The sequence below is a fragment of the Enterococcus sp. LJL99 genome (genome assembly GCF_054871725.1).
Map to the genome: position 1 here is coordinate 1 of NZ_JBTXLT010000013.1, position 57,671 is coordinate 57,671.

The following is a 57,671-nucleotide window of genomic DNA, read 5'->3' on the forward strand; positions in this document are numbered from 1 at the left end:
TGCTTAATACACTTTGATCATTCCCTAATTTCTTCCATTTCCCATCAGATAAATTTACAGAATTGGGATCCAGTTCAACAGAAACACTCATATTCGTATACCAAAGATCTCCTTTACCAACTAATGTTGTCGCATTGATTACATTGTAACTTCCCGAGTATTGTGTTCCTCGACCGTCTCCATTATAAGGAAGAACATCTAAGGCTCGAACATTTCCTAGGCTACCAGTTGAATGATTTTTATAGGAAATCGTAAATGAGATATCCGTCGGATTTTTCTCGTCTTGATTGGCCGGATCCATTGCATTTCCAGATTCAATAAAAGGAGCATCGGTAACTTTATCAATTACAATTACACCTGCATTACTGACCGTAACCGAAGTGTTACTAGTTCGTTGGGCAACTGAAGATGTATCTGTTACAGAAGAATCATTTTCTAACCAAACTTGCGAAACCACTTTAGCTGAAAGAGTTGCTTGGTTATTGGTAAAATTTAAAGCAGACGAAATAATGGATGTCTTAAAATTCACTGTTGGATTGTAATTTCCAGCTACAAGATAATCTTGAATAAAGCACAGTGTTTTTGTTCCATCACTATTTTCCGTAATCGTCGGATTGGGAAGAGATTCGCCTTTATGATTCGTCGCAGAACCAAATTCATAGGTTGTTTCTTTGGGAATCGTCACATCCAGTTGAACTTTATGATTTTGATCAGAACCACTGGTCACACTTCCTTTGGCTGTCCACGTGATTTTTTCTGTTGGGTTGTAGTTGGTTTTGTCAGCTGCAATCGTTGGGCGGATAAGTATTCCTCTGATATAGAGCGTATCTCCCCAAGAAGGAGAAGGACTATGATAAGAAACTAGTTTTCCATCTTTATTATATTTTGTTTCTTCATAGTTCTTATGTGCCGTCTTAGGAAACATATCCATTAGCGTGTTATCTTTTTTTAGTAAAAACGCATTAGTTAGTGCAATATTAGGATTTCCGCTATTATCATTAACTCCTATTGGAGAAATATTTTTTACTGGAACATAAATTCCAGGTGTCGATTTCCCATCTGGGGAAGTAATATTACTTTCACATTTCACTGCAGAAATAGCACCTGTTTTCAATGCTTGACTTGGATTATCAAACCAGTTAAAAGCATTCTCTAAATCTGATTGACTTCTTAAACTAACATCTGGAAAATTATTATTGGTCTTACTAACCCCAAAGTAAGTGATATTTCCTGTTGTAGCGCTAAAAACTCTTGAAGTATCGTAAGCGAAGCTATTAGCATTCCATCTACCATAAAATACATTTTTATCAGCCAAAGGATTCTTTATATTGGTCCAAAATCTAATTTTTAAAGTATCCCCTTGCGTGATACTTCCATCTCCTATGCTTCCCCAATTCTTTGTTCCTATATCCGCTGTACTTAATCCAGTATTATACTTATCAACAAATAAAGTATAAGTTTCAAAAGTACCTGGCCATTTACGAGCCCAAGAATAATTCATTGTGCTATTTATAGTTTGTTCTTTATCCTCATAATTAATCTCATCAACTGAAAAGAAATATTCTAAACTTGCATTTACCCCAACTCTATCTTCCAAATATTGGTATGGAAATAAAGTTTGCATAGCAACTACAGAAAACGGTTTATCATTTGGACTCATTTTTGAACCACTTACTAAATATTTATTAGGTCCCACATCAATTGGAGCATAGTCATTATTTTCAACTTCAATTTCATAATCAGTTTTATTATTAGTGACTACTGGATTACCAGTATTATATATTCCAACCATATTATAGTAGCTTGGTCGTTCAGTCCAAGGTGTCGGATATACCTTATTTGTATATCCAGCTGGAGCGGCTGTTCCTTGTCTATCAACAGGTTTATAGTTATTAGCGTATGATTGAAATTGTGAAGTAAATTTTGGATTAGGCATTGTATATGCTGTTAGACCATCAAAAGCGATTACTTCTACGGGTTGTGTTTCTTGGCCAATTTTTAACTGTTTTAATCCTGCTGTTTCATTTTCTTTATAATAGATTTTTTGCTTAATTTTATACTTTATCCCTCCAACAGGATATGTAACACCTTTCATTGATGTAATATCTGCTCTTCCAGGTAAAGGTTTAAGTTGGACATAAGCGGCAGTACTAGCTACCATACTATTGGGTTTGTCATTAGTTCCTGAAGTTTTATCAAAAGTAGCTTTAGTAGAATTAATTGTAAGCTTAACGTCCACATAAGGTTTTGCACTTAAATAGACTTTATCACTCATATTAGGTGACACACTTTTATCAATCACTTGATTGATTGAAACAGTCGAACCAGTATTAGTTACTGCACTTTCAATAGTCAATACAAACTCTGGATTAAGCTCATCATTATTTACTCCACCGTACGTATTCAATGTTTCAGTAACAAAGATTTGTCCAGAGGTCGCTTCCACATTTACCCAAGTTGAATGTGTGGAGTTTTTGGTTCCATTGCTCGCAGCATTTACTAATGTTCCATTCAACAACTCTGCTGTCTGTCTTACTTTTCCAGCACTATCTAACCGCCAAGCACCATTCACTTTTGTATCTACTCTGACTCTTAAGGATTTATAAGTAGAAGTATTGATGGAAATCCCTGCTCTAAGGGTATAGTTAACTGAATCAAAAGTTCGAACTCGATCATTGTTTGGAGAGCTGTCGTAACCTGGTTCATCTGTCGTATCAAACGGGGCAACACCTGTCAACCGATCAATATCAACACTTACTTTAAATGGATTGGAAACACTAATCGCACGAGAATCTGCTTCAAAAATATCTGGTACCAACTCATCAGAGATTTCATCTGTAGTAAACTCCTCTGGTTGATCATTAGCTGTTTCTTCCTCTGATAATGGAGTAATTGGCTCTAAAAATTGTTCATCATAAGCGAGTTTAAGAATTGTATCTGATGAATGTTTCCCATCTAAATAAACTAACTTCACAGTACTTTCACTTGAATTTTTTCGATTAATTTTTAATTTTAAGGGTTGTCCTGTAATTAAGCGAATATAGACAACATCTTTATTTTTTTCTATTGTCTGAAAAGCAATACTAGTAAAATCATTAGAAGAATCCACTTTATTAATTTCGGATTTATTCTGATCGATTGTATCCGATTTTTGCTCACTGTTCTCTAGCTTCTCTACTTCATCCTTTATATTAAAATCATCCGAAGCTAATGCTGGCAGACCTGACTCCTGCTCGTTTTCCAAAACTCGTGATATTGAGAATCCCTTTTCCAAAGGAATTTTTACCCAATTATTTTTTTTAGTCGATAATTCAACGTCGGCCTGATTTCCATCTATTTCAAGAATTTCTTCAGTAATGGGGATATCATTTACTTTAATCATGACCTTATCCTGATTTTGTTCTTTTGCATCTAATATATTATTTTTTAATGAAAAAGCAAAGATCATTAAAAGGATTATCGCTATTGATACAATGACTAAAAGACCGGCGATTTTTTTTTTTAATTTATTAAACTTTCGCATATCAGTCTTTCCTCCTGCATCACTCTAAGCTTGACGTCTTTTTTTATCTATAGAAATTGCAATAGTTCCGACGCTAATTGCTCCTATAGCAATCATAACTAACAGTGTACTCCCAGCACCACCTGTAAAAGGCAAATCGGTTTTCTTCTTATCTACAACTTCTAGTTGAATTGTTTCTTTCGTTGCCAAAGAGACAACTACTTCTTTTGATTCTTTTAACAATTCATATCCTTCTGGTGCAGTTGTTTCAACTACCCAATAAGATCGTTTAATATCAGCCTCTGCAAAAGTTGGTTCATCAAGATCTTGTTTACCATTACTATTAGTATCTGTATACCAATCCAATTTCAATCCATTGAAAGTTGCTTTCCCATCATCATTTGTTGTACTTGTTAACAGTTTTGTGTTTGCTGCTGTTGCAGCCTCTTGAGCATCTTTTAATGAACCTGTACCATCTAGTTTACCGTAGCGTTTACCATCTTCTCCTAAAAAGATATTAGTATCTGCATCACTTTTACTATCAGCAATATGAAAAACAGCACCTTTTAAAGCAGCTTTCGTATCTTCACCAGTTTTTTCAATATCAAATCCACCTGAGTACGATTCAGGATTATTTTCACTATCTGGATTCACTGGTTTTAGTCCTGGTGATTTAAAAGATACATCAAATGCATTTTGAATCGTTCCATTGTAATCAATATCTGTGAAAGTTGTATAAACGACTCTGATTTTATCGTAAGCTTGTACTTTTTCCATACCAACTACTGGTGATTCAGTTCCCTTAGGTTTCACTAATGACACTTCAACTTTATTAGTATTTCCAGCATCAGCAGTGATTGGTGAACTTGATTTATCAACACCGTTGATAGTCACAGTATAATCTGTTCCTAAACTTAATGACTCCCAATTATCATCACTTTTTTTGACTTGAACGACCACATCTTTAAGAGAAAGTTCTTGATTTAGTGTATCTGTCATTTTAAAGTAGTCAGCAAATAATTTTGTATTTTTTGGAACTTCAAGTTTATCATTTGGAGCAACAATAGGATCGCCATTATCATCATAAATAGGTGTAATAACCATATCTTGTGAAGTTAATGTATATAATCCTGCTGGAATATTAGCAGTTGCTTCCCAATCAAATGTTTGACCTGCTTTGATTGAATACCCTTTTCCACCTTCAACAGTTTTATCTGGATTAATTAAGGATTCCAAAATATTTTTTGGTTGTACTTCAACATTATAAATTAGACTACTTAAATCAGATCGTCTTGTTTGAGGCACATAAACAAAAAATGGATCGACTGGCTTAGCAACAGAAGGAGACGTTCCACGATCATCTGGCAACTCTGTAACAAGGTAAATTCCATCTACTGAAGTTCCTTTTCCTAATTCAATTTTTGCGGAGCCATCAGTAGTTGTTGTAATTGTTTTTGCAGTGAAAGAATTGTCTAATTCATAATCTTTTCCAACTTTTTGTTTGATGGGATCTGTCAATGATGCATTATCTTTTGCAGTAATTTTTTCAATTTTAAATTTAATTCCTGATAGAACTTCTTTATCTGTCTCTACTTTTTCACCTGATCCAGTATTCCCTAACTCAGAGGAATCTTTAATTTGATATTTCCAAATAGTAATGGATCTGGTTGATGTTTCGTCTGCAATTGCCTTACTAGCCGATTCTGTAGCTGATACAACTGTTGGCTGAAGAATACCAAAACCACCAAATGCTGCTAAAAACGTATTTGTTAGTACAAGTCCTGTAATTATAGTCTTTTTTATTTTCATTTTTTTCATTATTTCAAACTCCTTTTTTGAATTAACTCTTTTCCAAAAAAATAAATCTCCTTTTATAAAAAAGAATTATATATTTTACGTAGTTACAAGTTTCTGAATCTCTTTTTTGAATACAATTTATTCTTGATTTTTTAATAAAAACTATTATAGCCAACTATACTCAATAACACTTGCCCCTCCTTTATATTTTTATATCTCCTTTATGTTAAAATATAGCCACCTTCCATTAAACTAATTTATTTCTGACAAATAAATAATAAAAATAATCTGACAGATTAGCAAACACCACAATCAAAACTATATACTTAGTTATTTTTAAAGTCAATAAAATATTTTTTGCCGTTTTCTAAATACTTTTATCTTGATTTTCAAATAAATATTTTTTCAAAAAAACTCATATCAAACTAATGAATTAAAGATATTTTGTATTTTAAACAAAATATTATTTTAAAAAAACAAAAATGAATTTTCAGATTAACAGTTATTTAATAATTAACATTTTTATTAATCATCGTTATTAAAAAGCAATTAAAATGAATTTTCTTATAGATAGTATTTTCAATTGAATCTTTTATAAAAATTATTATTTTGACTATTTATAAATAATAATAGCTATTTCAAAATCTGTAATTAATAATAATCTAAATAGAAATATTCTTGATTTCATTCGAAAAAATAGTCAAAATTCTCTATAGACTTCTTTTTAAAATAAAAATAGCGTGGATGAGACAAAAGTAAAGAACACTTTTGTTTAATGTCCTAAAAACGAATAAACGGTGGGAGCAGAAGCAACTCCTACGGAAATAAGCGACAACTCACAAAAATTTGAAAAACAATTTTCGTGAGTTGTCGCTTATTTCTTGGAGTTAAACACTTCTGTCCCAACCTCGCTAAAAACGAATCGATGATATAAAAACTAACTATTTTACTAAGTTTAAAACTGAATCCAGATTATGGCAAACACTAAATTTTTATGACAGGATGTTCTCCTCTCAATTTCAAGTGTCTAGAAAAACCATAAAGTTCTACGCTCATTTTGGGTTTCTATTTACCAATATTACTTCATTTTTTCTAGATATTCTAAAGCATCTGTTACATTTTTTACAGGAACAATCTTCATGTCAGTACCAATTTTTTTTGCTGTTTCTTTTGCTACTTGATAATTACTTTTCGCTTCTGGATTAACTTTCAACTCTTCTTTTGTAATTTCGTTATCTGGAGCGAAGAAAATTTCAGCTCCATTCTCACTTGCTGTAACAATTTTTTTATCAATTCCACCAATTGGCCCTACACTACCATCACTTTCAATCGTACCTGTTCCTGCAATTTCTTTTCCTTTTCTAAGGTTTTTATGTGTTAACAACTCATAAGTTTCTAAGGTAAACATCAAACCAGCTGAAGGTCCACCAATTGCTCCAGCATCGATTTCAATTGGAACAGATGAATCTATTTCAGTATGATCAGTAAGAACTATTCCTATTCCTGGTTTTTTATCGGTTGGAAGTTCCATTAATTTTTCGGTCGCTTCTTTTTTTTCACCATCTTGTAAATAGGAAACGGTAACTTCTTGTCCAACCTTTTGACTTTTTACATAGTCAATAAATTCTTCTTTACTTTTCAGTGCTTTTCCATCTATTGCAGTAACAGTATCACCTACAGATATTTTATCTTTAAAATTCGAATTATCATCTACAGATAAAACATAAATTCCTTTAAATGTCATTTCATAAGGTGTATCTGATAACTTCAAAGCTTGCTCGATAGCTGTATTTTGCGAAGAATCCATATAATATTTTTGCATTCGATTATATTCATCGTTAGAACTAGAACCCATCAATTCTTCTTTACTAACAATCTCTTCAAATTCTGAAAAATGGGCCGTTACTAAAGAAATAAGTCTTGCTTGTCGAACACCAACTGTCGTCAAATAAAAGCCACCTGATTCATCATCTTCCTTATTATTAACTGTTACAAAATTCTTTAAATTTTCAGTACTTCCTGGTCCCTCAATGTAGTAAGGAAGCGGGAAAAGGAAGGCTAATATAACAATTATAAGAAAAATAAAAGGTAATAGGGATTTTATGGATACTTTTTCTTCTCTTTGTCTACTCATTTCATCGCTCATTTCTTCTGATTTATCGCTTCAATCACAACGGGTGGTAAATAAGTTGAAACGTCTCCACCAAATTGGATAATTTCTTTTAACAAACTTGAACTTACATGACTATATTTTTCATCTGCTAAAAAAATTACGGTCTCTATCTCTTTGTTTAAATGATGATTCATTTGCGCAATATCACGTTCATATTCATAGTCTTTTACGCTACGCACGCCACGAATTAAAAATTTTGCACCAAGATCCGTTGCACTTTCAACGGTTAATTTCGCTTCCTGAGCTACAACTTCGACATTTGAAAATTTCGCAGTTGCTTGCTTTGCTAAAACTAATTTTTCATCTAAAGTGAAAAAACTCTTTTTATTTGTATTTTTAAAAACACCGACAAATACCTTATCAAAAAGCTTGCTACTTCTTTCAATCGTATTTAAATGTCCATTCGTAAGAGGATCAAAGCTTCCTGGGAAAAGTGCAATTTTCTGCATATTGTTTTACTCATCCCTTCTATAAATTGTTATTTGCGTGATTCCATAGGTCGTTTCACGTTTTTTCTCAAAATTGCCAATTTTTTCTGGCAATTGAACTTCTTTATCAGTTTCACATACGATTTGAGCTGAAGGCTCCAGCAAATCAAGTTCTTGCATTCGTAAGATTTGCTCAGCAATTTCTTGTTTCGCATAAGGTGGATCTAATAAAATCAACTCAAAACGGTAATGTTCTTCACTTAATTGAACCAACACTCGATTTGCATCGTTTTTTAATACGACAAATTTTTCAGGTTCTTTCGTGATTGCTATATTTTCTTGGATGATTTTTAATGCGCCATAATTTTTTTCAACACATACTCCCAGTTCCATCCCTCTAGAAACGGCTTCAATCGCTAAACTACCACTTCCTGAATATAAATCCAGAACCGCTCCCCCGTCAAAATAAGGACCAATCATATTATAAATCGATTCTTTTACTTTATCTGTTGTTGGTCTAGTATTGTCTCCGTTTAAGGATTTCAAACGACGCCCACCATATTCTCCAGAAATAACACGCATTTTCTTGACTCCTTTTAACTAAATTCTTTGATTTTCTCGCCATAAACTGATATAAGTATACCAAAATAACCGAAAAAAAAGATGAAAAATGTTTGAATATCTTTCATCTTTTTACTATTATTTATACATTTTCAGCCAAACGAATTTTAGTGTTTAATTCTTCCACTTCAAAACCATCTTCGTTTGGTTCATAGGCTGCTTTCGTTCCTATTTTCTCTGCAAAATTCATTTCTACATCAGGTCGGTAAGAACGTTCAACTTTGCGAACAAAATGTAATCCAGAAATTTTCGCTTCTGACAATTCAATTTCTTCTTCATTCATATAGATAACGACATACTTCATTTTTCGTGATACATAATGAACTAAACCGTATCGTTTTAGTGTTTTCAGCTGTTTTAAACTATAAACCCATACAATCAAACAACGACGCTTTGTAACTGCTAATTCCTTCTCAGTACTAACCTGCATGGCAACTCCCCCCACAACTAGATCCTTTCCCTTTTTCAAAGAAAGGATTTCCAGCTTCTACTTTAATATCACTTGAAATTGTTTGCGCAATTTCTATCCCGATCGAGTCCAATATCGTTTGCAATGACGTTTCAGAAAAACGAAATTCGGCAACTTCTTCGCAAAAATCTAATTCTCGTTTTGCTTTGCGAACTGCTCGTTGTTTCGTGCGAAAATCTGGAGCATGAGTTCCATAAGCTTCGATTCTTTCAAAAGATTCCTTGGCATTAAAAAAAGCCTTTTGTTTTTCTTTTACATCAACGGATTCGTACATTGCTCTCCGATTTGATTTATATGATTTAAGCGACTCGCTTGATAAAATAGCTGTAATCAATCTTTCTGTCTGATCTTCTAATTCAAAAAGTTTTTCAGTTACTATCATTCTTATTCACTTTCCTCTGTTTGAGATATCTCTTTTTCAGTCTCTTCCAATAAGACTAACACACTTTCTTTAGAAAAAGCAACGCTGATTGTCTCTTTTTTCTGATGATCAAAACGAGAATAATATAAAGAATCCGAAAACCAAGATAGAACAGTAAATGATGTATCATAAACAGGCTTCGTATAAATTCCCGTTATCTTTTTGGCAGGTAACTTAGCTGCGGATAATAACGCTTGAAATTCATCGTTAGATAAAGTAAAAATTGGGGATACTTTTCCCTGCTCTTCAATCTGATACCATAGCATCAAACGATCATCGTTTAGAAACTCAGTCGGTTTATTATTAAGCAAATCGAAAATAGTTTGGGCATTTTTTTGATTTTTGGTACTAGTATTATACAAACTCATGTTTTCTCGATCTCTTAACGAATTGACGACTCGAATTATTTGATTACTTTGAACCGCATCAAATCCAGTCATTGATTCATTCGAATTTGGGATAGTAGCTAAAGCTTCGCCTTCTAATAATTGATATGGCATGATGGTCAATAGCGTTTCTTTGTCCAAGTACACGACAGCCGACAACTGATTGTCACCTTGATTAAAAAAAAGAATCGCAAATGTGCCATTATCAAAAGCAATCAATGGTCGATAATTCATATCTTCTTCCATTAACTCAATATCATACTGTCGGTTTTCATATGTAAAAATAAAGTTTGAAAATATAGTTGAAAATTGGGAAACATCAGACAGTTCCATACCTTTATAGAAAGGTGCGGTTTCTTTTGTATCATTAAATGCTTTAATCGCTAAAATTTTATTCTCTCGCACATTCAATTCTACATAATCTTTGTCTTTATTTCCAAACAACCATAGTTCATAATCAAAATTGGTCTTAATTTTTTCTACTGGTTCACCAAATGTTTTAACAAAGTCTGTTGCTTTTTCTCCTATGTATTTTGCATATCCTGTCGTTTCGATTTCTTCATAAGGTAATGCGGTATGAGAGACATTGCGTCCCTCATACTCACTCACTACTTTAGGTTTTTCAGCTGGAAAAAAGACTGGCTGTAAATAACCTATAATGATTACTGTAAAAAAAACAGCTATGAAAGCTAAAAACTTTTTCATCTTTTTTCCCTCTATTTTATTTTTCTTTTACTTCGATTAATAAATCACCTGAGCTGATTGGTTCACCTTCAACAACGTATATATGCTCAACAACTCCATCAAAGCGTGCTTCAATCGTTGTCTCCATTTTCATTGCTTCCGTAACCATTAACGCATCACCTTTTTTAACTTTGTCCCCTCTATTAACAAGCACTTGTAAAACAGAGCCCGACATCGTTGCACCAATTTGTTCTTTATTCGTTGGTTCAGCTTTTCTTTTAGCGATAACAGTTGATTTCACTGAAGTATCTTTAATCACGATTTCTCGACGTTGACCATTTAAGTTAAAGAATAATACGCGATTTCCTTCGATATCAGGTACACCGACTTCATCCAAACGAATAATCAATGTTTTTCCTTTTTCGATTTGAACTTCAACTGATTCACCTTGACGAATTCCATAGAAGAAGGTTGGTGTATCTAGTAATGTTACATCACCAAAGTTTTGGTAGGAAGTTCGGTAATCTAAAAATACTTGTGGGTACATTAAGTAACTTAAAACTTCTTCTAATTTTGGTTCATAACCAATCAACTCAGCTAATTCTGTCTTAACTGCTTCGAAATTGACTGGTTCAGCTAAACTTCCTGGTCTAACCGTAAATGCTGGTCTTCCTTTTAAAATAATTTTTTGTAATTCTTTAGGGAAACCACCTACAGGTTGACCTAAATCACCTTGGAAGAATGTCACAACGGATTCAGGGAAACTCAATTCATGTCCTTTTTCAAAGATATCTTCTTCCGTCAAACCATTCTGAACCATAAACAACGCCATATCGCCAACAACTTTTGAGGAAGGTGTTACTTTAACAATATCGCCAAACATCAGATTGACTGTATGATACATTTTTTTGATTTTATCCCATTCATTTCCTAATCCAACAGCTTTTGCTTGTTGTTGTAAGTTTGAATATTGTCCACCAGGCATTTCATGCATGTAAACTTCAGTTTGCGGTGCATTTAAGCCATTTTCAAATGGTTTATAATACATCCGGACATCTTCCCAGTAATGATTAATTTTTTGCGTATTATCAATATTAATGTCAGGTGTTCTAGCGCCGTTAACCAAAGCATAATACAGACTGCTCATACTTGGTTGGCTAGTGGCTCCACTTAATGCACTTGTTGCAACATCGACAATATCAACACCAGCTTTAGTAGCCGCTGAATAAGTAATGATTCCATTTCCACTTGTATCATGGGTATGCAAATGAATCGGCAAATCAGTCGTCGCTTTTAATTCGCTAATCAAACGGTAAGCGGCTTGTGGCTTCAATAAGCCTGCCATATCTTTAATCGCAATAATATGAGCGCCCATTTTTTCAAGCTCTTTCGCCATTTCTTTATAATAATTCACATCATATTTAGCTCGTGATGGATCGTTAATATCCGCTGTATAACAGATAGCAGCTTCCGCAATTTTTCCAGTATCACGGACCGCTTGAATACTTTTTTCCATCTGAGGCAACCAATTCAAACTATCAAAAATACGGAAAACATCGATTCCTTGTCTTGCTGATTCTTTGATAAATTCTTCAATCACATTATCAGAATAGTTTTGATAACCAACTGCATTAGAGCCTCTAAATAACATTTGCAACAATGTGTTTGGCATTAAACGACGAATTTTTCTTAAACGTTCCCAAGGATCTTCATTTAAGAAACGATAGGCTACATCGAAAGTTGCTCCACCCCACATTTCACTCGAAAACAATTCAGGTAGACCTTCACCAGTCAAACGAGCAATTTCTTTAAAATCTTGAGTTCTGACACGTGTTGCTAACAAGCTTTGGTGAGCATCTCTAAAGGTCGTATCAGTCAACAAAACATTTTCTTGTTGTTTAATCCAATCAATAACGCCTTGAGCTCCTTGTACATCCAAAACATTTTTGGCAGTCGTATATCCTTCTTTTATAACTAAATCAGTTGGAATACGTGGCTCATCATAAAATCTTTTTTGTATTTTTTCAATACCTGGGAAGCCATTGACTGTTACTTCACCAATGTATTTCATTGTTTTATTTCCACGGTCACGCATTCTTGGAAACTCAAATAATTGAGGAGTATTATCAATAAATGTTGTTTTAGCATCTCCAGAATGGAATTCTTTATGACCAATCACATTTTTCAAAAACGGAATGTTGGTTTTAACACCACGGATTCTAAATTCAGCTAAACAACGTTGCATTTTGTCGATTGCTTGTTCAAATGTATGACCATGTGTACAAACCTTTACCAATAGAGAATCGAAATAAGGAGTCACAACAGCTCCAGAATAAGCATTTCCAACATCCAAACGAACACCAAAACCACCTGGCGAACGATACGTATCGATTTTACCTGTATCTGGCATAAAGTGATTCAATGGGTCTTCCGTAGTAATTCGACTTTGAATCGCAGCACCATTCAATTTAATGTTTTCTTGTGTCGGAATGCCGATTTCCTTATGCAAATCTAATCCTTGCGCAATTTTCAATTGTGAAACAACAATATCGATATCGGTAACCATTTCTGTAATTGTATGCTCAACTTGAACCCGAGGATTTACTTCAATAAAGTAAAATTGATCCCCTTCAACTAAAAACTCAACTGTACCTGCATTGATATATTCTACATGTTTCATTAATTGTACTGCAGCATCACAAATTTCCATACGTTTTTCTTCTGATAAAGAAACACAAGGAGCCACTTCCACTACTTTTTGATGACGACGTTGAACAGAACAATCTCGTTCAAATAAATGAACAACATTTCCATGTGTATCTCCTAAGATTTGAACTTCGATATGTTTAGGATCAGAAATATATTTTTCTACATAGACTTCATCGGAACCAAAAGCTGCTTTCGCTTCACTTTTTGCACGATCATAGCCTTCTTTAGCCTCTTTTTCATCTCTAGCCACACGCATTCCTCGACCGCCACCGCCAAGAGCTGCTTTAATCATAATTGGAAAACCATGTGTTTTTGCAAATTCTAAGACTTCTTCTATGTTGGCAACCGGACCATCTGAACCAGGGATTGAGGCAATTCCTGCGGCAACTGCTGCTTCTTTGGCTTTGATTTTATCACCAAAAATATCTAAATGATGTAATGAAGGTCCTACAAATGTCAAGCCTTCTTCTTCGCATCTTCGCGCAAATTCAAGGTTTTCTGATAAAAATCCATATCCCGGATGGATTGCATCAACTCCTGCTTTTTTTGCGATTCGAATAATATCTTCCATATCTAAGTACGCTTCAATCGGTTTTTTCCCTTTACCAACTAAATAAGCTTCATCTGCTTTAAAACGATGTACTGAATATTCATCTTCTGCAGCATAAATTGCAACTGTTTTGATATGCATTTCTGTACAGGCTCTAAAAATTCTTATGGCTATTTCGCCACGGTTTGCGACTAAAACTTTTTTCATAATCCCACTCCTACCAATGTTATTTTATCCTTCATTTTTCTTATGCTTTAGGCGTTGCTTGAAAAAAATCAGCTCTTTCAAACAGCACCTAATTTATTTCTAAATCGCGAACGATTTTTTGCCGTTTTTCATCTGCACTGATATTAAGTACAAATGCAACGGAAATCGATACAATCAATAAACTATTTCCACCATGACTCAAAAATGGAAAGGTAACCCCTGTTAAAGGAATGATACCAGTAATTCCGCCAATATTAATAAAGATTTGCAACAAAAACATCGTTCCAATTCCAATACACATCAATGAATTAAATGGTTTTTTTGAGCGCACTCCAACTAAAAGAATGCGTGCAATCATAAACAATATCAACGCTAATACTAACATTGAAACAATCAAACCTAATTCTTCTATCATGATTGCAAAAACAAAATCAGAATGAGCTTCTGGTAAAAAACCTTTTTTCTGGATGCTATTCCCTAAACCTCTACCGAACCAACCACCATTACTAATTGCATAATAGGAGTTGGCTAATTGATGCCCTGCATTTCGCTCGTCCGTAAACGGATTTAAAAAAATAGCGAATCGTTTATAAACATACTGAAATCGTTCAGGGATAAAACGTCCTTTACTTACAACAAGTGCTTGGATAACCGCAATACTTCCTAATACACCAATACCTCCAACCACATAGGTATACATGTAATTAATGCCACTAGCTAACAATATGATGATTGCCAGCAAGGTCAAAATAGCCGCATTTCCTAAATCCGGCTGTATGGCAACCAAAAAAATCAAAAAACCGACTAATAACATTGGTCTAAATACTGCCTTTTTAAAATCTTTATCAATGTATTTTTGTCTTCGCCCTAAAATAAAGGCCAGATACCAAATCACCATAATTTTTAAATATTCTGCAGGTTGCATTGAAAAAGAACCAATTTTTAGCCACCCTTTCGATCCATTAATTACTTGCCCTAAACTGGTAAACCGCACAGCAACTAACAATACAGAAATCACAGCAATCGCAACCATAATAAAGCCTTTATTTTGATAAACAGTCGTTTTCATTTTAAAAATAAAGAACATCGCAATCAAACTCAGACCCCAAAACTGCAATTGCCCGATAATCATACTTGTCGGAGGCAACCCTTTTGTAATCAGAAGCGAGGAAGTAGTACTGTACACCATAATCAAACCGATAATACTTAGTATAAGATAAGGAACCAAGATACTATAATCGATTAAGTGTCTCTTTTTTACTTCTGGCAAAAATTATTCCTCCTTGCCAATCTCTCTTTTTTCTTGTGTTTCCTCATAAACATCACTATATAATTGGTTCAGTTGTTTTTCTAAATCACTTAGTAATTGGTGACCTTGAGTCGAACTTAAAATACCAATTCGTATGGCATAAGTCACCTGACGAGAAAATCCGTACATTTGAGTGTCAACTACTTCCTCAAACGCCTTACATTGAGAAATACATAGCGAATTTTTTTGATTTCGTATAAGCATAACAATTCTTTGCGCATCTTCATTTAGAAGTTGAATGGCAAAATCTTTTGAAACAGATTCCATTTTGTACTAAACCTCCCATCTTAATTATGTTATTATAGCATAATTTCGAGTATTTTTAACAGATATTATTTGAAAATCATTCCTTAAAAAACAAAACGAACAAACTATTAAGAAAATGGTTGAATAAAAATAGCAGAACACAAGAAAACCAACAAAGAGGAAGTTGATTTTCTAGCACACTGCTTTTTATGTTACAAAAATAATTAATAATCGCTTTTTAGAAAAATTAATCGTGAATCAAGTAATTAAATCAATATTGCTCTTACTCCATTGTGTCGAAATTGGTATTCAAGGTAACTGTTTTTAACTCCAACCATACATCACTATGTAATAAATAACATAAACCCAACTTAATAACCCATGGATAATTGCCCAAAAAATACTATGCCAATTGACATAGGAGATTACCATTGCTAAGGCACAACCAAATGAAACACCTGCTTTTGCACTATCTTTCATGGAGATTCCCTCTTTTCTTTTCACTTAATTTATTTTTGAGGAGAACAAAAAATGTCTTCTCGTTCCAAACGCTCGTTGTTATTTTACATTATTTATGTTTAAAATGCATTCTTAATCCTATTTAAACTAGATTTTAGCAAAAAAATAAGACTTATTTGAAAATGATAAATGGAAAATGACATCTGACTTAGTAGTAAAATCTCAGACAACATCAAATTCCTCTACCATTTTCAAATAGTCCCTAGCTAAAATTCCCTACAATTTTGAAAAATATGATACAAATTAAAAGATTCATTACCATCTTCCCTGACGACATCACCGTTTGGGTATCGAATAAAAATGAATTACTGTTTAGATTTATAATTCATTAAAAATGGGTTGCATCTTTTCAAAAGTACAAAAATGAGAAAAGCCAATTTTTTTTAATATCTTTTTCGATTCTTCAATCTGAAAACCTAAATGTTCTGGCTTGTGACTATCGCTACCAATCGTAACGATTTTACCGCCTAATTCATGATAACATTTCAAAATTTCTATCGAAGGGGTTAATCCGTTAATCTCATAACGATGAGAAGAGGTATTCACTTCGATTCCTTTTCCATCAGCGATAACTTTCTTTAAGATTTTTACAATTTTTTCTTTATTATACGAAAACATATCTAGTTCTTTATCTAAATAACGTCTGATTAAATCCATATGAGCAAGAACACTATAGTCTTTGTAGGTTGAAACCAATTGATACATTTCATCATAATAACGATCATAACTTTCTTCATGTGTTTTTCCTTTTTGGAATTCACCTGTCCAAAATTCTTGATTGTCTACTTGATGAACTGATAACAGGATAAAATCAAACGGATAGCGATTATACAATTTTTGAAACTGAGGAATCGTGTGCATTTGCATACCGAATTCCAAACCCGTTTTTATTTTAATTTGTTGTTTGTATTTTTCTGATAGTCTTTTCAAATCATTCATATATAATTCATAATGAACATTTTTTACCACTTGATTTTTACCAGGCAGAAAAATATCTTCTGGTTGCCAATCAGGTTTCACCCCATAATCCACATGATCAGTAAAACAAATCTCTTTTAAGCCCAAATTAATTGCATCTTTGATTACATCTTCCATTAAATACCAAGAATCGTCACTATAGTCACAATGAACATGATAATCGACAAACATTTATAAATCTCCCTTCAAATTTAACCATTAATTTTGGTTTTTGGCTTTTTCTTGATATGTTTTCAGCGCTTTTTCCCATTTTACTTTATCAACAATATCTATCTGGCGAATAACTTTAGCTGGATTTCCTCCAACAATTGTATTATTAGGTACATCTTTAGTTACAACTGCGCCTGCAGCGACAATCGAATTTTTACCAATCGTGACACCAGGTAAAATGGTCGAATTCCCGCCAATCCAAACATTATCTTCCACTACAATGGGTAATCCAAATTCTAAATCTTTACTTCTAACTCCCGCATCTGTAGGATGTCCAGCCGTAAAAAAACTAACCCTTGGTCCAACCATCACGTTGTCTCCTATTATAATACGGTTGACATCTAAAAAGATACAATCCATATTAGCATAAAAATTATTCCCTATTTCAACATGTCTTCCATAGTCCACATACAATGGCGGATTCACATAAATTGATTCCCCTGTTTTACCAAATAATTGCTTTTCAAGCGAAACAATTTCTGCCTTATTTCCAATCGGAGTTGAATTGATTTTTTGGGCTAATTTTTTCCCTTCTAACGAACCGTTCTCAGGAAAAATATTTGCTGCAAAGTATAATTCACCAGCTAGCATTTGTTCATAATCAAAATCTTTTTTCATTAGTAGAACCTCCATTTATTTTAATCGTTATTCAAGCATACTTTTCTTCAACCCAACTCGTTACATTTTTCAACTTCAGCTAATTCAGAAAGAATAATCGGACGATTTTTTCGATAGAATTTTTTATCGTTCTCGTCAATTTCTCTAACCACTTTACATGGGTTTCCAAATGCAATACTATTCGCTGGAATATCTTTGGTCACTATACTTCCTGCACCAATCACTGTATTCTCACCAATTGTTACACCAGGAGTAATAACGACACCAGCTCCAATCCAACAATTGTCATGAATAGTCACTGATTCTGCGTACATAAACTTTCTGTATTCTGGAAAAATCGGGTGACCCACTGTTGCAATCGTCACATTAGCACCAAACATCACTTTATCTCCAATCAAAATTTTACCATCATCAATAAAATTACAATTAAAATTAATGTAGCATTGATTGCCTAATTTAATGTTCTTTCCATAACAAAAATAAAAGGGTGGTTCAATCCATGAGTTCGTAGGTTTTCCAAATATTTTTTTTAGCGCTTGTCTCAAATCAATTTCGTCTGGTAACGATTGATTAAACTCTACCATTCTAGTTTTAGCTAATGATCGTTCTTGATCAAGCCCTTGGCAATTATCCAAAAATAATTCACCGTTTTCTATTCTTTTTCTCATATCCATTGGCTCAGCTCCAACTCTCTATTTAGTTTCAATCTATGACACTTAATTGTTGCTAATTTATTTAACTATTTTCCTTTTAGCTTTTTTTTGAGAAAAATAGAGTAATAAAAACAAACCCATTATTATTAACGCGAACATCAACACTTGCATTGATAATTCTATATTTTCACTACTATCAATCAAAGAAGTAATAGTATTCCAAACAAAAGGTGCAGCATAGGAGCTTAAAATAGTGGTCATAGTGAGTAACGAATTAACTTTTGTCAATTGATTTTCTGCTGAAAACTGATTGATTTTCAATACGATCGTTGGACCTGTGAATGAGTAAAGAAAATTGAAAAGTACTGCAAAGAAAAAAATTGCTCCAACAGTTGAACTATTAATCATTCCCAATACACTAAGCGCTGCGCCTAAAAAACCAACTGGCAGTAAAAAGGTGGCGATTTTTTTATAGACGAATCCGAATAAAAAACCAGCTGCCATCCCTGCAATATTCATTCCACTTAAAATCATTCCAGCCGTCTTACTTGATTCAATTCCTTGATTAATCAAAAAAGAAGGGATTTTCAATTGAACGCCCCATATAATCAAAAATGTAATGAAGCAAAGCAAGAGATAACTTTTTATCGTCATGCTAAGACTCGTTTTTTCCTGATTTGATCCTTTTTTATTAGTTTTAATTGCTGGTACAAAAATATAAATAAGTAAAGCAATCACACCTAATAATAGATAAACAAAAAAAGCTGCTTTCCAATAAAAGGATGCTAACCAACCAGAACTAATTAGTAAGAGTGCATTCCCTAAAGCTGAAATCCCCATTTGCATTCCTAGTAAGGTATTTCTTTGCTCTCCTGTATAAAACAGAGCAATCAATGAAATTGCATGCGGTGAATAAAGTCCAATGCCTAATCCTAATAAAATCCTTGTACAATAAAACAAAATGTAACTCGTAAAGAAAAATGGCGCGATTCCAGCAATCATTCCCATCAGAAGCCCGATAATAATTGTTTTCTTCAAACCAATCCACTGAACAATAAATTCATTCATTAAAATCGTAACCAACGCACTAAGACTTGAAATTGTAATGAGTGACTCAATTGATGTTAGCGATTGTTCTGGAAAATTTTGAGCAATCAGCGGAATAATCGTAGTGACTGCTGTTGCTGCACCTGTAACTAATGATAGAGAAAGAATTCCCACCCTTTTCTTGAACATCCTAAACAACCTTTCTTTTTTTATTTAATCTATTTATATCATAATTAACTTAATTAATAAAGATGTTTATTTAATCATTTTTTGTTATGATGAAAAAGACTGGAGATGAATGAAAATTGAAAGCCTTTAAACAACAATCTATCAAAAAAAATAATCAGGATTTTTTACTATCACTTCTAAAGAAAAATAAAACAGCAATGACAAAAAAAGACCTTTCTGAGCAATCAAAGCTAAGTGTTGTAACAATTAATAAATTAATCCCTGACCTTGTTGATTCACAAAAGATTCTTCCACTCGAAACACCTTTAGAAACGGGCGGACGTAGAGCAATTGCTTATAAATTTAATGAACAATCGAAACTATTTTTGGTCACTCAATTTATTGAAATCGACAAAGAATTTGTTACCAATTTTTTTATCATTGATTTGTTTGGTCAAATTTTAGCGAAAGAGCAAATTTCAACAATCTCCCTTTCTCAATTTATTGAAAAATTAACATCTATCAAAATAAATTACCCTGCTATTCAATTTGTTATCACGGGAATCCCAGGAGTTGAAGTCAACCATTCATTAAAAATCATGGACTATCCTCCCTTTAGAAACATTGATTTGAGTCAAGAAATCACCAATCACATACAAATCGAATCAATTATAGAAAATGATATTAACGCGGCAACCTTAGGATTTGCTAAAGAGGCAGATGCTATTTTATCTGGCGTTTACTTTCCTATTGCTTTTCCACCCGGTGCAGCACTAGTTTTAAATCAACAAATTTTCCATGGATTTAACAATTTAAGTGGTGAAATCCAACATCTACCTACTCTAAAAAATCGGATCTACCCGTTACAATCAGGTGAGCGACAAGCTACTATGCTCGAAACGCTTCAATCCTTGATTGCTACTTATGATCCACAAAAAATAATTGCTTTTTTTCCAGATTCTTGGAATAAACAAATCCATAAAGAACAACTTATCGATTCGTTAAAAGAAACTTTTAATTACAACGTTTTACCAGAAATTATTTTTGCACAAGATTTCTCAGCTTATTATTTGGCGGGATTAATAAAACTCGGTCTACAAAACATCGAGAAACTACCTTACTAACCATATTTAACTGTAGCATTACCTAAAAAAATGATATGATTGACTAAAATAGAGACTAAATCAAATATTTTTGAATTTTTTAACTCATCAGTCTTATTTTTAACATTGTTTAATTTAGGAGTTGTCTTAATGGCATTAAATAAAAATGAGATTAGAGAAAATAACCTAATAAAAATTAAAAAGCTACTTTTTAAAAAGAAAGATGCACTAACAGCCGAATTAGCCAAAGAAACAGGTCTTAGTGTTGTTACTGTAAACTCTATAGTTAAGCAACTTGTTGAAGAATCAGTTGTAACCGAAGGAGAATTGATTAAGCAGCCCTTAGGACGACCTGCAATTAGTTATTCATTCAATTATGATCGAAAGCATTATTTATTACTCAGTATTCAAGAAGAATTGACTGAAAACGGACGTAAATTGATTATCATTAGTAGTATCACTAATTTAGCAGGCGATCAAAAGGAACAAGAAAAATTCGATTTTGCCATCCCTTCACTATCATTGCTTATTTCAATTACAAAAAAATTAGTGGCGACTGATTATGTTTTTGAAAAAATTGGTGTTTCAATTCCCGGAAAATTATTTAATGGCGTAATCGTTTCTAGTTGGGAAAATTTATTAACTGATTGGAATATAATAGACCAACTTGAACAAGCGACCGGTTTGACTGTCGTTAGTCAAAATGATGCTCATTTGCTAACGATTGGTTATTGTGTCCAACAAAATTTCATGAGTACTGATACCGTAGTAGGTATTTTTTATCCAATGGAAAGTATGCCTGGAATTACGATTTTATCTCAAGGTAGATTGATTGAAGGCGCTAAAAACAGCGCTGGAGAAGCTAAATATTTACCTTTTCTATTAGATAAAACTAGTCCAAAAACTGATCGAGAATTAGCGATTAATTTATCCAAAATCATTGATATCTATAATGCAGTGATTGCACCAAATTCTTTTGTTATTTCATTGAATTCACCTCACCTAGAAATACTTTTAGAAACAATTGAACAATCTGATATTTTAAACAAGCAACTAAATAAACCGACTATTTTATTTCCTGATGAATTTCAAAAAACAATGTGGTTAGGCCTTTTTTGGTTAGTGACTAAAGATACTTTTTATGAAAACTAAAAAAATAAAAACACTTCACGAGAATTATTCAAACTTTGAAATAATCCTCGTGAAGTGTTTTTTATTAGTGATTTATGCCATCTATCTCAGGTCATAAATCAATCGCTTAGAATCGAGCAATTGGACAAAACATCACTTATTGCGGTTTATGCAATAAATGGTGGATTGGAAATTGCCGAGATTCTGATTGATTTATACCGTCTATCTCAGGTCATAAATCAATCGCTTAGAATCGAGCAATTGGACAAAACATCACTTATTGCGATTTATGCAATAAATGGTGGATTGGAAATTGCCGAGATTCTGATTGGTTTATACCGTCTATCTCAGGTCATAAATCAATCGCTTAGAATCGAGCAATTGGACAAAACATCACTTATTGCGGTTTATGCAATAAATGGTGGATTGGAAATTGCTGAGATTCTGATTGATTTATACCGTCTATCCAATTTATATTCTTATAATCGGCGTAACTCTTCCATCATATTTGTTTTACCTTTTGTTTTTTCATCAATATCTTTGATTTTTCTTGCTGGAACACCAGCAACGACAGTATTAGGTGCTACATCATCAACAACAATCGCGCCAGCTGCAACTACCGCTCCTGCACCTACACGAATTCCTTCTAAAACAACTGCATTTGCACCAATTAATACATTATCTTCAATAATTACTGGTTGAGCACTTGGCGGCTCGACCACACCAGCTAACACCGTTCCTGCCCCAATATGACAGTTTTTCCCAACCGTCGCACGTCCACCTAAAATTGCCCCCATATCAATCATCGTTCCATCACCGATAACGGCACCGATATTGATAATTGCGCCCATCATGATTACCGCATTGTCCCCAATTTCAACTTGATCTCTAATCACAGCACCCGGTTCAATTCGAGCATTGATGTTTTTGATATCAAGTAATGGAATAGCTGAATTTCGTGCATCGTTTTCCACTACGTAATCAATAATTTTATCCTCATTCTCGGTTAAAAAGAGTTTGATATCTTCCCATTCCCCAAATAAAGTCCCTGTTTTACAATTAGTAAAAGCTTTAATATTTTCTGGAAATTCAATTTCCTTCAAACGACCTTTTAAAGTGACCTTAACAGGTGTTTTCTTTTTTGCATTCCCAATATAATTGATAATTTCATATGCGTCCAAATGATTAAGCTCCCTTCATATTAAAAAAAACGAAATTGGAACAAAAGTGTTTAGCTCCGAGAAATAAGAAAAAACTGCTTTTATCCCAATCTTACTTTCATTATAGGTATTTAGAATAACAAAAAAAAATAGAAAAGAAAAGATTTAATTACTATAACCAGCATAAAAGTAACTCCTATGAAAATAAGCGACAACTCAAAAAAATTAAAAAACACCAAGCAGGAATCATTCAACATCGAATGGAGACCTTTCGTATTTCTAATCATTTTCGTGAGTTACCGCTTTTTGAGATACACTTTAAAAACAAAATGACTCGATTAGGTATTGTCCCAAATTCATTTTCAAAATTTATTTCTATCTAATCGATTCATCTAGCCTCTACCAATTGATAGTTTCTTTAATAAAAATTTCTTTTAGCTAGATTACTTTTATTTCAGGTTTTTCTTCTGTTTTTGGTAAGACAACGTTTTTACGTTCCAATTCATGAGCCATATGATTAATCGCTTTTAACAACTCTTTTCTAGTAATAATTCCTTTAAATCGCTTATTATCATCGACAACAGGCAAAAAAGAAGCATCAACTAGTAGGTGAAGTACATCTTCTAATTCCCAATTTTCTCCAACCACTGGAACATTAACTTCCATCACATCTGCCACAGTAAATGTACTTAATTTATCAAAATCAATCGATTGCAAATCAAAGGTTTTATCAACAATATCCGATAAACTGATTAATCCAACAAAACGATCTCCTTTATCCAATACTGGGATTTTTGAATATTTCACTTGAGATAATACTAAAAGCGCATGACTTAATGGGTTTAAGCACATAACATTCGCAACATTTTCTCCTGGAATCAAAAAAGTTTCTTCTTTTTCTAATAATAATTCCCGTACAGCGGTACCAATCATTCACAGTGCCTCCATTTCTTTATCTTTCATACATCTATCATTGTACCTAAAAGAAACTAAAATGTCCTTAAATTCATATCTTTTTCAATTTTGCCAAAAAAAATTAAGATTTCTTCTAGAATTCTTCAACATTCCGGGTAATAATAAATAACTTTCTTAGGAAGCAAGAAGGAAAAATAGATAAAAACACTCAACTGTTATCTAACAAATTAAGGTTTTTTAAAAACAAAACGTAATTTATGGATTGGCTGATGATCTCTCGTATAATACTGAACAATATATTCATCTGGTGTGCTTTCGATGATAACATAAGACTCAAACTGAAGAGGTCCTCTTGGTAGACGAATACTTCCTGGATTTAAAAATAGTACTTTTTCTCTCATTTCACAACCAATTTCATGTGTATGTCCAAATAAAGCAATCGTCGCATTGTTTTCATGAGCCATCGATCCTAGAGTAGCCAATTCAAAACGAACATTCGCTAAATGTCCATGTGTCATAAATACAATGTCTTCAATTGTCTTTTCGACCACTGTTTCTGGAAAATCTCCGTAGTAATCACAATTGCCTTTCACTACAAGAAAATCTTGCCACAATTCATCGGTTGGTTCTAACTCAGAATCTCCACAGTGAAACATCCGATCAACTTCTCCACGGTATTTATTCACTAAATCAACGAGCACTTCTCGATCTCCATGATTATCACTAACTACTAAATATTTCATTTTACTCCTCCTCCTCCTTATTATCCAACCAATCTTGCCATTGATCTTTTAACTTTGCTACAGCAAGCGCACGATGACTAATTTTATTTTTTAGGTCTTCAGATAGCTCGGCTGCTGTCTTGCCTTCACTTGGAACAAAGAATAAAGGATCATAACCAAAACCATTCTCACCGCGTGGAATTGTTCCTATTTCGCCCTCCCAATTACCTTCTACAACCAAGCTTTCCTTATTAGGTGCCGCAAATACTAATGTGCAATGGAATCTTGCTGAACGATCTTCTTTCGGAATCTCTGTTAACTCATGCAGTAGTTTTGCATTATTTGATGCGTCACTTTTAGGTTCACCAGCAAAGCGAGCCGAATAAATACCTGGCATTCCATTCAGTGCTGTAACAATCAAACCTGAATCATCAGCTAGTACTGGTTGATTTAAAATCTGTGCAATGGTTTCTGCTTTCAAGCGAGCATTTTCTTCAAATGTTTTTCCCGTTTCTTCTACATCTGGCAACTCTGGAAAGTCTAATAATGTTTTCACTTGATATCCTTTTTCAGCAAACATTTTTTTGAACTCTTTTGCTTTACCAGGATTTCTAGTCGCAATCACAATTGTTTTATCTGCTTCTGTTTGAGGAGTAATTTCACTAAGTAAGGCTTCTTTTTGATAAGCGATCAGATCTTCAATACCTGTTTTCCCATAGAATAAAAGGGCATTTAGTTCATCACCAGAAAAGGTCGCTTCTTCTCCTGTTCCTTGTAATTCCACAAATTGACCGGATTCTGTCATTACTAGATTCATATCCACCGTAGCAGCCGAATCTTCTTGATAATCCAAATCTAAAACACAAGTCCCAGAAGATAAAATTCCAACACTAACCGCAGCCAAATACTCCTTGAGGGGATCTTCTGTCAGAATTTTTGCACGACACATTTTATCAATAGCTAATTTCATTGCCACAAAAGCACCCGTAATGCTGGCTGTTCTAGTTCCTCCATCTGCCTGTACGACATCACAATCAACAATAATACTACGTTCTCCAAGCTTTTCTAGATCAACTACTGCGCGAAGTGAACGTCCAATTAAGCGTTGAATTTCCATCGTACGACCGCTAACTTTACCTTTAGCGCTTTCTCGGATATTTCTGGTATTTGTTGCTCTAGGCAACATACTATATTCAGCAGTGACCCAGCCTGTTCCTTGTCCTCGTAAAAACGGAGGTACTTTTTCTTCTATAGTTGCTGAACAAATCACTTTTGTATCTCCAAATGAAATTACTACTGAACCTTCTGGATGTTTGTATACATTGGTTTCAATCGTAATTTTCCTTAATTCTTTTGCTTGTCTTCCATCGTGTCTAATCAACTATTTTCCTCCTAGGTGTATTTGTTTTGAAATGATCTTTTCTGTTGTTATCCAACTATTGGCAATACTATCAAATAATTTAGCAGAACCTGTCGTATAAAATTCATGTGACTTATTTGAATTTTTGGGCGAATTGGCAATATCAAAGTAATCCAACAACGTACTCACTTCACTAATTGTTTCAGCGCCAGAATCAATCAATGTCACTTGATTGCCCATTTCATTTTGAATCAAAGGTCTTAGCAACGGATAATGTGTACACCCCAAAATTAGCGTATCTAAAGATTTTAGTTTTAAAGGTTTCAATGTCTCAGAAACAATTTTTTTCGCCACTGATGAATGATACTGATTACTTTCAACAATTGGAACAAATTTAGGACAAGCTAAATTATAACACGTTACTTCCGGTACCTTATGAGTTAACGTCTTTTCATATGAGCCACTTTTAATTGTACCCAGCGTTCCAATCACACCAATGCGATTATTTTTTGTTGCTTTTAAAGCAGCTCTTGATCCTGGTAGGATCACTCCAACAACTGGAATGTCAAGCTTGGCTTTAATTTCTTCCAACGCAACTGCTGTTGCAGTATTGCAAGCAATTACTAACATTTTAATTTTTTTTTCTAAAAGGAAATTAGTCATTTCCCATGTATATTCAATTACTTGTTCTTTAGGTCTTGGTCCATAAGGGCAACGAGCAGTATCACCTAAATAAATAACTCGTTCGTTCGGTAACTGCTTTAAAGCTTCTTTCACGACAGTAAGCCCACCCACTCCAGAATCAATAAACCCAATTGCTTTATTTTTTTCCAATCAAATCAAACCTTTTCAGTTTTTTCAATATCTTCATTTTCTACTTTTTAAGCTTTTTTTTCAAGTTTTATTCTTATTCTCTCACAATAAATCAACTGAACTTCATTAATTCTTAATTTATAGTTAAATCAAGATAAATAAGAAAGATTTTTTTGGAGCCTTTTTAAAAAAGCTAGCATTCTTAATTTCCATATGTTATAATTTCTAACATTAACAGATAAAAAGAATTATGAGTTTTTGATTAAATATCAAAGAAAAATGTTTTTATAAACAACTAAAATGCATCATTATTTACGTTGTTCAAATAAATTTAATATACCATTCGAATCAACTTTAAATAAGTTTAGTTATAGTTAGACATTTACTATAATTCTTCAAACGCAATAAGTTTATAAGAAGCTAATGCATAGAAAAAAGTTTTTGATAGTAGGTATGTTTTTCAATAAATTATTTTACCTCATTTCATCTCATCTTGTTAAGCTCACCCTCTTCAATAACTAAAATTCTAAGATACGCTTTTATTTATACACAAGTAAAGGAGAAAATATATGATTTCATTAGAACATGTAAACAAATACTTTGGAGAAAACCATGTATTAAAAGATATTTCTTTGGACGTAAACAAAGGAGAAAAAATCGTTATTATTGGCCCTTCAGGCTCAGGAAAAAGCACGTTGATTCGCTGTATCAATCGCTTAGAAAAAGTAACTGACGGACACATCTTGATTGACGGTGTAGATATTACACAACCTAAGGCCCCCGTTCAAAAAATCAGACAAAAAGTGGCGATGGTTTTTCAAAATTTTAATTTATACGCACATAAAACAATTATCCAAAATTTAACATTAGCTCCAATTAAAGTTAAGGGTGTCAGCAAAGAAGAAGCCACTCGAACTGGTATGGAGTATTTAGAGCGAGTTGGTCTAGCCGACAAAGCAAATGCTTATCCCGCTCAATTATCTGGTGGACAGCAACAACGTGTGGCTATCGCTCGAACTCTAAATATGCATCCAGAAGTGATTCTCTTTGACGAGCCTACCTCTGCTTTAGATCCTGAAATGATTCAAGAAGTTCTGGATGTAATGATCGATTTAGCCAAACAAAATATCACAATGATTTGTGTTACGCATGAAATGGGTTTTGCCAAACAAGTAGCAGATAAAGTAATTTTTATGGATCAAGGTCAGATTATTGAGTCTGGTACACCAGAACACTTCTTTACTAGTACAGAAAATGAACGTGCTAAAGAGTTCTTAAGCAAAATTATCCATAATTAATTTATACATTGTTTATCAACCCAAGGAGAATACGTCTATGAAAAATATAAAAAAATGGTTTTTTAGCCTTTCTGTATTACTTTTGACTGGTTTAACTATTGCTGGATGCAGTAGTCAAAATGATTCTTCCGTTAACTCATCGAGCGGAACAATAACCGTGGAATCACTAAAAAAAGCAGGAAAAATCAGAGTGGGCATCAAAGAAGATGTACCGAATTTCGGTTATATGAATCCTGACACCAACAAAAATGAAGGGATGGAACCTGATATCGCTCGATTGATTGCTAAGGAAATTACTGGTAGTGAAGATAATGTCGAATTCGTCGGCGTAACTGCCAAAACTCGTGGTCCATTGCTTGATAATGGAGAGATCGATATGGTCATCGCTACATTTACAATTAACGAAGAACGGAAAAAAACATATAATTTCACAACCCCTTACTACAAAGACGAAATTGGTTTTTTAGTTAGAAAAGAAGATAATTTTTCTGACATTGCAAGTTTGGATGGGAAAACAATTGGTGTAATCCAGTCAGCTACTACAAAACTAGCTGTCGATGAAAAAGCCAATGATTTAGGAATTTCATTTAAATACAAAGAATTAGGTTCATATCCAGAATTAAAAATCGCTCTTATTTCTAAAAGAATTGATGGATTTGCTGTCGATAAATCGATTTTGACTGGTTATGTAGATGATCAAACAGAAATCTTAAATGATGGTTTTTCTCCTCAGGAATATGGAATTACCACTAAAAAATCAAATACCGAATTGAATAACTATTTAGATGATTTGGTTGTAAAGTGGGAAAAAGACGGAACATTGGAACAAATATATCAAAAATGGAATTTGGATAAATAAAAATTCTATTGACTTGAATTAAGGAGGAAAAAGCATGTTTGTTTTAGCAACTGTTTCATGGTTGGAAGAAGGCCCTTTTGCTTTGTATCGCTGGCAAGCATTATTTAGTGATTGGCAATTGTTTGGTAAAGCCTTTCTTTACACTATATTATTGTCCATCGGCGCTCTTGCTTTAGCGTTGATTTTAGGTATTTTATTTGGTAGTTTATCTGCTACTAAAAATAAATTTTTAAAAGTTATCAGTCGAATTTATATTGAATTTTTTCAAAATACTCCCTTACTAATCCAATTTGTTGTTGTTTATTATGGGTTTCCAATGATTAGTTCTCTTTTAACTTTTTCAACTACAACTGTCGCGATTTTATGTGTAGGTCTTTATCATGGTGCTTATATTTCTGAGGTTGTTCGTTCTGGTATCGGAGCGGTTCCTAAAGGACAATTTGAAGCCGCTTATTCACAGGGATTCAATTATTCCGATACAATGAGATATGTTATTTTGCCACAAGCTTGGCGTATCATGTTACCACCACTAACAAATCAAGTCGTTAACTTGATTAAAAACACCTCAACTGTAGCAATTATTTCTGGCGCTGACATCATGTTTACTGCTAATAGTTGGTCGTTCGGTAATTTAAGTTATATTCCCGCTTTTACAGCTGCTGGGTTATTGTATTTTATTTTGTGTTTCCCACTAGCAAAATTAGCGAGAAGATTGGAAGAAAAAAATAAGAAAGCATACACACGATAGGAGGCGATGGAAACTATGTCATTTTCAGAACAAATGAATCAACTATTGACCATGAATAATATGCGTTTCCTATTCGATGGCTTGTTGCTTACACTTTATATCTCTTTAGTATCAATTGTATTGAGTACAATATTCGGTACAATTTTAGCCGTTTTAAGAAATCAAAAGCATGGACCTCTTCGTTATGTTGCAGGTTTTTACATCGAGGTTGTGCGCAATATTCCAAATTTACTTTGGATATATGTCATTTTTCTAGTTTTCCAGGTCAAATCTACACCAGCGGGAATTGTTAGTTTTACCGTATTCACCACCGCTGCTTTAGCTGAAATTATCCGTGGCGGCTTAAATGGTGTTGACAAAGGACAAAAAGAAGCTGCTCGCTCTCAAGGATTTAGCAAACTTCAAATTATTCGTTTTGTTGTCTTACCTCAAGCGATCCGCAATGTTTTACCAGCGATTGTTTCGCAATTTGTAACAGTCATTAAAGATACTAGTTTCTTATTCTCTGTAATTGCATTACAGGAATTACTTGGAAAATCCTATATCTTAATGGGACGTTATTCTCAAACTGAACAAGTTTTTGTATTATACGGCATCGTAGCATTGATCTATTTTGTCATCAACTTTTCAATTTCTCAATTTTCTAGATGGCTTTCAAGAGGTTGGGCAAAGGGTTATTAGTACAAATGAGTGAATAAAATAACTAAAAAGCAGTGGAGAATCCTAATCACTTGGAATCTCCACTGCTTTTTCTCTTTAGTTATCTAACTGTAATATTCAAAGCTTGTGTTAAAGCTTTTTCTACTTTCGTCATTGATTGATTGATTTCTTCATCGACCAATGTAGCTTCTGGATTAACGAAAGTCAGGCTATACGCCATTGATTTTTTACCATCTGAAATATTTTCTCCTTGGTAAACATCGAATAGACGAATATCTTTCAAGAATTTCCCAGCATTTTGCTTAATAATTGAACTAATTTCTTGATTTGTTACGTGTTCATCTACAAGTAAGGCAATATCACGTGAAACTGCAGGGAATTTTGTTACTGCTTCATAAACAAAAGTTGGTTTTTCCGATTCTATTAGTGCTTGAATATTTAATTCAGCAACATAGCTTTCAGGAATATCATATGCTTTCGCTATCGAAGGATGAACTTGTCCGACAAAACCAATCACTTGGTCATTCAACTTGATCAAAGCAGTTCTTCCAGGATGCATTTCAGGCATTTCTTTCGTTGCTTCATACGTAATAACTGAAGATAAACCAAAGGAATCAAATACCATATCTAAGATGCCTTTTGCTGAATAAAAATCAACGGCTGTTACTTGAGTTTGCCAATCCTTAACTGTTTTATTTCCCGACAATACCAGTCCAACATGATTTTCTTCTGTTGGTAATTTTTTCAGTGAATCTTCCTCTTGGTAAAAGACGCGCCCTACTTCATAAAGTGTTACATCAGTATTTTTACGAGCAACATTGTAAGCTAGGTCGTCTAACAAACCAGAAATCAAATTCATTCTTAAAACAGAGCGGTCTTCACTCATCGGCCATTGAAGTCTAGTAATCAAACTTTCTTTCATTGTAAATTGACGAGACTTCTCTTCTGTTGTCAACGCATAACTAATCGCTTCTGTCGCGCCACAACCTTCAAGTAACCCTTTTACTTTGCGAACGAATAACTGACCGTCAGTCAAACTTCCGGCAACCGTTTCGCCACTTGGCAACGTTGAAGGTAAATTGTCATATCCATAAATACGAGCAACCTCTTCGATTAAATCAGCTTCAATACTAATATCCCAACGTCTTGGCGGCACAGTAACTGTATACGAACCTTCATGATTTTGATAATCAAAACCTAAAGCTTCAAAAATTTCATTGACAGTTTCTTCCGTCATATCTGTTCCTAAGTATTGATTTATACGGAATAATTCAATTGGAATTGAAACGTCTTCTGGTGTAATTTCTGAACCAATAGCAGGTTGACTGACTACTTGACCACCAGCTAATTGTGCAATCATCACTGCCGCAGCATCACATGCTTGAGCAATCGTTGCTTGATTGATTCCTTTTTCAAAACGGCTTGAAGATTCACTACGCAAATTAAATTCTTTAGAGGTTCTACGAACTAACAACGGGTTAAATAATGCCGCTTCTAAAGCAACAGTTGTTGTTTCGTCAGTAATTTCAGAATTTGCTCCTCCCATCACACCTGCTAAAGCAACTGGAATTTCACCATTAGTAATGACTAAGTTATCTGAAGAAAGTTTTCTCGTTTCGCCATCCAAAGTTACTAGTTCTTCATCGGCATTTGCTCGGCGAACCAAAATCGATTTGCTTGCTAATTTATCATAATCAAATGCATGTAATGGTTGCCCAAAGAGTAATAAAATATAATTTGTGATATCTACTACATTATTGATTGGACGAATCCCTTCATGCATTAAGCGATTTTGTAACCATAAAGGACTTTCTGCGATTTTTACATTTTTAATTACACGAATTTGATACGCTGGTGCATCTTTCGCATCTGCTACATCAACTTGAAGATAGTCCGCTGTTTTTTCTGTTTTATCTTCTTCTAATTCAAACTCCTTAAATTGAGGAGTTTGACGATAAATCGCTCCGACTTCATGTGCAACGCCACGAATACTTAAAGCATCTGCACGATTGGGTGTGATTGATAATTCAATAATCGAATCATCCATGTCTAAATAAGGAAAAACAGGCGTTCCATTGACTGCTTCTTGTGGCATACCATAAATACCATCAGCGTAAGCTTTCGGTACAACACTATCAGAATAACCTAATTCTTCTAGTGAACACAGCATTCCATAGGATACTTCTCCTCTGATTTTCCCTTTTTTGATTTTTTGATTTCCCGCTACACGAGAACCTGGTAAAGCGACAATCACTTTCATTCCTTGTTTTACATTCGGAGCACCACAAACGATTTGTGACAATTCTTCTTCACCAATATTCACTTGACAAATTGATAAGTGATCCGAGTCTGGATGAGGAATGCATTCGATGACCTCGCCAACTACAATTTTTTTCAACCCTTCTTCTGGCACTTCTACCGCTTCAACTTCGATTCCTGTCAAAGAAAGTTGATCTGCTAAATCAGTAGCAGAAACACCTGAAAGGTCTAGATATTCATTTAACCATTTATAAGAAACTAACATGCTCGATTACTCCTTTACCTTGAATTGATTTAAGAACCGTAAATCATTTTGATAAAAGTTACGAATATCATTGACTCCGTAACGTAACATTGCTACACGATCAGGTCCAAGCCCAAAAGCAAAACCTGTATATTCATTTGGATCAATCCCAGACATCTTCAATACATCCGGATGTACCATACCTGCACCTAAAATTTCAATCCAACCCGTTTGTTTACAAACATTACAGCCTTTTCCGCCACATTTGAAACAACTAACGTCGACTTCAACAGAGGGTTCTGTAAATGGGAAATAACTTGGACGTAAACGTATTTTACGATCTGCACCAAACATTTTTTTCATTACGACTTCAAGTGTGCCTTTTAAATCCCCCATCGTAATATTTTTGTCAATCACTAATCCTTCAATTTGATGAAATTGATGACTGTGTGTTGCATCATCTGTATCGCGACGGAATACTTTCCCTGGTGAAATCATTCGTAATGCACCTTGAGAAAAATCATGTTTTTCCATAGTTCGCGCTTGAACTGGAGAAGTATGTGTTCGAATCAAAATTTCATCAGAAATATAAAATGTATCTTGCATATCTCTAGCTGGATGATCTTTCGGCAAATTCATTCGTTCAAAGTTATAGTGGTCCGATTCAACTTCATATCCTTCAACGATTTGATAGCCCATACCAACAAAAATATCTTCGATTTCTTCTACTACTTGTGACAATACATGACGTGTTCCATGATTTACTTGCTTGCCAGGTAATGTTACATCGAGTGTTTCTTTTTCTAGTGCCGCTGTTAAGGCCGCTGATTCTAAAGTCGTTTTTCGGTCTTCTAATGCATCGGTTAAAAGATCACGTATTTCATTAGCAAAACTTCCGACAACCGGACGTTCTTCTGCGGACAAATCTTTCATTCCTCTTAAGACTTCAGTGATAGGACCCTTTTTACCTAATGTTTCTACTCTAATTTGATTTAATTCTTTTAAATCGGTCACTGCTTCAATTTTATTTAACGTTTCTTCTTTTAGCGCTTCTAGCTGAGCTTTTACTGTCATTTTTTTGATCCTTTCATTGTTTAAATTTTTTTCATGAGAAATTGAAATTGAGAAAAAGCGATTTGCTAAAAAATAATTAGCAATCACGTAAAAATATTATTTTTTTACTTTTGTCGCAACCATTTTTCCACAAAAAAACACGATAGTTCGTCCTACTAATCAGGAACGAGCTATCGTGTTACCATCCTACTTCATGACTTTGAATCAACAAGTCAAGCACTCAATTTTAATAACGGTGATTACCGGTCTGTTTTAGTTAGTTGCTGAAAATCAACTTAAAAACAAACAAACTCAGGAAATGAATTTCACTTGCAGAGTATACAATCTACTTGCAGTCTAAGGTAGATTTTCCCTTCTGTCACTCTATACAAATTACTTGTTTCCGTCTTCGTTTTAAATTATTCAATTGACTTTAGTTTACAAGAAGTTTCGCGGTTGGTCAACTGCATTCTTCCGAAGTCACCCATTTTTCTGCCCATTGTTGAATTTGTTCCATAGCATGCTGTAAATCTTCACCTTTTTCAGTCAATAAGTAATCTAAACGACTACTTTCACTACAACAAACTTCTCTAGCAATAATCCCTTCCGATTCAAGCTCTTTTAATCGCTCGACCAAGACACGATCACTTAATACAGGAATTTTTTGTCTTAATTCACCAAAGCGTTGCGGGCCACTTTCCAAAAGCACATCAATAATCAATCCATTCCACTTTTTCCCTAAAATCGCAAAGGCTTTTTCAAACTTCGGACAAAGAGAAAAATCAGTCGTCTTCACTTGCTCCATTTTCCTCACCTCGTGTCTTGATTATAGCATACCACTTACAATTTGTAAGTGATAATGCTTAGTCTTCCATTCTCTCTATGATCTTTTCACTATCCATATCGATAATTACTCCAGCGGATAATAATATTAATACAACCTTACTAACTTCTTTTTTCGTTGACTCCGCTAGTGCTTTTCGATAAAGCGTTAATTGTCCGCGGTAACGATTGATGACTTTTTCAATTGCTTTACAATCTTCAATATCTACTACATGATCTGTTTTGTAATCATATAAGAGACATTCATTTTCTTCTTCAATGTAGCCATCAATCATCCCGTGAATCAATAAGTCATCCTCAGTAAAATCAGGATAGTCTTTAATCAATTCACGAGCATCCATTAACATTGAAAAAGGTTGTTCTCTCACTACTTGATTTGATTTTTCAATTAAAAGACGCCCCAAATTAGTTTGGTAAAAGGCCATAATCTTCGAACGATCGATTACTTGCGCAATTGTTGGTTGAATAATCTTGGCTTGAACTAATTCTTCAATTAATTTTTCTAAACTAGCTTCGGTTGGTTCTTGCGTTAAATCAATTAACTGTAGAATCGAATGAGTAGCGGTTCCAATTTCTGTCGCTGAAGGTTTTCGAATCGATTCAATAAATTTAGGTTTACCAAGACCTCCTTCACTCATTCGATGAACAATTAAGGCATGAGGAGATTGTTTTCTTTCAGCCTGAACATCTAACTTATGAATTTCTTTATTATCAGGATCTTCAAAAATACGTTTGATTTCCGAAACAGATTGATAATTGGTTGTTTTTGTCGCAAGTTCATATGGATAGGTAAAATCTAATAGTTTTCGAGCGCTCTCAATACTACTTTTTTCTGAGCTAGAAGCCAAAGCTTGTGGTTCTTCTTCCTCCAAAATAAAGGTCAGCTTTTCCATTTGCTCTCTGATGGTTGCTTGTTGAACAAATGTAAGCTGGAATGAAGCAGGATGCTCAGTGATTGCCGCAATTTTTTCAGTAGAAAACTCCGTTTGAAAATCATTCATTTTATTATGCCGAATCAATGTCATACCAACCCAATTCATCAAACTACTCTTTCCTTGTAAGCGATTTTCTGAAGGTAATACTTTTGTCATTACATCTGCTACTTTTAACCACTCTTTAAAGGTCGCTTCTTTGTCATTGTATGAGCCAACTAAAAACAACTTTTGCTCCGCTCTTGTCAAAGCAACATATAGTTTCCGCATTTCTTCAGATAATAATTTACGTAATTTAACTTGTTTAATCGCTAAAAATGGTAAGGTATCATACAACAATCGTTGGTCTGGGTCTAGATATCGAATTCCTACACCTAAGCGATCATCAAAAAGATAGCGCTCATTTAAATCGCCTAAATTAAATTCTTTGGTCATATCCAACACAAAAACAACAGGAAATTCTAACCCTTTACTAGCATGAATGGTCATCACACGAACAGAGTTTTCTTCACTTAAAATAACTGGTTCAGCTAAATCTTTGTCTTTTTCTTGCATTTTTTCAATAAATCGAACAAATTGAAATAACCCTCTAAAACTTGTTTGTTCATAAGCATTTGCACGATCCACCAAAGCATATAAATTGGCTTGCCGTTGTTTCCCGGCAGGCATTCCACCAACGTAATCCAAATAAGCGGTATCCCGATAAATTTCCCAAATCAAAGTAGCTAGTTGATTTCTCCGCGCCATTTCGCGCCATTTTTCTAATAATTTAGCAAAAGCTTGTGTTTTCTTTTGCAAAGTTATTTCTTGATTCGTTTGATGAACTTTATGGTTAAACTGTAAAAATGCTTCATAGTAAGTTTTTTCTTTAGCAGTGATACGAATCAATGATAGCTCACTTTCTTTTAAACCAACCAGCGGCGATCGTAAAACTGCTGCTAACGGAATATCTTGGTATGGATTATCGATAAGTTGTAATAAAGCTACCATTGTTCGAATTTCAGTTGCTTGAAAATAGTTTTGCGCATCATTCACTTGCAATGGAATTCCGACTGTTTTAAAAATATCTAAAATTGTTAGATTATTCTTTTTAGTAGGTGTTAATAAAACAATATCCTGATACCTAACTGGACGATTTTCTTTCGTTTTTTTATCATAAATCAAATAGCCTTGCTCGACTAATTCTTTGATTTTCAATGCCGTCATATGCAATTCGCCTTCAGTTTTATCTTCTAAAAGTAAATCTGACTCTCCCAAAATCGGTTCTTCTTCAAGATTTGTGTCCGATTTTTTTTCGTAGATTAATAATTCTGTATCGTAATTTGCTACTTCAGGAAACTGATCAAATCCGTGAACCAAACGAGCAGCCTCATCATAAGTAATTTGTCCCACTCGTTCATCCATCAATTGTTCAAAAACTAAATTCGTAAAATCTAAAACATTTTTTCTTGAACGAAAATTTTCTGCAAGAACAATTCTTTTGCCATCTTCATTTTTGCCATATTGATTATATTTTTCTATAAATAACGTCGGATCTGCCAAACGGAAAGAATAAATCGATTGCTTCACATCCCCGACCATAAAAAGATTCCCTTGATTCGCTTCTGGCCTTCTTAACCAGTAGATAATCGTTTCTTGCAAGCGATTGATATCTTGGTATTCATCCACTAAAACTTCATCAAATTTTTGTCGATAATAGTTAGAAGCTTCACTCGCTTGCCATTCTGTTTGCTCCTTATTCACTAAAATATCTAAGGTAAAGTGTTCTAAGTCGTTAAAATCAACAAGTCCTTTTTTAAGTTTTTCTTCGGTATAAGCATTAATAAACGCCTGCCCAACAGAGGCCATCTCACTGACGATTGGTTGCGCGCTTTCCATTACCTTTTTCATTTCAGCTGGTGATATAGTAAATAGATCTTCAATTACTTTATTCAACACTTTTTTATTTTGCTCACGAAGACCTTTAGCTTGGGCAGCCGTTTCTTTATACTCTTCTGCTCGAACTGTCGGATATCGTTCAAAAACTAGTTCCTTACTAAATTCAAAAGCAGCTTCTAAATCATCATCATAAAGAAAACTCACTAAGGTTTCTGCCTGTAGTTTTTCATTTTGCGCCAAGACCATGATTTTTTTAAATTTTGGCTCCCCTTCTGTCAACTGAATCATTTCGGTATAGCGATCAATGGAACGAATCAATGTATCAACAACAGGAGGTTTCAGAAATTCTTGGTACAAATTAGAATCACCCAATTTGTTTTCTACTTGATAAGCAGCCGTCAATTCATTAATCCAGTGATCTGGATCAGGGTTTGCTTTAGCAAATTCATACATCGAAAAAATCAAACGAGTCAAGCCTTCATCACTGCGATCATTGGAAAAATTTGCCGTCAATTGATAGAAACTTTCTTTATTTTCAGCGTAAAACTGCTCTCTCAATTCATCCCAAACATCTTCTTTTAATAATAACATCTCCGTTTCATCCGTTAATAGACGAAAAACTGGGTCCATTTCAATTAAATAATAAAAGCGACGAATAACTGTTAAACAAAAAGCATGCAACGTACTAATATTCGCGGTGGGTAATAATGATAATTGTCTCGAAAAATGCTGTTTCCGATCTGGATCACTTTCAGTATTAATTGCTTCTTGCAGGGCAATTTGAATTCGCTCTTTCATTTCTTTAGCAGCCGCTTCAGTATACGTCACAATTAATAATCGGTCGATATCTGTTCCGCTTTTTAACTTTTCGATAACCCGACGAACGAGAACTGTTGTTTTACCAGAACCAGCTGAAGCAGAAACTAGAATATTCTCCCCTCCATCAAAAACCGCTTGCCATTGATTATCGGTAAATTTTTCATTTTCGGGTCGTAATGGTATCTTTTTACTCATCTGCTTCGCCTCCTTTTTCATCATTGATCAACCGAGTCATGACTTCTTTTTTCGAAAGTTGTTCAATTCGATGATAATTATTTTCTTGTAGCATCACATCGAAATCACATACGCTTCTAAAAGGGCAATAACGACAAGCAATTCGTTCTTTCCCTTGATATGCAGGATTTAACGCAATATCGCCGCCAATGATTTTATTTCCAGCTTCAACAAATTTACTTCGATTATGTTGGATCAAACTATCCAATTCTGGTTCAGAAACGAATTTGTCTTCTTGTCTTCTACCTGGTTTAATGATTTCTTTTGCTGATTCTTCAATTGGAAATAGTAACGAACTTTGTTTGGCTTCTAAACTCTTATCTAAATTTTCCATTAGTACGGGATCATTGATTAAAAGTCCGTCATACTGGAATTTTTTCAATAGTTGCTTTTCGATTTGATCAGGTTGGACAAACGGTAGTGTTGGATTTTGAACATGTAAATACAATGATCCTGCCGGTTTAGCAGGTTGACCAATTAAATGAACAGCATCCATCAACGCAACATCTAGATAGGTTAACATTTGCATTGCTAAACCATAATAGGCTTCCGTTATATTGAATTTTTTATGACTAGATTTATAATCGATGACACTTAAGTATATTGCTTCAGGTGTGACTAACTGATCTAGTCGATCGATTTTACCACGCACACTGATTTTCCCATTATTTTGTAACGGTAATTCTAATCCTTTGATTCCCTTTTGACTAGCAATTTGACCAAATAAAATTTCGGTTTGAATGGTACTCATCCCGCTCCGCTCGCTTTGTTTTTTTAAAGCCCAGCTTACTTTTTTGATTGTTTGGCCTAACTGATAACGAATATAATTCATCCGACTAGATGAATCTAAAATAGAAAATTTAGCCTCACCAAAAACAGCAGCCAAGATTTGTTCTGTAAATTGTTCAACTTCCTTCTCGCTTAAAGAAGATAATTGTTTATTACTCATAATCAACAATTTAAAAAATTGATCTAGGGCTTCATGGAAAAACTCTCCAGTCGCTGCAGGAGATAACTCAAAGCGGTCACGTTCTTTCAATCCCAAACCAAAACGAGTGAAATATTGATATTGACAATGATAGAAACTTTCCATCCGAGAAACCGACGTATAAATATCCTTGCCATACAAAGCTTCAGCTAACTCAGCCCCCAGATTTTCTGGAATATTTTTATGAGTCAAGCTTTCAAATACACGAAGGGCAAATTGATTTTGCGTGGTTTTCATCAGTGCTTGCTCAAGACTCAGCCATAGCGGTAAAATTCCTACTTGTGTCTCAATTTTTTGTCTCTTTAAATTTGTTAGCTCACCGATCAATGTTCGATACGTCGCAATATGGTGCAGACTAGTCTGTTCATCATCCAAAATAGTCAATGCATTTTTTGATTGTACTGTGATTGCTAAAGCTTGACGAAGACTCTCTAAATAAGGCGATACTTTAACATGTTTCGTAGTATCTTTAACACTTGGATACGAAAAATATAAGCGCTCTGTCGCAGAAGAAAATAGAATATAGGCATTGAACGGTTCTTTTGCCATACTTTTTCGACTATTATTAAATAAAAATTGATCCTCTGCTAATTCATCGTTAACAAATCCCCGTTCTTCATCTGACAGTAAACTTTTGTTTTCAATTTTTTGAGGAAGGACTTGATCTGTCATTCCAATTGCAAAAATGACTTTCGCTTGCCCAGGATAAGCTAAATCAACCGCTCGAACTTGAACTTGATCAATCGCTGTAGGAACCTTATTATAGCGTAATCCTTCTAATCCACTCGCAAATATCTCTTGGAAAGCGTCCAATTCAAAAGAAGTTTCTCCATAAATCGTGACATATTCATCAAGTAAATTCATCAATGCTTCCCATGTTTGTTCATGATTCCGCGCTTCTTCTAAAAGTCCCTTATCGATTGCTTGAGTACGCCACATCATCAATTGTTGTTCTACACCAGCTTCTTCTAAAAAGCGATAAAAAATCGTTGCACCTTCAATACCATTTCTTGCCTGTTCCAAATCCGTAAATAAGGTAGGAATCGTTTTTTGAATTGTTTGTCGAATTTGATTCGATTCTTGTTCTAACAGAACTGTATCATCTTTTTTTCCTGCTTCAAAATCGTAACGAATAAATTGCCAATCTTTTGCTTGTGTCCAATGATACCCTTCATAACCATATGCTAAGACCACATTTTCAGTTCGATCGACTTTTCTTCGCCATTTATCACGTTCAACTGACCAATTTGAACTATCAATTTCTTTTAATTCTGGAATAAATAGTTCTGTTCGTAAAAATCGTAAAACATCCCGATAACGATAGTGATAATTATGGATTGAAAATAAGGATTGAATAAACGCCACTAGAGGATGCTGCTCCATTGCCATATCTCGATCTAGATAAAGCGGAATTTCATGTATGGTAAAAATAGGTTCAATAATTGTTTCATAGGTATTAAGTTCCCTTGTCAATAATTGAATATCTTTATAGCGATACCCTTGCTCCACAACCAAACGTCTAATTTCTTTAGCGATATGACTAATTTCCTCTTTAGGATTTTCAGCACACCAAAGTTGAACTTGGTTGTTCGGAAGTTTTTTCTTTTCTTTAATAGAAACTCTTTTTTGCGCTTCAATCCAATAGTTTTCAATCATTTCGATTTCTTGGCTTTTAGTTAAGTAGTTTATTTGCTCAATATAATCAGGTAAAATTTCTACTTTTGCTTGTCTTGCTAATTGATAGAGTTGATAATACGTTGAACCAGTCTCATAGAATAAATCTTGCACTAATGGTGGCTCGTTAGGATATTTCTTATCAAGTACGAGAGAGATTTTTACTTGCCCTCCACGTTTCATCAACGTTGCTAATAACTTTAATTCTCGAGCAGAAAAATGATGATAACCACTGACCACAAATAAAACTTGACTTAAGTCTTGTTCTGCTAAAAACATACTTAAATAATCAATGATTTCAGAAGATTTAATTCCGTATGCTAACATTTGAGCTTCATACTTAGTAAAAATAAGTTGTAAGTCTTGAATTTTCAACTGAAGATCTAACTGTTTTGCATCCGTCTTTTTTATACTAGCCATCTTACCTAAATCATCTATTGCAATATTTCCATCTTTCATTTCCTCATAAAGTTCATACAGTTGTTGAATAAACCCAGCTTTGTTGACTTCACCACGAAAAACTTGTAACTGCTCTTCATTTTCAACTAAAATTTTTCGAAAGATCATCGCTGCGCCTGCTTCTGTTAAAAGCTCCGAACTATAGTACTTTGTATTTTGCAAGTAATACCAAGCTAAACGGTAAAAACTAAACACTTGTAAACGAGTTGTCGCAACTGAATCAGAAACTGTCACTAATTGATTTTTCAATTGTTTTAATAATCTGATTTCTTGTTCAAATTTCATATGATTCGGGACTAAATAAAAAACTTCATGCTTCTCATTTTGATTTAACCAATCAGTTGAAGCCTGTAATAAAGCTTTTTCTAAATCCATATTACTTGTCCCTCTGACAAATTGTAAACTCATCATCCACCTCTTTCAAAACCTTATCATCCTATTAGTTTATCATAGTTTCTGTGTAAATTGGTTGTCCAATAAAAAGAACAAAAACAAGATTAAAATAGAACTACAAAACATCAAGAAATAAGCGATAAATCACAAAAAATACAGTTAGATTTTTTGTAATTTATCGCTTATTTACGTAATAGTTGCTGCTATTTTTGATTAATTACCATGACACCGTTTAGTCTGTTTTTAACACACCAAAACGATTGAACGGCCACATAACAAATTTTACATCGCCCAAAATTTTATCCTTACCAATAAACCCAATCATTCGACTATCTTTTGAATTTCTACGGTTGTCTCCCATCACAAAGTAGCTGCCCTCTGGCACAGTTGTTTCACCAGTCACTTCTTCAAGTGTAAAATCACTAGTTAAAGGAGTCCCATCAGTAATTTCTTTGGTAAATTCATCTAAATAAGGTTCATCAACTTTTTCATCATTAATATAGAGTACACCATCTTCAAACTTAATCGTATCACCAGGCAAACCAATCACCCGTTTAATATAATTTTTCTTTGGTTCATCAGGTGCCGGAAATGTTACTATATCGAATCGTTTTATTTTAGTGTTCTTTAAGGCGATTACTCGTTCGCCATCAGCCAATGTTGGATCCATTGAATGTCCCTTCACTACCACTGGTGTAAAAACAAATTGTCGCAATAAAAAAAGGACAATGATTAATCCACCGAAAAATAAAACTGTATGTATCGTCTCTTTTGACTTCAAACTCATTCCTCCAAAAAGTTACTTTCTATAGTTTACCACAAACCAGCAAAAACCAACAATATTCTTTCATTCTTATAAAAATACTTACTTTTTCATCATTTATTTTACTAATTATTTTCCTAAACATCATCCAGAAATTTTTGACAATCCCAGCAACTATTGGTTATTTCAACATACAAATTCAGCGGCCGTATTTAAATATACATACTCTATTTTGACTAGATTGTTAAAACAAAAAAAAGTCTATTACGAAACTATTCACATTTCCTATCTTAGTCTTTCATTTGTATGTTGTAAATAAAAAGAGCTTGAAAAAATTCAAAAAGAAAAAAGATGACTCTATCTATAAACTTTGATAAACTAGAGGAGGATAATTTCCAAGAAAGTAAAGGAGGACCGTTATGTTTATTTCATATAATATGTTTATTTTTCTAATTATTTTAACGGTTATCATGATTGCACTAATTGTTTATCTTACTATGACTGCTAAAGGAACGAAAAAACAGAAGAAAACCACCACATCTGTTAGTCCTTCAGTAACTACTCAAGAACCTACGCAACCAATTGATTCTTCACCTATCACAATGACCGCCTCTGGAAATAGTGATACTAATTATTTAAATGAACATTCAGAGCATTACTCTTATAATCAAACTGAAGCAAATCGAGAGATGTATAACACAACGCAATCAGAGCAATCTTACTCAAATTCAACCACTTATTCTGAGCAGACTGCATTAGAAGATGAGCTATATGTATTGCCTTATCCAAAAGAAGATAAACAAGAAGACGAACTCATTTATTCTACTTCTATCTTCAAAAGAGCTTCTCAAGATAAAAATGAACAAACTAATAATGCTGAAAATCAAAATCCAACGAATCAAGAGTAACTTTCAGTCTATCTTGTCTAACTAAAGAATAAAACTATCTCAATCTAATTTAAAAAACTGAAATAAAAAAGTTGATTTTTTTTATTTCAGTTTTTTATTCCAATCCTCATTTAGTACGAAATAAATCCTTAAAATTCTAAAAAATTCCCTTTTTTTACTCCATAAAGGTCATTCTTATTTAATACATAATTATGTCTGCCTTTAGCAAAAGAATAAAAAAAATCATTAAATAACACTTCCTAATATAAAAAATTAGTAATTCTCATTATTTTTTTATAAATAACAATTATTATTAATAGAGTATTATTGTAAGTGTTATTTATTTGTTTTTTTATCATTTTTTGAGCATTTAAGTTGAGAATTTCATATATATTAGGTATTATTATGTTTAAAGATATTTACCAATTGTATTTATTTCGGAAGGAATTGAATGGAATGTTAAGACTCTATACTGCTCCAAGTTGTACTTCATGTAGAAAGGCAAAAAAATGGTTAAGCGACCACGAAGTGGTATTTGAAGAAAAGAATTTTATGAACTCATCAATAACATTAGAAGAAATAAAAAGAATACTTTCATTGACTGAAAATGGTACAGAAGATATCATTTCAACGCGTTCAAAAGTATTTCAAAAATTAAGAAAAAATTTAGATGATTTATCCTTATACGAACTATTAGAATTAATTGAAAAAAATCCAGGTCTGTTACGCCGTCCAATTTTAATTGATGAAAAAAGATTACAAATCGGCTTTAATGAAGATGAAATTCGTTGTTTCTTACCTCGAAATGTTCGTAAGCGCGAACTTTCCCAAGCTCTCTTATTTTCTGGAATTTAATTTAAAAATATTTGTTATTCACTTGACAAACGAAAGATTGGGACAGAAGTGTTTAACTCCAAGAAATTAGCGACAAATCATGAAAATTGGTTTTCAAATTTTTGTGATTTGTCGCTTATTTTTGTAGGAGCTGCTTCTGCTCACACCATTTATCAAGGTCGTCATAAAACAAAAGTTATTTTTGCTTTTGTCTCAACCTCGTTTTTTGTCTATAAAATATTGTTACACTCCATCCTTAACTTATAAGCTCAATTGCTTTTGACTATTTAAAATGACAATTTTGTTGCAATTTCAGCAACGAAAAACGAACCCCTTCTTCTTGATTTGTTTTAGTAATATGATTCGTTTGTCGTTTGATTACGTCATCAGCATTCCCCATCGCAACACTTACACCGGCATACTTTAACATTGAAAGATCATTTTCGTTATCGCCAATTGCCATTATCTCTGAAGGAGAAATCCCTAAATATTCCGCTAACACTTGTAATGCTTTTCCTTTGCTAGCTTCTCGATGTATAAATTCATAAAAATAGTCCAAGCTTTGCATTGTATTGTACCTTTGTTTGAACTCATTTGGAATTTGAGAAATGATTGTTTGAAGAGCTCCTTTTTTGCCAACAAACAGTATCTTATAACTATCAATTTCTCTGAAATCAGAGCTTTCAATATAATGAATCGAAGTCTGATTTAAATAAGCATCATACGCTGTATAAAGATCAATTTTAGATTGTGAAGTAAAAATTCCCGAATGACTTTGAACATGATAGGAAATATTTAGTCGTTCACTTAATGCTTTGATTTCTTTAAGTGATTCAAAAGAAAGTTTTTTTTCAAATAATTTAGTTGTCCCTTGTGTATCACTTAACAAAGCGCCATTAAAACTAACAACATATTCTTTAGGACCAGTTATTTTTAATTTTTTAATAATAGGAGCTAAACTATAAAATGGACGTCCTGTACATAAAACAATTTTGATTCCATTCGTTCTAAGCTGAAAAATCGTTTGAAGTGTTGATTCAGAAATGTCACCTTTTTCATCAAGTAACGTACCATCAAGATCTAACGCCACCAATCTAATCATGATTGCCTCTCTGTTAAACGTTGTTTGATTTGATAGGCTGCGCCATAAGCACCTGCATCATTTCCTAAAGAAGCTTTTCTTATTTGGATATTTCCTCTAATTTGTGGAAATACATACTGATCAATTGCCTTTTGCAAAGGTTCTAAAAACACTTGTCCAGCTTCTGATAATCCACCACCAATAACTAATTCCTCAGGATCAATTGTATTAAAAATACCGGCAATTACTCTTGCCAAATGATCAATAGTACTCGCTAAAGCGGCTTTTGCAAATACATTCCCTTCTTCACTTAAAATAAAAACTTCTTTTGCACTTTTCACAATTTCGCTTCCAGAAATAAGATTCATCGTTTGAACTAAACCATTGGCTGATCCATAGCACTCTAAACAATTTTGATTTTTGCAGCCACAAATCCGAATTTCTTCGCTTTTTACTGGAATATGTCCAATTTCCCCTCCAGAAGAGTTTTGTCCATTTAAGATTTTACCATTAACTATAACTCCTCCACCCACACCTGTTCCTAAAGTGACAAAAACAATGGATTGTAGTTGTTGACTGGTCCCTTGCCAAAATTCTCCTAACGCTGCTGCATTCGCATCATTTATCAATGTAACTGGTACGCCAATTCCTTGTTCTAGCAACTCTTTTAAAGGGTAGTTAGACCAACCTAAATTAACGGCTCTAATTACTGATTTTTCATTAACTGGTCCTGGAACTCCGACTCCAATACCTGTGATTTCACTTTTACTAATTTTATTTTTTTCTAAATTCGAATGAATGTTAGTGATTATTTCATCCGTAATATGTCTTCCATCATCTGTAATATTAGTAGAAATTTGCCATTTCTTTATCAATTTGCCGTTTTCTTCAAAGATTGCCAATTTTATAGCCGTTCCACCAATATCAATCCCAATTAATTTGTTTATCATTCTGTACGCTCCTCTCCCTCCTGCTAAATGCTGTCTGCTCTATTAGAATCGCTTGTACTCACTATCTTTTTACTAAAAAATAATTTAGCTAACAATAATAGTTCAACGAAAAAAAATACGATTAAAAAAACAAAACCTATTCTTGATCCTTCAATGGTGGCCTGCGCAAAATCAACTAGTTGATTCGATTGACTTTGTGAGATTATCGCAGCAATAATGGCAGTTCCTGAAGCACCTGCAAATTGTTGAAAAGTCATGATAATCGCATTTCCATCAGCTTGTTGTTTATGTTGTAATTGTTTTAATCCATTAGTCATCAAATTCCCGAAAGAAAAACCAATACCCATCGTAAAAATAAAATAAAAAACACCAATCATCAGATTGCTTAGTTTTCCACAGAATATCATAAATAAAATCAGAGACAAAAAAATGACCAAACTGCCAAATACGATTGGTTTTTTTGCACCAAATCGATCCAATATACGACCAGCAAAAGGTGTGAATAACGCTCCTAATGTAGCTCCAGGTAAGACCACAAATCCTGAAATTTGTGCAGAACTGCCATTCACTATTTGAATATAATTAGGTAAGATGAAAACGAGTCCCATTAAAACTAACTGCATAATAAAGAAACAAATAACGTGGATACAGTAAGTCTGATTTTTTAATAAATCAAAGCGCAAAATTGGTTCAACAACTTTTTTCGAGCGAATAATCAATCCGACTAAACCAAAAACCGCAAGGATAAAAGAACCGAAAACTGCAAGTGAAAAGAAGTTGAATTTCCCTATATTACTAAAACCTAAAATTGTTCCAATAAAAAAACAAGAAATCATCAATAAGCTGACTAAATCAAAGTTTTTTTTGCTTATTTCACTTTTCTGTTCAATCGTAAATAAACTAATGATTAGTGCAACAAGAATGATTGGAATCAACAGTACAAAAATGTAACGCCAACCTAAAATAGTCACGACAGAGCCGCCAAACGTCGGTCCAATTGCAGGAGCAATCGCAGGAACCATCGTTCCAACACCCATCATCATCCCAATTTTCGTTGGTGGTACTTGTTCTAAAATAATATTAAACATCAACGGTAAGCCAATCCCAGTTCCCATTCCTTGAAAAACACGACCAAGTAATAAAATTTGAAATGTAGGGGCTACAGCGGCAGTAACAATCCCTATAGTAAATAACCCTATTGCACCTAAAAAGAGTGGTTTATTTTTAAACGAATGCTTTAAAAAACCAGACAACGGGACGATAATAGCTAAAACTAAGAGGTAGATTGTGATTAGCCATTGAACAGTTGCTGTATCAACGCCAAATTCCGCTTTTAATGTTGGAAACGCAACATTCATAGCAGTTTCCGCTAAAACGCCACAAAAAGATAGAATTCCAGTGGAGATCACGGCTCCAATTATTTTAATTGTTAATTTTTCTTGCTTCATAATACTCTCCATTTCTAAAAAATAAAAACAGCATCGAATAATTAAAGACGTTAACCCGTTTGATTTCAATACTAGTTCATTTTTAATCTCGATTCTTGTTCAAAAAAAGCTTTTACGTAGTAAAAAACAGTCTTTCCAGAGATAAATTGAATGTGATTGTTGTGACAAACGTACTTTTCTTTAAGCATTAACTAGATACGATATCCATATAATCATTATATTTTTCGTGAATTATCGTCATAAAAAGTTGCTTGAAGCAAAATCCATCGTCATTTTCAATTTATCTCTCAAGACTTATTTTAAAAGGTATAGCTTATTCTATTTCTAAAAAACACAACATTTTCTCATCGTTCAACTTTTTTTAGTTTCTATTTTCAATTAAAGCCATACTTTGTTCTAGTACTTTTTCACCATTCATTGTGCCATAAGCAGCCATATCAATTATTGAAACTGGAATTTGGTCTTGAACAAGTTCTCGAATTTGTTTTTCTTTAAAACGAACCTGAGGACCTAACAAAATCAGATCACGATTTTTTAAATGATTTTTCACATCATCAACAGGCTGTGCTTCAACCGTAACTTTAATGTCGTGATTCGCACTAGCTTTTATAATTTTTTCCACTAATAAACTGGTACTCATCCCCGCATTACAAACCAAAAGAATATTAATTTTTTTCATTGTTAGACCTCCTCACACTCAACCAGCAATAGCATTTTCAATCGCAACTTCAACATCCTCTTTCTTTTCTTTGACAGCTTCTATTTCCTTTTTATATTCTAAATTATCCGCGGTTCTAAAGAATGGATAATAAATGCCAACTGCTACAACAATACAAACAATTTGCGCTAACAGCATTCTCCAGCCTCCTGCAATAAAAGCGTTCACAAAAGTTGGTGTTCCAGTTGGTAATTGCGCGCCAACCATTCTAGGAACTAAACCACTTGTGATTGAAAAATAGCCAATCATACCTGTAATTAAGGGTGTAATAACTGTTGGAATTAAGAACACTGGATTTAAAACAACAGGTGTTCCAAATGTAATTGGTTCATTGATTCCAAAAAAAGTTGGAATTCCTGTGATTCGACCAATACTTTTGTACTGTTCACTTTTAGCTAAAAAGATAAAGCAAATTGATAACCCTAATACACAACCTCCGCCACCAATTTCTAAAAAGACAGAAGTAAAACCAAAGTCGATTAAATTAGGTGGTGTTGTTCCAGCAGCCGCAGCGTTCATATTTTCGATTGTCATTGTTTGAATGATTGGCGCATAGACACCAAAAATGATTGCTTTCCCATGAATTCCGAACCACCAGAAAAGGCCAATTAATGCATACGCTACCATAACGCCACCAACAGAACCGCCAATTTGTTGAATCGGTACTTGCAAGCTACTATAAACTAAACTATGAACACTACCATAACTTGTAAAAGTAAATAACCAAGAAATGATTGCCATTAAAAATGTGATTGAGAAAAATGGAATAATTGAACTAAATGATTTTTCTACAAAGCTCGGCACACTATCTGGCATATGAATCGTAATATTATTATTGATAAACCAACTATATAGTTTTGCTACGACTAAGCCAACGATGATTCCAACAAACATTCCTTTGGAACCAATATAGTCAAAACTAATAAAATCAACAGGACGAATTGTATCATGAACTTGTTGTTCAATAGTCGCTAACGGAGTCAAAATCAAAAAAGAAACAATTGCTAAAAATCCTGGAAACATTCCTTCAACTTTATAAGATTTAGACAAGTTGAACGCTATAAAGTAAACAACGATTAAAGCCATAATATTACTTGTAAAAATACCAGGTAAAAGTAACAGTGTTTTCAAATTATGCTCTTGAATAAAATTTTGATAACCATCAAACGGTAAATTTGCGACTAAAGTACACATCGCTCCAGTAATACTCGCCGGAATAGTCATAACCATCCCTTTGCTGACTGCTTTCAAATAGCGATTATCTGAGATTTTTTCCGCAACTAACTGTATTTTTTCAAGATTATCAGCAAAACTCATAATGAAATCCCCTTTTGTCATTTTTTTAGTTTTAACCTATATAAATCGTTCAATTGCTTTTGCAACGCCATCATCATCATTTGTATCTGTGATATATTTTGCCTCAGCTTTCACTTCTTCGATTGCATTTCCCATAGCTACTGTATAACCGAACAAACTATTTAGCATTCCTAAATCATTATAACTATCTCCGATTGTCATGATTTCGTCTAAATCGATTTGTTTTCTTTTAGCATATCGTTTGATGGCTTCTCCCTTATCAGCTAAAGGATTCGTTATTTCTAAATTGATTGCAAAAGAACCAGTAACATTCACTGGAAATAATTCGGGAAGTGTTTGTCTTAATTCAGCTATTTTATTTCTATCAGGGGAAAAACTAATTATTTTCCCCACTTCATATTTTTTATCAAATACAACTTGAAGCGAATCAATTGGATTGATTGCACGATACAAGAAATGCTCTTGCGCCTGAGTGTAAGCTTCTTCCAGAGAAATTTCCGGATGAAAATTATTGATTTTAGTAGCAACTGCCCATTTACATGCCTCAGGATCACTTGGAGAAAAGGTTCCCCCTGTCGTGTAAACTTCGACAAACATACCTGCTTCAATCAATTTAGCAACGATTTGCTCGACTAATTCATTGGTCAAATAAAGCTTTTGGATAATTTCTCCTTTAGCATTTCTTAGCTCGCTCCCATTCATGACTAAATAATTACAGGTCAATCCAGCAGCTAAAACTTGCGGATAGGCATCTTCATAGCTTCTACCTGTTGTAATAATAAATTCGATTCCTTGACTTTGTGCCTTTTTGATTGCTTGACGATTCTTTTCAGAAATCATATGTTGACTATTAATCAACGTGCCATCCATATCAGATGCAATCAACTTAATCATCCTATCCCCCGCTATCCGATTATTTTTTTCAAGACTTCTTGATGACGACGAACTTGTTCTATACTATCAACTTCCATGTAATCTTGAATATGACGATTTCCTTCATACTCACTACAAATATAGCCATTATAACCTGCTTCTTTTAAAGTAGAAACTACATCATAGTAAGGGATACTCGTTTCTTGTAAATCATCCGAGATATCATAGAATTTCCCATGAATGTGTACAATGTAAGGCATATTTTCTGTAAGTATTTTAGGATCTGTATAAACAAAATGACGACAAAATTCAGCGAAATTTTTATCTGCCTCGGTTGCTTCTTTCATTTTAGAAACTTGCTCAAACGTATCATCTCGATTTAAACCGTTTTCATAATTATCGCTAACAAATTTAATGATTTCAGGTGTTCCACCTTTACGAATATAATTATCTTGAAAAATCGAACCAATTCGTTTGGTAAAAATTCCAAAATCAGGCATGATACCAAACCACTGAGTCCCACTTTCTTTAATGTAGTTCAAACGTTCTTCAAACCACGGAGTTCCAAAAGTAAATGGCGCATGGACTTCTAAAGCGATTTTTACATTTGCTTCTTCTGCGTAAGGTAAACTTTGTTTTACAACCTCTAAAGGTGTTGAAACTAGCGTTCGTAAAATCTTACATCCTAAACGATTAGCAAGTTTTAAATCTCGTTTCATCATTTCAACATTTTCTGAAGTCGTAAGCATACGATTTGCAAACAATTTATTGTCTAAAAAAGCATCATATGCTACAGGCTCCATATTATATTTTTCTAGCCATTCATGCCACTGTTTCACAAAATCATCAGACAAATTCGGGAATGTTGGTAACATTTGTTCAGGTAAAAACTCAATTCCTTTTGCTCCTGTCTCTGCTGCTTCTCGAATACAATCTTCTAAATTCATTTTTCCAGTATAAAATTCATCTTGATAACTATATAATGATACACCACGTTTGATTTGACTCATGATTTCATCCTCCTATGCTTCTAAAACTAATATTTTTTCATCATCGCCCACATTATTGAATGGTAAATACGATATTCGTAAACTTACAAATGCATGAACTTTATGTTCGCCCACAGTCAATCCACCTACTTTATTAACAAAAACAGTGATTGTTTCAATCATTTCCCATCGATGGTTAATAACTGTTGGTAATTCTGAAAAAGTAAAGGTTTCCCCTTTGACAGTAATCAACATCTCGTCATTAGAGACTTTTTCATCGTCAATCGTTAAATCTAAAACTTCTACGCAGCTCATTGGAATTCCTCGATAATATGGAATACGTAATTGAACTTCATAACCAATCACTTGATTATGCTCTGTTACATTACGAAAACCTTCTGGATTCACTAAATACTTCTCAAACATTAAAACTCCTCCTTCATTTTTAAGGTCGTTTCAATCTAACGTTAGCTATTTTTTCTAATTTCATTATCTTGAGACGCCCATTTTCTTGATTCAAACGGGGTTGGACAAAAGGGATTAGCTCCAAGAAATAAGAAGGTATTTCCGAAAATTGGTCTTTAAATTTTTGGTAAATTTTAGCTTATTTCCGAAGGAGCTACTTTTGCACCACCATTTGTTCATTTTTAGAAGATAGAACAAAAGTGCTGTTTACTTTTGGCCCGCCCTCATACTTCCACTTAAATCTCTGTGTATCCTTTAAACCTTTATCAGATAATCCGCGAAATTTTAATTTTTTATCTCACGAATTCGTAATGAAAGGTATATAAAACTCAGCTGATCATCAGACAAATACTTTTTTTTTCTATAAAAAATCGTAATTACTAAAAAGATAGTTCTGTTTACAGTTTTACTTCGTTACCTGTTTCAGCAGATTGATAAATAGCTGCTAAAACTTGTGTCACTTTATACGCTTGTTCCGGTTTAACCAATGGTTCTGTATCATTTAAGATCGCTTCTAACCATTGTTTCGCTTCGATTCGCTCTGGTGCAGAATCACCGCCTTCAAAAAAGGCAATATTTCCAGCTGCACTAATTGATTCTTCTGTTAATAAGCCGTTGGTCGAACGATTATACGTCAATTGATTTACTGGATAACTCATCCCAGCATCGATTTGGGCACCAGCCTTCGTTCCACATAATGTTGTTGCTGCTTCTTTTGATTCTAAAACATTCAAAGCCCATGAAGCTTCTAAGAAAATAGTGGCACCATCTTTCATTTTAATAAAGCCAAATGCTGAATCTTCTACTTCAAATGTTTCTGTATCCCAAGGACCAAATAAATTTCCAGCTTCTGCTCCTGCTAAATTCCCTAACTTATTAAATACAGAACCATTGACAGACTCAACATCGTAGTTATCCATCATCCATAATGTAATATCTAAGGCATGAGTACCAATATCAATCAATGGACCACCACCTTGTTGTGATTTATCAGGAAAAACACCCCAAGTAGGAACTGCTTTACGACGGATTGCATGTGCTTTTGCAAAATAAATCTCTCCTAAATCCCCCTTCTCACAAGACTCATGTAGTGCAGTCACTTCTTTTCTAAAACGATTTTGATAGCCGATTGTAAATTTCTTCCCTGATTTTTTCCATGCGTCCATCATTAATTTAGCAGCTTCAGGTGTATGGGCCATTGGTTTTTCACATAGCACATGTTTTCCTGCTTCAAAAGCAGCAACTGTAATTGGGCTATGACTGACATTAGGTGTACAAACATGAACAACATCGATAGAATCATCCGCTAATAAATCATGATAGTTCTCATAGTAAGTTGCTCCTTCAGAGCCATATTTTTCACAGGCTTCTTTCGCTCGATCAATTTGCGTGTCACAAAAAGCGATCATTTCACATTTATCATTTTGACTACTTAAGGCTGGAAAATGTTTATTGTTTGCAATTCCACCACAGCCAATAATACCGATTCTAAGTTTTTTCATTTATTTTCTTCCTTTCTCTCGTACCTATTTCATTATTATTCAAAATTAATACTTTGATGATAAGTTGCTGAAACACGAATGGCTTCAACCACTTTCATCAATCGTAAAATTTCTGTTACTTGAACGACTAATGTCTCTTTTCCTTGAATAGAAGCATAGTAATTGTCAAAAAACATTTGATGAGAAACATTAACTTTCGGTAATTCCTCTACAATGATTCGACCTTCTGGTGCAGGACCAAAGCTACGTGTAGGACCCGCATGAGTCATCGTGATTTGACCAGGTACATTTCCTAATAATTCAGATGTACGCGTGATTTCACCTTTAGGATTAAAGCCATCTATTTTCGCACTTCCCTGACTGCCGCCTAAAAACCAATGACGTTCAAACCAAGTTTCAGAACTATTTAAAAAATATGTTCCTAATTCGATTTGCGCATTTACACCATTTTCAAAATACAATTGAATATTAAAATAATCGTCTACTTGTTCATTAATCACATTACGAACATCCGCATAAATTGTTTTTAATTTTGCAGGAAACATCCATAACATTTGGTCAATTAAATGAACGCCCCAATCGTAGAGCATTCCACCACCAAATTCTGGATAAATATGCCAATCATGCATATTCCCATTAAAACCATATAAGGCACTTTTGATCGTATAAATATCTCCTAATAAATTTTGATCATAAACTGCTTTTGCTACTTGATAATCATGATCCCACCGACGTTGATGATGAACAGTAAAACGAACTTTTTCTTTTTCAGTAATAGCAATCATTTTTTCAACTTCAGCTGAATTCATCGCTAAAGGCTTTTCACAAATAATGTCTTTGTGTGCTTTTGCTGCTTTAACTACCATTTCTAAATGTAATTGATTCGGTACAGCAATAATCACTGTATCAATTTCCTGATTGGCTAACAATTCATCTGCCGAAGCATATGTTTTCACACCAGTAGGTGCAAATTCAAACTGATTTTGATTGATATCGCAAACTGCAATTAGTTCAGCATATTCTAATTTTTCTATTGTTTGACCATGTGTTTGCCCCATGAAACCAAAGCCGATGATTCCAAAATTCATTTTTTTTGCCATGCTTTTTTCCCCCTATCAAAGTAATCCCAATGCTCAACGAAGCGATTATTTTCTATTCGATATAAATCAACAACATGAGCTTTTGTTGCTTTTTGTTCATCCACACTTCGTACAAAAACAACAGCATACTCTTCTTCTAAAACAATCCGATCTACTTCTAAACGGAAATATTCATCAGAAGTAAATTTTTCTTGAAAAGCTTTTAGTAATCCTTTTCGTCCTTGTTCAACCGATTCATTGTGTTGAATATAATTTTCTGCAATCAATAAATCTACTATTGCTAATTGCTGTTGATTAAAGAAATTTTCATAAAAGTCGGCAATGATTTGTTTAGTGATTTTCATTTATCACCTCTCAGTTTCGTCAATAGCCAATAAATTTTTGACCATTTTTAGTTGTCGTTTAGTAAATTCAGTACCGCCACAGTATAGCTCGTCCTCGTATTCACAAATCAGATAACCATCAAAATCTGATTCTTTGATAACCGAAAGAATCTCTTTATAAGGAATACTTGGTTCAATCAATTCTTCACTCAAATAATGAAATTTCCCGTGAAATTCTATACAATATGGCAGAATTTCTTTTAATTCTGCTAATAAATTCGGTAATTCTTCCTTTGGTTTGAATTGGACAAAACCGTACATCCCTTGTAATGCTTGATTAATTGCAGGATGAGCATTAAGACTAGTTAATCTCTCTCTTGCTTGCGTCAATGGAACTCCTTGATAACGCATTTCGGCTGCTAATTGTAAATGTTCTTCCGCTACTCCAACTTCCAATGCTTTGATCCAATGCGCTTTATTAGGGGCTGTAGCAAAGCAGCCAAAATCAGGAATTAAGCCTAGATGAGTTGATTTCGTTTTTTTAATTACCGCTAGATATTGTTTCATCAATGGAGATAGTGGCGATTCCGGATTATGAATCTCAATGCCAACTTTTACATCATAAAGTTCTGCATAAACTGCTAAACGCTCAAAGGCTTTCGGGGATAACATATATTGCGCACGCATTACCTTGCATCCTAATTTATGTGCGGTTTTCAAATCAATGATCGTATCAGCCAACATCTCTTCATCAGTCAAATTACGATCATGCATTAATCCTTTATCATTATTCGCTCCGTAACCAACCGGACAAATATCATATTTTTCAGTTAACGTTTTGATCAACCCTAAAAATTCATTGCTAACATTTGGGTAAGTAGGTAGCATTTGCGAACCAACAATTTCATATCCTTTTGCTCCTGCTAACGCAGCTTGTTTAACACATTCTTCAAAGTCATATTCGTATCTCGCATACTCTGTTCCATAACAAAATAAGGTTACACCAAGTTTGATCATTATTCGCCTGCCTCCATTCGTACCATTACTTTTTCACCTGAATCTAGGGGCATAAATTGATGATCAGGACCAATTTGCATATAAGGAATTCGAAGAACCAACTTTAACTCAATCTCATGTTCACCTGATAAGCCATTGGGATATAATACATGTATGGTTGCCTTATTCACTTGACTCCAAAATTCTGTCACAGCATACTTTAGTTTGTATAAAGGCATTTCTTTTTCATTTAATTCAAAAGTTACCGCTTCTTCTGCTATTTTTTCTCCATCTACATAAACTTCAATTACATCAATATCTGATAAATAATGCCCACGATAATAGGCTAACTGGGTATCAAATGAAAAACCATTATTCTTCCCATTAATGTATATCGCTCTAAACGATTTCTTTTTAATGATTTCATTATTAAATTTCATTCGCATAGCGAACATTGGCAACTTCCTCCCTCTCTTTTAAATCACAAAGTTGCGTAAATATCGTGTACTCAACGTAACCGATTTTTTGACATCCTCATAATTTTTTTCAAATGCTTTATCTTCAACTTCAATACAACTACAACCTTCAAAACCAATATCTGTTAGCGCTGAAACGTAACTTCCCCAATCAACATCTCCTAATCCTGGTAACTTTGGACTCATAAATTTTAACGGAGCTGACATGACACCTACATCTGCTAATTTTTCGGGATAAAGTTTAATATCTTTATAATGCACATGAAAAATTTTATCTTTAAATTCATACAGTGGTTTAATATAATCAATCTGTTGCCAAACAAAATGGGAAGGATCGTAATTTAGTCCCAAAGCTTCACTTGTCAATCGGGTAAATACTTCACGCCAAATCAGCGGTGTTGTCATTAGATTTTGCCCTGCCGGCCACTCATCTTCGGTAAAAAACATCGGACAGTTTTCTATCCCAATTTTAATTCCGGCATTTTCAGCATGAGCCAGAATCGGCTGCCAGACAAGCTCCATTTCAGCTAAGTTTTCGGCAAGTGATTTCGATTGCATACGACCAATAAACGTTGTAACGAGCGGAACCTTTAAGAGGACTGCTGCATCAATCAGACGATGCAAATGCTCAATTGCTTGTTGACGTTTTTCTAAGTCTTCATCCAATGGATTGGGATAATACGCTAATGCAGAAATTTCAACATTTTTC

General features: G+C 33.8%; 48 protein-coding genes and 1 pseudogene (1 of these 49 running past the window's edge). 8 read left to right on the forward strand and 41 right to left on the reverse strand.

Annotated features, from left to right (window positions below):
- The 16 genes and pseudogenes from ACYSNW_RS15560 to ACYSNW_RS15635 all read right to left on the reverse strand — a co-directional run.
- On the reverse strand, positions 1-3,523 hold a 3,523-nt coding region (locus ACYSNW_RS15560), incomplete at its 3' end, for a hypothetical protein (protein ID WP_461746037.1).
- 24 nt (positions 3,524-3,547) lie between these two features.
- Positions 3,548-5,320, reverse strand: a complete 1,773-nt coding sequence (locus ACYSNW_RS15565) for a SpaH/EbpB family LPXTG-anchored major pilin (RefSeq protein WP_461746038.1) — start codon at positions 5,318-5,320, stop codon at positions 3,548-3,550.
- A 1,057-nt stretch (positions 5,321-6,377) separates the two neighbouring features.
- Positions 6,378-7,433, reverse strand: coding sequence for a SepM family pheromone-processing serine protease (locus ACYSNW_RS15570; protein WP_461746040.1), 1,056 nt, complete (start codon positions 7,431-7,433; stop codon positions 6,378-6,380).
- 8 nt (positions 7,434-7,441) lie between these two features.
- Entirely contained in the window at positions 7,442-7,921 is a 480-nt protein-coding gene (coaD, locus tag ACYSNW_RS15575; RefSeq protein WP_461746041.1) for a pantetheine-phosphate adenylyltransferase, read from the reverse strand.
- A 6-nt stretch (positions 7,922-7,927) separates the two neighbouring features.
- Positions 7,928-8,485 (reverse strand): annotated as a pseudogene (gene rsmD / locus ACYSNW_RS15580) (16S rRNA (guanine(966)-N(2))-methyltransferase RsmD); the annotation flags it as partial.
- 118 nt (positions 8,486-8,603) lie between these two features.
- Positions 8,604-8,951: a YlbG family protein gene (locus ACYSNW_RS15585; protein ID WP_461746042.1), complete on the reverse strand. Its 348-nt coding sequence runs from the start codon at positions 8,949-8,951 to the stop codon at positions 8,604-8,606.
- Positions 8,941-9,372 (reverse strand): YlbF/YmcA family competence regulator, encoded by a 432-nt coding sequence (locus ACYSNW_RS15590; RefSeq protein WP_461746044.1) that lies wholly within the window; start codon positions 9,370-9,372, stop codon positions 8,941-8,943. The genes ACYSNW_RS15585 and ACYSNW_RS15590 overlap by 11 nt, the downstream gene beginning before the upstream one ends.
- A 2-nt stretch (positions 9,373-9,374) precedes the next feature.
- Positions 9,375-10,502 (reverse strand): CAP-associated domain-containing protein, encoded by a 1,128-nt coding sequence (locus ACYSNW_RS15595; RefSeq protein ID WP_461746046.1) that lies wholly within the window; start codon positions 10,500-10,502, stop codon positions 9,375-9,377.
- Positions 10,503-10,518: 16 nt separating this feature from the next.
- A complete protein-coding gene (locus tag ACYSNW_RS15600; protein WP_461746048.1) occupies positions 10,519-13,947 on the reverse strand; it encodes a pyruvate carboxylase in 3,429 nt (1,142 codons plus the stop codon).
- 88 nt (positions 13,948-14,035) lie between these two features.
- Positions 14,036-15,217, reverse strand: coding sequence for an FtsW/RodA/SpoVE family cell cycle protein (locus tag ACYSNW_RS15605; protein ID WP_461746050.1), 1,182 nt, complete (start codon positions 15,215-15,217; stop codon positions 14,036-14,038).
- A gap of 3 nt (positions 15,218-15,220) precedes the next feature.
- Positions 15,221-15,523 (reverse strand): YlaN family protein, encoded by a 303-nt coding sequence (locus ACYSNW_RS15610; RefSeq protein WP_461746052.1) that lies wholly within the window; start codon positions 15,521-15,523, stop codon positions 15,221-15,223.
- 303 nt (positions 15,524-15,826) lie between these two features.
- Positions 15,827-15,982 carry a hypothetical protein gene (locus tag ACYSNW_RS15615; RefSeq protein ID WP_461746054.1) on the reverse strand — a complete coding sequence of 52 codons (156 nt, stop codon included), beginning with the start codon at positions 15,980-15,982 and terminating at the stop codon, positions 15,827-15,829.
- Between the two features lie 357 nt (positions 15,983-16,339).
- Positions 16,340-17,170, reverse strand: coding sequence for a histidinol-phosphatase HisJ family protein (locus ACYSNW_RS15620; RefSeq protein ID WP_461746056.1), 831 nt, complete (start codon positions 17,168-17,170; stop codon positions 16,340-16,342).
- 27 nt (positions 17,171-17,197) lie between these two features.
- Positions 17,198-17,827: a sugar O-acetyltransferase gene (locus ACYSNW_RS15625; RefSeq protein WP_461746057.1), complete on the reverse strand. Its 630-nt coding sequence runs from the start codon at positions 17,825-17,827 to the stop codon at positions 17,198-17,200.
- 47 nt (positions 17,828-17,874) lie between these two features.
- A complete protein-coding gene (locus ACYSNW_RS15630; protein ID WP_461746059.1) occupies positions 17,875-18,501 on the reverse strand; it encodes a sugar O-acetyltransferase in 627 nt (208 codons plus the stop codon).
- 57 nt (positions 18,502-18,558) lie between these two features.
- The gene (locus ACYSNW_RS15635; protein ID WP_461746061.1) at positions 18,559-19,716 is read right to left on the reverse strand and encodes an MFS transporter; all 1,158 of its coding nucleotides are present in this window, start codon (positions 19,714-19,716) and stop codon (positions 18,559-18,561) included.
- 116 nt (positions 19,717-19,832) lie between these two features.
- On the opposite strand from ACYSNW_RS15635, the gene ACYSNW_RS15640 reads away from it, so the two are divergent.
- Positions 19,833-20,819, forward strand: coding sequence for an ROK family protein (locus tag ACYSNW_RS15640; protein WP_461746062.1), 987 nt, complete (start codon positions 19,833-19,835; stop codon positions 20,817-20,819).
- Between the two features lie 129 nt (positions 20,820-20,948).
- Positions 20,949-21,950: an ROK family protein gene (locus tag ACYSNW_RS15645; RefSeq protein WP_461746064.1), complete on the forward strand. Its 1,002-nt coding sequence runs from the start codon at positions 20,949-20,951 to the stop codon at positions 21,948-21,950.
- Between the two features lie 458 nt (positions 21,951-22,408).
- Here the strand turns inward: ACYSNW_RS15645 and dapD are convergent, their stop codons facing one another.
- From dapD to racE, 5 genes are all read right to left on the reverse strand, one after another.
- Positions 22,409-23,110, reverse strand: a complete 702-nt coding sequence (gene dapD, locus ACYSNW_RS15650) for a 2,3,4,5-tetrahydropyridine-2,6-dicarboxylate N-acetyltransferase (RefSeq protein WP_461746065.1) — start codon at positions 23,108-23,110, stop codon at positions 22,409-22,411.
- Positions 23,111-23,527: 417 nt separating this feature from the next.
- The gene (gene cbpB, locus ACYSNW_RS15655) at positions 23,528-24,022 is read right to left on the reverse strand and encodes a cyclic-di-AMP-binding protein CbpB (RefSeq protein ID WP_461746066.1); all 495 of its coding nucleotides are present in this window, start codon (positions 24,020-24,022) and stop codon (positions 23,528-23,530) included.
- 209 nt (positions 24,023-24,231) lie between these two features.
- On the reverse strand, positions 24,232-24,747 hold the full coding sequence (locus ACYSNW_RS15660) for a metallophosphoesterase (RefSeq protein ID WP_461746068.1): 516 nt from the start codon (positions 24,745-24,747) through the stop codon (positions 24,232-24,234).
- A gap of 1 nt (position 24,748) precedes the next feature.
- Complete coding sequence (rph, locus tag ACYSNW_RS15665) at positions 24,749-26,104, reverse strand: ribonuclease PH (protein ID WP_461746165.1); 1,356 nt, start codon at positions 26,102-26,104, stop codon at positions 24,749-24,751.
- Positions 26,105-26,107: 3 nt separating this feature from the next.
- Complete coding sequence (gene racE / locus ACYSNW_RS15670) at positions 26,108-26,920, reverse strand: glutamate racemase (protein ID WP_461746070.1); 813 nt, start codon at positions 26,918-26,920, stop codon at positions 26,108-26,110.
- Positions 26,921-27,468: 548 nt separating this feature from the next.
- On the opposite strand from racE, the gene ACYSNW_RS15675 reads away from it, so the two are divergent.
- Genes ACYSNW_RS15675 through ACYSNW_RS15690 form a run of 4 tightly spaced genes read left to right on the forward strand, consistent with a single transcriptional unit; the run spans position 27,469 to position 30,485 of the window.
- Entirely contained in the window at positions 27,469-28,197 is a 729-nt protein-coding gene (locus ACYSNW_RS15675) for an amino acid ABC transporter ATP-binding protein (RefSeq protein ID WP_461746072.1), read from the forward strand.
- Positions 28,198-28,234: 37 nt separating this feature from the next.
- Positions 28,235-29,056, forward strand: a complete 822-nt coding sequence (locus ACYSNW_RS15680; protein WP_461746073.1) for a transporter substrate-binding domain-containing protein — start codon at positions 28,235-28,237, stop codon at positions 29,054-29,056.
- 34 nt (positions 29,057-29,090) lie between these two features.
- On the forward strand, positions 29,091-29,804 hold the full coding sequence (locus ACYSNW_RS15685; RefSeq protein ID WP_461746075.1) for an amino acid ABC transporter permease: 714 nt from the start codon (positions 29,091-29,093) through the stop codon (positions 29,802-29,804).
- Between the two features lie 15 nt (positions 29,805-29,819).
- Positions 29,820-30,485 carry an amino acid ABC transporter permease gene (locus ACYSNW_RS15690; RefSeq protein WP_461746077.1) on the forward strand — a complete coding sequence of 222 codons (666 nt, stop codon included), beginning with the start codon at positions 29,820-29,822 and terminating at the stop codon, positions 30,483-30,485.
- Between the two features lie 79 nt (positions 30,486-30,564).
- Here ACYSNW_RS15690 and pheT read toward each other — a convergent pair whose 3' ends face one another.
- The 6 genes from pheT to lepB all read right to left on the reverse strand — a co-directional run bounded on the left by pheT (position 30,565) and on the right by lepB (position 43,027).
- Positions 30,565-32,988, reverse strand: coding sequence for a phenylalanine--tRNA ligase subunit beta (gene pheT / locus ACYSNW_RS15695; protein ID WP_461746079.1), 2,424 nt, complete (start codon positions 32,986-32,988; stop codon positions 30,565-30,567).
- Positions 32,989-32,994: 6 nt separating this feature from the next.
- Complete coding sequence (gene pheS, locus ACYSNW_RS15700; protein ID WP_461746081.1) at positions 32,995-34,041, reverse strand: phenylalanine--tRNA ligase subunit alpha; 1,047 nt, start codon at positions 34,039-34,041, stop codon at positions 32,995-32,997.
- A gap of 439 nt (positions 34,042-34,480) precedes the next feature.
- Positions 34,481-34,825 carry a winged helix-turn-helix transcriptional regulator gene (locus tag ACYSNW_RS15705; protein WP_461746083.1) on the reverse strand — a complete coding sequence of 115 codons (345 nt, stop codon included), beginning with the start codon at positions 34,823-34,825 and terminating at the stop codon, positions 34,481-34,483.
- A gap of 58 nt (positions 34,826-34,883) precedes the next feature.
- Entirely contained in the window at positions 34,884-38,687 is a 3,804-nt protein-coding gene (gene addA / locus ACYSNW_RS15710; RefSeq protein ID WP_461746084.1) for a helicase-exonuclease AddAB subunit AddA, read from the reverse strand.
- Positions 38,680-42,255, reverse strand: coding sequence for a PD-(D/E)XK nuclease family protein (locus ACYSNW_RS15715; RefSeq protein WP_461746086.1), 3,576 nt, complete (start codon positions 42,253-42,255; stop codon positions 38,680-38,682). The genes addA and ACYSNW_RS15715 overlap by 8 nt, the downstream gene beginning before the upstream one ends.
- A 217-nt stretch (positions 42,256-42,472) precedes the next feature.
- Entirely contained in the window at positions 42,473-43,027 is a 555-nt protein-coding gene (lepB, locus tag ACYSNW_RS15720) for a signal peptidase I (protein ID WP_461746088.1), read from the reverse strand.
- Positions 43,028-43,422: 395 nt separating this feature from the next.
- On the opposite strand from lepB, the gene ACYSNW_RS15725 reads away from it, so the two are divergent.
- Both ACYSNW_RS15725 and spx read left to right on the forward strand, forming a co-directional pair.
- A complete protein-coding gene (locus ACYSNW_RS15725; protein ID WP_461746090.1) occupies positions 43,423-43,911 on the forward strand; it encodes a hypothetical protein in 489 nt (162 codons plus the stop codon).
- A gap of 435 nt (positions 43,912-44,346) precedes the next feature.
- Positions 44,347-44,745: a transcriptional regulator Spx gene (gene spx, locus ACYSNW_RS15730; protein ID WP_461746166.1), complete on the forward strand. Its 399-nt coding sequence runs from the start codon at positions 44,347-44,349 to the stop codon at positions 44,743-44,745.
- Positions 44,746-45,007: 262 nt separating this feature from the next.
- Here spx and ACYSNW_RS15735 read toward each other — a convergent pair whose 3' ends face one another.
- From ACYSNW_RS15735 to ACYSNW_RS15800, 14 genes are all read right to left on the reverse strand, one after another.
- A complete protein-coding gene (locus ACYSNW_RS15735) occupies positions 45,008-45,826 on the reverse strand; it encodes a Cof-type HAD-IIB family hydrolase (RefSeq protein WP_461746092.1) in 819 nt (272 codons plus the stop codon).
- Entirely contained in the window at positions 45,823-46,755 is a 933-nt protein-coding gene (locus ACYSNW_RS15740) for an ROK family protein (RefSeq protein ID WP_461746094.1), read from the reverse strand. Before ACYSNW_RS15740 ends, ACYSNW_RS15735 begins: the two co-directional genes overlap by 4 nt.
- 23 nt (positions 46,756-46,778) lie before the next feature.
- Positions 46,779-48,203 carry a DHA2 family efflux MFS transporter permease subunit gene (locus ACYSNW_RS15745; protein WP_461746095.1) on the reverse strand — a complete coding sequence of 475 codons (1,425 nt, stop codon included), beginning with the start codon at positions 48,201-48,203 and terminating at the stop codon, positions 46,779-46,781.
- A 361-nt stretch (positions 48,204-48,564) separates the two neighbouring features.
- On the reverse strand, positions 48,565-48,882 hold the full coding sequence (locus tag ACYSNW_RS15750) for a PTS sugar transporter subunit IIB (protein WP_461746097.1): 318 nt from the start codon (positions 48,880-48,882) through the stop codon (positions 48,565-48,567).
- Between the two features lie 18 nt (positions 48,883-48,900).
- Positions 48,901-50,238 carry a PTS sugar transporter subunit IIC gene (locus ACYSNW_RS15755; RefSeq protein WP_461746099.1) on the reverse strand — a complete coding sequence of 446 codons (1,338 nt, stop codon included), beginning with the start codon at positions 50,236-50,238 and terminating at the stop codon, positions 48,901-48,903.
- 36 nt (positions 50,239-50,274) lie between these two features.
- Positions 50,275-51,132 (reverse strand): Cof-type HAD-IIB family hydrolase, encoded by an 858-nt coding sequence (locus tag ACYSNW_RS15760; protein WP_461746101.1) that lies wholly within the window; start codon positions 51,130-51,132, stop codon positions 50,275-50,277.
- An 11-nt stretch (positions 51,133-51,143) separates the two neighbouring features.
- The gene (locus ACYSNW_RS15765; RefSeq protein ID WP_461746103.1) at positions 51,144-52,121 is read right to left on the reverse strand and encodes a sugar phosphate isomerase/epimerase family protein; all 978 of its coding nucleotides are present in this window, start codon (positions 52,119-52,121) and stop codon (positions 51,144-51,146) included.
- Between the two features lie 12 nt (positions 52,122-52,133).
- Positions 52,134-52,526 carry a C-glycoside deglycosidase beta subunit domain-containing protein gene (locus ACYSNW_RS15770; RefSeq protein ID WP_461746105.1) on the reverse strand — a complete coding sequence of 131 codons (393 nt, stop codon included), beginning with the start codon at positions 52,524-52,526 and terminating at the stop codon, positions 52,134-52,136.
- 437 nt (positions 52,527-52,963) lie between these two features.
- Positions 52,964-54,067 (reverse strand): Gfo/Idh/MocA family protein, encoded by a 1,104-nt coding sequence (locus tag ACYSNW_RS15775; RefSeq protein ID WP_461746107.1) that lies wholly within the window; start codon positions 54,065-54,067, stop codon positions 52,964-52,966.
- A gap of 35 nt (positions 54,068-54,102) precedes the next feature.
- Entirely contained in the window at positions 54,103-55,167 is a 1,065-nt protein-coding gene (locus tag ACYSNW_RS15780; RefSeq protein WP_461746109.1) for a Gfo/Idh/MocA family protein, read from the reverse strand.
- On the reverse strand, positions 55,152-55,511 hold the full coding sequence (locus ACYSNW_RS15785) for a nuclear transport factor 2 family protein (protein ID WP_461746111.1): 360 nt from the start codon (positions 55,509-55,511) through the stop codon (positions 55,152-55,154). The genes ACYSNW_RS15780 and ACYSNW_RS15785 overlap by 16 nt, the downstream gene beginning before the upstream one ends.
- Before the next feature lie 3 nt (positions 55,512-55,514).
- Positions 55,515-56,507 (reverse strand): sugar phosphate isomerase/epimerase family protein, encoded by a 993-nt coding sequence (locus tag ACYSNW_RS15790; protein ID WP_461746113.1) that lies wholly within the window; start codon positions 56,505-56,507, stop codon positions 55,515-55,517.
- Positions 56,507-56,941, reverse strand: coding sequence for a C-glycoside deglycosidase beta subunit domain-containing protein (locus ACYSNW_RS15795; protein ID WP_461746115.1), 435 nt, complete (start codon positions 56,939-56,941; stop codon positions 56,507-56,509). The genes ACYSNW_RS15790 and ACYSNW_RS15795 overlap by 1 nt, the downstream gene beginning before the upstream one ends.
- Before the next feature lie 21 nt (positions 56,942-56,962).
- Positions 56,963-57,671: the 3' portion of a sugar phosphate isomerase/epimerase family protein gene (locus tag ACYSNW_RS15800; RefSeq protein ID WP_461746117.1), read on the reverse strand. It continues 206 nt past the right edge of the window; the window shows 709 of its 915 coding nt (coding positions 207-915); its start codon lies beyond the right edge, outside the window; the stop codon is at positions 56,963-56,965.

What these genes read in the sequence shown, in the direction of transcription:
- ACYSNW_RS15565 (WP_461746038.1), bottom strand. Translation starts at nt 5,320, where the DNA reads ATGAAAAAAATGAAAATAAAAAAGACTATAATTACAGGACTTGTACTA.
- ACYSNW_RS15570 (WP_461746040.1), bottom strand. Translation starts at nt 7,433, where the DNA reads ATGAGTAGACAAAGAGAAGAAAAAGTATCCATAAAATCCCTATTACCT.
- coaD (WP_461746041.1), bottom strand. Translation starts at nt 7,921, where the DNA reads ATGCAGAAAATTGCACTTTTCCCAGGAAGCTTTGATCCTCTTACGAAT.
- ACYSNW_RS15585 (WP_461746042.1), bottom strand. Translation starts at nt 8,951, where the DNA reads ATGCAGGTTAGTACTGAGAAGGAATTAGCAGTTACAAAGCGTCGTTGT.
- ACYSNW_RS15590 (WP_461746044.1), bottom strand. Translation starts at nt 9,372, where the DNA reads ATGATAGTAACTGAAAAACTTTTTGAATTAGAAGATCAGACAGAAAGA.
- ACYSNW_RS15595 (WP_461746046.1), bottom strand. Translation starts at nt 10,502, where the DNA reads ATGAAAAAGTTTTTAGCTTTCATAGCTGTTTTTTTTACAGTAATCATT.
- ACYSNW_RS15600 (WP_461746048.1), bottom strand. Translation starts at nt 13,947, where the DNA reads ATGAAAAAAGTTTTAGTCGCAAACCGTGGCGAAATAGCCATAAGAATT.
- ACYSNW_RS15610 (WP_461746052.1), bottom strand. Translation starts at nt 15,523, where the DNA reads ATGGAATCTGTTTCAAAAGATTTTGCCATTCAACTTCTAAATGAAGAT.
- ACYSNW_RS15615 (WP_461746054.1), bottom strand. Translation starts at nt 15,982, where the DNA reads ATGAAAGATAGTGCAAAAGCAGGTGTTTCATTTGGTTGTGCCTTAGCA.
- ACYSNW_RS15620 (WP_461746056.1), bottom strand. Translation starts at nt 17,170, where the DNA reads ATGTTTGTCGATTATCATGTTCATTGTGACTATAGTGACGATTCTTGG.
- ACYSNW_RS15625 (WP_461746057.1), bottom strand. Translation starts at nt 17,827, where the DNA reads ATGAAAAAAGATTTTGATTATGAACAAATGCTAGCTGGTGAATTATAC.
- ACYSNW_RS15630 (WP_461746059.1), bottom strand. Translation starts at nt 18,501, where the DNA reads ATGGATATGAGAAAAAGAATAGAAAACGGTGAATTATTTTTGGATAAT.
- ACYSNW_RS15635 (WP_461746061.1), bottom strand. Translation starts at nt 19,716, where the DNA reads ATGTTCAAGAAAAGGGTGGGAATTCTTTCTCTATCATTAGTTACAGGT.
- ACYSNW_RS15645 (WP_461746064.1), top strand. Translation starts at nt 20,949, where the DNA reads ATGGCATTAAATAAAAATGAGATTAGAGAAAATAACCTAATAAAAATT.
- cbpB (WP_461746066.1), bottom strand. Translation starts at nt 24,022, where the DNA reads ATGATTGGTACCGCTGTACGGGAATTATTATTAGAAAAAGAAGAAACT.
- ACYSNW_RS15660 (WP_461746068.1), bottom strand. Translation starts at nt 24,747, where the DNA reads ATGAAATATTTAGTAGTTAGTGATAATCATGGAGATCGAGAAGTGCTC.
- ACYSNW_RS15675 (WP_461746072.1), top strand. Translation starts at nt 27,469, where the DNA reads ATGATTTCATTAGAACATGTAAACAAATACTTTGGAGAAAACCATGTA.
- ACYSNW_RS15680 (WP_461746073.1), top strand. Translation starts at nt 28,235, where the DNA reads ATGAAAAATATAAAAAAATGGTTTTTTAGCCTTTCTGTATTACTTTTG.
- ACYSNW_RS15685 (WP_461746075.1), top strand. Translation starts at nt 29,091, where the DNA reads ATGTTTGTTTTAGCAACTGTTTCATGGTTGGAAGAAGGCCCTTTTGCT.
- ACYSNW_RS15690 (WP_461746077.1), top strand. Translation starts at nt 29,820, where the DNA reads ATGTCATTTTCAGAACAAATGAATCAACTATTGACCATGAATAATATG.
- pheT (WP_461746079.1), bottom strand. Translation starts at nt 32,988, where the DNA reads ATGTTAGTTTCTTATAAATGGTTAAATGAATATCTAGACCTTTCAGGT.
- pheS (WP_461746081.1), bottom strand. Translation starts at nt 34,041, where the DNA reads ATGACAGTAAAAGCTCAGCTAGAAGCGCTAAAAGAAGAAACGTTAAAT.
- ACYSNW_RS15705 (WP_461746083.1), bottom strand. Translation starts at nt 34,825, where the DNA reads ATGGAGCAAGTGAAGACGACTGATTTTTCTCTTTGTCCGAAGTTTGAA.
- addA (WP_461746084.1), bottom strand. Translation starts at nt 38,687, where the DNA reads ATGAGTAAAAAGATACCATTACGACCCGAAAATGAAAAATTTACCGAT.
- ACYSNW_RS15715 (WP_461746086.1), bottom strand. Translation starts at nt 42,255, where the DNA reads ATGAGTTTACAATTTGTCAGAGGGACAAGTAATATGGATTTAGAAAAA.
- lepB (WP_461746088.1), bottom strand. Translation starts at nt 43,027, where the DNA reads ATGAGTTTGAAGTCAAAAGAGACGATACATACAGTTTTATTTTTCGGT.
- ACYSNW_RS15725 (WP_461746090.1), top strand. Translation starts at nt 43,423, where the DNA reads ATGTTTATTTCATATAATATGTTTATTTTTCTAATTATTTTAACGGTT.
- spx (WP_461746166.1), top strand. Translation starts at nt 44,347, where the DNA reads ATGTTAAGACTCTATACTGCTCCAAGTTGTACTTCATGTAGAAAGGCA.
- ACYSNW_RS15735 (WP_461746092.1), bottom strand. Translation starts at nt 45,826, where the DNA reads ATGATTAGATTGGTGGCGTTAGATCTTGATGGTACGTTACTTGATGAA.
- ACYSNW_RS15740 (WP_461746094.1), bottom strand. Translation starts at nt 46,755, where the DNA reads ATGATAAACAAATTAATTGGGATTGATATTGGTGGAACGGCTATAAAA.
- ACYSNW_RS15745 (WP_461746095.1), bottom strand. Translation starts at nt 48,203, where the DNA reads ATGAAGCAAGAAAAATTAACAATTAAAATAATTGGAGCCGTGATCTCC.
- ACYSNW_RS15750 (WP_461746097.1), bottom strand. Translation starts at nt 48,882, where the DNA reads ATGAAAAAAATTAATATTCTTTTGGTTTGTAATGCGGGGATGAGTACC.
- ACYSNW_RS15755 (WP_461746099.1), bottom strand. Translation starts at nt 50,238, where the DNA reads ATGAGTTTTGCTGATAATCTTGAAAAAATACAGTTAGTTGCGGAAAAA.
- ACYSNW_RS15760 (WP_461746101.1), bottom strand. Translation starts at nt 51,132, where the DNA reads ATGATTAAGTTGATTGCATCTGATATGGATGGCACGTTGATTAATAGT.
- ACYSNW_RS15765 (WP_461746103.1), bottom strand. Translation starts at nt 52,121, where the DNA reads ATGAGTCAAATCAAACGTGGTGTATCATTATATAGTTATCAAGATGAA.
- ACYSNW_RS15770 (WP_461746105.1), bottom strand. Translation starts at nt 52,526, where the DNA reads ATGTTTGAGAAGTATTTAGTGAATCCAGAAGGTTTTCGTAATGTAACA.
- ACYSNW_RS15775 (WP_461746107.1), bottom strand. Translation starts at nt 54,067, where the DNA reads ATGAAAAAACTTAGAATCGGTATTATTGGCTGTGGTGGAATTGCAAAC.
- ACYSNW_RS15780 (WP_461746109.1), bottom strand. Translation starts at nt 55,167, where the DNA reads ATGGCAAAAAAAATGAATTTTGGAATCATCGGCTTTGGTTTCATGGGG.
- ACYSNW_RS15785 (WP_461746111.1), bottom strand. Translation starts at nt 55,511, where the DNA reads ATGAAAATCACTAAACAAATCATTGCCGACTTTTATGAAAATTTCTTT.
- ACYSNW_RS15790 (WP_461746113.1), bottom strand. Translation starts at nt 56,507, where the DNA reads ATGATCAAACTTGGTGTAACCTTATTTTGTTATGGAACAGAGTATGCG.
- ACYSNW_RS15795 (WP_461746115.1), bottom strand. Translation starts at nt 56,941, where the DNA reads ATGTTCGCTATGCGAATGAAATTTAATAATGAAATCATTAAAAAGAAA.